Origin of the sequence: Streptomyces mesophilus (assembly GCF_040300965.1) — a bacterium.
GTDB classification, from domain to species: domain Bacteria; phylum Actinomycetota; class Actinomycetes; order Streptomycetales; family Streptomycetaceae; genus Streptomyces; species Streptomyces mesophilus_A.
In genome coordinates, this window is sequence record NZ_JBEPEW010000009.1 from 1 (window position 1) to 54,587 (window position 54,587).

Sequence of the window (54,587 nt, forward strand, 5' to 3'; positions counted from 1 at the left end):
CACCCGCCGCCCACCACCACCCGCCGCCCACCACCACCCGCACCGCGCCCCCCGCCCCGCACCCCCCACCACTGTTGCCGAACCAGCAAGCGAAGTAGCCCGCCCGCCCTGACCCTCCAGATGATGGACACACCGGGCCGGACAGCCGGCCGGGCAGAGCCGGCTGGAGGAAGCGATGGCTGAGCAGTTCGCGGAGCACCGCACGGTCCCGACCGAGGACGGCGGCCGGATCCATCTCGTCGAACAGGGCACGGGTCCGCTGGTGCTCCTGGTGCACGGCTTCCCGGAGTTCTGGTACTCGTGGCGCCACCAGCTCCCTGCGCTCGCCGCCGCCGGCTACCGCGCCGCGGCGATCGACGTCCGCGGCTACGGGCGCTCCGCCAAGCCGGCCGCCCCCGACGCTTACCGCATGCTGAACCTCGTGGCGGACAACGTCGCGGTGGTACGCGGACTCGGCGAGGAGTCCGCGACCGTCGTCGGCCACGACTGGGGCGCGACGATCGCCGCGCACTCGGCTCTGCTTCGGCCGGAGGTCTTCCGGGCCGTGGGTCTCCTGAGCGTCCCCTACACCCCGCCGGGCGGCCCCCGGCCCAGCGATGTCTTCGCTCAACTGGGCGGTCCTGACGAGGAGTTCTACGTCTCGTACTTCCAGGAGCCGGGCCGCGCCGAGGCCGAGATCGAACCGGAGGTACGCGGCTGGCTCGCCGGTTTCTACGCGGCCCTGTCCGCCGACACCATGCCCGCCGCCGACGCACCCGATCCGCGCTTCCTGAGCAAGGGCGGGGCGCTGCGGGACCGCTTCCCCGCGGAGCGCCCGTCCTGGCTGGGCGACCGTGAACTCGCCGCGTACGCAGAGGAATTCGAGCGTACGGGCCTGACCGGCGCGCTCAACCGCTACCGGAACATGGACCGCGACTGGCAGGACCTCGCCGCGCACGAGGGCGCCCCGCTCACCCAGCCCTCGCTCTTCCTCGGCGGCACCGAGGACGCGTCGACCACCTGGCTCGCGGCCGCGATCGACGCGTACCCGCAAACGCTCCCGGGCCTGACCTCATGCCACCTCCTCGACGGCGCGGGACACTGGCTCCAGCAGGAGCGCCCGGACGAGGTCAACCGCCACCTCACCGACTGGCTCGCCACGCTCCAGGGCCGCTAGGGCCTACGCGTCCGGTTCCACTCGTCCTTCATCGCCCACGTATCCGCCAACGGCCCCAAGTGGCCCAACTTGTCGGGGTTGATGACCGAGCGGATCGCGGCGATCCGGCCGTCCACGACATCGACCGTCAGCGCCACGGCCACCTTGCCGTCGCGGTCGCGGAACAGCGCACCCGGCTGGCCGTTGATCTCCTGGACGTCCACGACCGTGCCGATCGAGAAGATCGGCGGGAACGCGCCGGCGATGAGGCGCGCGACCTTCTCGGAGCCGTGGATGAACCGCGCCAGCTGAGGCGCCTTGCCACCGCCGTCACCCACCAACTGGACGTCGGCGGCGAGCAGTTCCTGCAGGCTCTCCACACTGCCCTCGCGCAGGGCCGCGAAGAACCGCGCCGCCAGTTCCTCGCGCTCCTTGCGGTCGGCGTCGAAGCGGGTGCGCCCCTCGTCCATGTGCTTGCGTGCCCGCGCCGACAGCTGCCGGCAGGCCGCCTCCGTACGGCCGACGGCCTCGGCGACCTCGGCGTATCCGAAGCCGAAGACCTCGCGCAGGACGAACACCGCGCGCTCCAGCGGGCTCAGGCGCTCCAGGAGCAGCAGCGCCGCCATGGACACCGAGTCGGCCAGTTCGGCGGCGCGCGCCGGGTCCTCGTAGGGGTCGCTCAGGAGCGGTTCGGGCAGCCATTCGCCGACGTATTCCTCCCGTCGTACGCGCGCGGAGCGCAGCACGTCGATGGAGATACGGGTGACGACGGTGGAGAGGAAGGACTTGAGCGAGTCGGGGCGGGTCGTGGTCGTCTCGTAGCGCAGCCAGGTCTCCTGGACGGCGTCCTCCGCCTCGCTGACACTGCCGAGAATGCGGTACGAGATGGAGAACAGGAGCGGTCGCAGCTGCTCGAACTCCTCGGCTCTGCCCCTGAGTTGTGTGTCCGTGCCCGCGCCGGCCATCACCAGCTCCTCCCCGTCCGACAGCTTCCCCCCAGAGATTACGCCCCCGCCTCAGAACGGCAGGGCCCGGCTGTGCACCACGTCCAGCCGCGAGACGGCCCGGGTCAGGACCACATAGAGCCGCTCCGGGCCGCGCTCCTCGGCCTCCGCGATCGCCGCCGGTTCCACCGCCACCACGTGGTCGTACTCCAGACCCTTGGCAAGGGACGCGGGCAGCAGGGTCAGCCTCGCGCCCAGCTCTTCGGGACCGGCCACGGGGAGCCCGGCCGCCCCCAGTGCCGCACGCAGCGACGGCACCTGCGCATCCGCCGCGATCACCCCGACCGAACCCTCCCGCTCCAGCGCCCGCACGGCCGCCTCCACGGTCGCGGCGGTCACATCCCGTACGGGCAGCAGCCTCAACTCCCCGTCCGTCCGCAGCGACCGGGCCTCCGGCACATCCGCCTCCAGGGCCCCGAGCAGCCGGTTCGCAAGCCCCACCACCGCCTCCGGCACGCGGAAGCCGGTGGTCAGCGGGATGACCCGCGCATCCGGCTTCCCGAGGTGCGCGAGCAGCTCGGGCCAGGAGCGCGCCGCCCACGGCGTGGTCCCCTGGGCCAGATCCCCGAGCACGGTCAGCGACCCGAAACGTGCCCGCCGCCCGATCGCCCGCGCCTGCATCGGCGAGAGATCCTGCGCCTCGTCGATCACTATGTGCCCGTATCCGGCGGGGTGTTCGATCAGCCCGGCGATCTCGTCGAGCAGCACGAGATCGGCCGCGGACCACTTGGCCGACTTCACGGAACGCGGCGGCTTCTCCCAGCTCAGCACCTTCACCTCGGCCGCGGTCAACAGGCCCCCGGCCGCCGCGGGATCCGTGAGCAGCTCGGCGAGCACCTCCTCCGGCTTGACCCGCGGCCACACCTCGTCGAGGAACCCACGCACCTGCCGCCCCATCTTCTGGAGCCACGCGTGGGTGCGGGTGCCGGAGCGCCGTTCGGCCTGATCCCGTACGAGGGCGAGGACGCGTGTCTGCACCCGCTCACGGCCGACGGCGTACGGCGGCGCCTGCGCGCGCACCTCCCCCACGATCTGCTCGAGCTCGCCGAGCGACACCCGCCAGCGGTACGAACCGTCCACCACCGCAAGGGAGTCGGCGGGCAGCCGCACCCGGGAGTACAGGGCGCGGTGCAGCACCTCGGCCATCCGCGCGTCGTGCTTCACGGCGGCGGCCTCCGGCGAGTCCACCGCACGCACCGGATGGCGCGCGATCTCGTCGTCCACGGTCGACTGCCGCACGCCCGTCTCGCCGAGCGAGGGCAGGACCTCCGAGATGTACGCGAGGAAGGTCCGGTTGGGGCCGAGGATCAGCAGTCCGCCGCGCTGGATGCGCCGGGGGTACGTGTAGAGGAGGTACGCGGCCCGGTGCAGTCCGACCGCGGTCTTGCCGGTGCCGGGCGCGCCCTGCACACAGACGGAGGCGGCGAGGTCCCCGCGTACCAGCTCGTCCTGCTCGGGCTGGATCGTGGCGGCGATATCGCGCATCGGACCGACGCGCGGGCGTTCGATCTCCTCGGCGAGGAAGGCGCTCGGTCCGCTCAACTCCTCGCCTTTACCGAGGAGTTCGTCCTCGAACCCGGTCAGGTCGGCGGATGCGCCGCGACTGCCGGGCGCCCAGCCGAAGCGGCGGCGCACCGCGACGCCCTGCGGATCGTGGGCGCCCGCGCGGTAGAAGGCGCGCGAGACGGGCGCGCGCCAGTCGACGACCAGGGGCGGTGCGGCCGGATGCTCGCTGATCCGCAGACGGCCGATGTGGTAGCGCTGGCCGCGATGGTCGCCGGCCACGCCGCCGTCCCGTACGCCCGCGAAGTCCAGGCGCCCGAAGAACAGCGGCCCCTCGGGCAGCTCGGTCATCTCCTTGGCGCGGCTGCGCAGCTGATAGCCGAGCACCTCGGCGTCGGCGCCGGACGCGGAGGCGTTCTCGCCGACCACGACCTGTTCGTGCGCCCCCTCGATCATCTCGGTGAGGGCGGTGCGGCAGTGGTCGTGATGGGCGCGTTCGAGGGCCAGCTCCTGGGTGATGGTGCTCATCCCCCGAGAATAACCGAAAAACTTTACCGAGTTACATTTTTTACCGGGTTACGTCCAGGAGGTACGCTGACTCCCATGCCCGAAACCCCCGGCCTGCGCGCACGCAAGAAGCAGCAGACCTTCGACACCATCTCGGAGACCGCCATCGCGCTGTTCCTGGAGCGCGGTTTCGACCGGGTCCCGGTCGCGGAGGTGGCCGCGGCGGCCGGAGTGTCCAAGCCGACCCTGTTCCGCTACTTCCCGGCCAAGGAGGACCTGGTCCTGCACCGCTTCGCGGACCACGAGGACGAGGCCGCCCGGGTCGTGGCCGGCCGCGCCGCGGACGAGTCCCCGCTGGACGCCCTGCGCCGCGACTTCCTGGCCGGCCTCGAACGCCAGGACCCGGTCACGGGCCTGTGCGACAACCCCCAGGTGCTCGCCTTCCAGCGCCTCGCGTACGGCACGCCCTCGGTGGTGGCCCGGATGCTCGGCTTCCTCACCCGTTCCGAGGAGGTGCTCGCCGAGGCGCTCGGCGGAGGCATCGGGGCGCGGCTGGCGGCGGGCCAGATCATCGCCGTACGCAGGATCCTCGCGGACGAGAACCGGCACCGGATCGCGGCGGGCGAGCGGGCGGCGGATGTGCTGCCGGATGCGGCGGAGGCGGCGGAGCTCGCCTTCGCCCAGCTGGCCTCCGGGCTCGCTCAACTCCCTCTGGACTCGGGCCGGTCGGCCTCTTAGCGGTCCGCACCGAACCCCGTACGAGCCCCGTCTCTTTTCGGCCCGCGAGGGACACTGGAGGGATGGACTCCCTGCACGGCACTTCCGTGACCCTGCGCCCCGCGACCGCGGCCGACCTGCCGGCGTTCCGCGCCGCACTCGGCACCGCCGAGGTCCGCCGCTGGTGGAACTGGCCGGACCCCGAGGGCGACCTGTCCGAGCCGGACCACCGGCAGCTGGCGATCACGGTCAAGGGCGAGACCGTCGGCATGATCCAGTGGGACGAGGAGCCGGACCCGGACTTCCGCCACGCCTCCATCGATATTTTCGTCCACCCCGACCACCACCGTCTGGGCCTGGGCACGGACGCCATCCGCACCCTGGCCCGCTGGCTGATCGGCGTACGCGGTCACCACCGTCTGACCATCGACCCGGCGGCCGAGAACACGGCGGCGATCACCTGCTACGAACGCCTCGGCTTCCACCGCGTGGGGGTGCTGCGCAAGCAGTGGTACGACCATGAGCGAGGGGACTGGGCGGACGGGCTGCTGCTCGATCTGCTCAAGGGGGAGCTGAGCGAAGGGAGTTGAGGTCCGGCCTCAGGGGCGGGACCGGCGCTCGATCAGTGCGGCGACCCCGTCGAGGACACACGCGAGGCCGAAGTCGAACTCCGCATCGGGCTCGTCCGCCTCGTCCATCACCCCGGAGTCGAGGAACCGGGTCATCGCGGGGTGGCGTTCGGGGTCGGTCAGGACGCGCAGGCCGCGCGCATACCGCCGCATCACGGCGTCGGGGGCGAGTCCGGTCTCGGCCATGGCGGCTGCCACGTCCGACATGAGCAGGGCCTCCTGCCGTACGAAACCGGACACGAGCATGATCACCGAGATCTTCTCCCCCTCCGAGAGCCCGGTGTCGGCGAGCACGGCGAGCCCGCGCTCCATCCACACCACGGACTTGGGGGAAACAGGGGGCCCGGAGATCGGGATCCGCAGGAGCCACAGGTTCTCCTGGAAGATCCGGCGCTGCTCGGCGGCCCACTGCGCGAGTCCCGCCCGCCAGCCCGTCGCGGGGTCCCAGGGGCCGGACGGCACGGGGTACACCGCCTCCTGCATCAGGACGTACAGCTCGTCCTTGGCGCCCACGTACCGGTACAGCGACATGGTCGATACGCCGAGCCCTTTGGCCACCCGCCCCATCGAGACGGCGCCGAGCCCCTCGGCCGCGGCCAGCTCCACCGCCTGATCGACGATCCGGTCCAGCGAGAGCCCGGGCTTGGGCCCCTTCGACGGGCGCTCGCGCAGCCCCCAGGCCGTCGCGAGGCTCGCGGGCAGACCTGTGTCGTCGTCCACCTGCGCCATGCGCGTCGCCTCCTTGCGTGAACCGTGAGCTCGGGCCCCCGGGAAAACCCTGAGGTTTCCCGGAGCCGGCCCCGAGCTTCCCTCTTCGAGCTTGACGCACATCCTATTTCTGCGTAACCCTTACACAGTAATGCGTAAGGCATACGCAGAAGAAGCGCCGAGCCCTTCGGCGCACCGGAAACGGGGATCACCCATGACCATCACGCAACGGAACGCGGCGCATGCGGCGAGCGCGACCGAGCCCGCGCCGGCCATCGAGGCCGCCGGGCTCCGCAAGAGCTACGGCACCCACGAGGTCCTGCGCGGCATCGACCTCAGCGTGCCGCGCGGCACCGTCTACGCCCTGCTCGGCCCGAACGGCGCCGGCAAGACCACTGCCGTCCGCATCCTCGCCACGCTCGCCACGGCCGACGGGGGAACGGCCCGGGTGGCGGGCCACGACGTGCGGACCGAGCGGTCGCGGGTGCGCCGGTCCATCAGCCTGACCGGCCAGTTCGCGGCGGTCGACGAGATGCAGACGGGCACGGAGAACCTGCGGATGATGGCCCGCCTGGCCCCTTCGGCCACCGGGGCCCGCCTGTCCCGCGCCGAGGCCCGCACCAAGGCCTCCGGGCTCCTCGCCCGCTTCGGACTCACCGATGCGGCCGACCGCCTCGTCAAGACGTACTCGGGCGGCATGCGCCGCCGCCTCGACCTGGCGGCTTCACTGGTCGGCTCCCCCGAGATCATCTTCCTCGACGAGCCCACCACCGGTCTCGACCCGCGCAGCCGCAAGGAACTCTGGTCGCTGGTACGGGAGTTGCGTGCCGGGGGCACCACGGTCTTCCTCACCACCCAGTACCTGGAAGAGGCAGACCAATTGGCGGACCGTATCGCGGTCCTGGACGCGGGCACGCTCGTCGCCGAAGGCACGGCGGCCGAGCTCAAGCAGCGCGTGGCGGACCACCGACTGGATGTGACCGTCGCCGACTCGGAGACGTATCTGCGCCTGGCCCACCGCGCCACCTACAGCGACCCGGAGGCCCGCGTCCTCGGCATCCCCACGGACGGCAGCGCGGCCGAAGTCCGCGCACTGCTCGACGCGTTGGACCCGGACCGGTCCGCGATCACCAGCTTCACGCTGCACAGCGCCACGCTCGACGACGTCTTCCTGACCTTGACGGGACAACCGCCGGCCACCTCACCACGGGACACCGCACCGCAGGACAGCACACCCCAGGACACCGCCGCTCCGGCCACCGCCCAGACCACCGCCTCGCCCCTGAAGGACTCCAGCCATGTCTGACGCCCTCATCATGAGCGGCCGCGCCCTGCGCATGAGCCGCCGCAACGTCGACGCCCTGATCACCGCACTCGCCCTGCCGGTGATGCTGCTGCTGATCTTCGTCTACTTCTTCGGCGGGGCGATCGACACCGGCACGCGCTACGTCACCTATGTGGTCCCCGGCGTCCTGCTGCTCTGCGCCGGTTTCGGCTCGTCCAACACGGCCATCGCGGTCGTCGAAGACCTCAAGACCGGCATCATCGACCGCTTCCGCTCCCTCGACATCGGCGGCGCCCCCGTCCTGGCCGGCCACGTGGTCGCATCCGCGGCCCGCAACCTGATCGCCACAGCCCTGGTCTTCGCGCTCGCCTTCGCCATCGGTTTCCGCCCGGACGCCACACTCGCCGGCTGGTTCGCCGCGCTCGGCGTACTCCTCGCCTTCATCCTGGCCCTGTCCTGGCTCTCGGCCGCGGTCGGCCTGCTCGCCAAGTCCCCGGAGGCAGCGGGTGGATTCACCTTCTTCGTCAGCTTCCTGCCGTATCCCAGCAGCGCGTTCGTGAAAACCGAGGACATGCCGTCCTGGCTCCAGGGCTTCGCGGAGAACCAGCCGATCAGCCAGGTCATCGAGTCCCTGCGCGGCCTGCTGCTCGGCCGGCCGGTGGGCTGGACCCCGTGGATCGCACTCGCCTGGTGCACCGGAATCCTGCTGGCTTCGGTGGCGGCTTCGGCTTGGCTGTTCCGGCGGCGTACGGCCTGACCGTGATGGACGCACCCGAGCTGAAAAGAGTCGGCTGCTCACCCTTTGGAGCAACGAATCCTCTGCTCCGGTCGAATGTTTCGACATACACCACTAGAGTCCGCGACTAAGGTGCGCAGCACCTCGCCGCCGTGAGCGGCACCGGGTTCAAACAGGAGCAATCAGGAGCCTGCAGTGGCCGGAGAGTCCGTCCCCTGTCCCGCTCCTCCACGAGGCAAGGCGCTCACCCCATACGAACTGCGGGCGGCCTTCGTGGAGCATGCGAGACGCCACGGGGCGATGACCCGCGGCCACCACAACCGGAACTTCATGGTTCCTCTCACCGAGGACATGGCGGAGCTGGTGGGCGAAGCACCCGGTCGCAATGTGATGGTGCGGACGCGCCTGCCTGACGCCTTGCGTGTGGTCATCAGGACGTGGGAGGACGAGGCCAAGGTCCTCGAAGCGGTCAGGGCCGTTCTGCCGCAGGTCCCCCGCTGTCTGGCCTCTCACGAGGACACGGCGATCCACAGCTATGTGGAGGGAGTTCCTCTCTCCAGCGTCTGCGAGAACGGGAAGCCCCTGGACGGGCTCCTGGTGCGGGCCCTGACCGGCGTACTGGCGGAAATGACACAGGTGCGCAAGGAGTCACTGCCGAAACTGCCGGACAGTTGGCCGCGCAACCATCGGGACAGCCGCGGGTTCTTACGCAACCTGGCTTTGATGGCCGATGAGCAGATTCGCAAACCCAACTGGCAGGAATTCGGCGGCCTGTTCGCGGCGCTGGGCATCGCGGACGATGCACTGGTGCAGTTCGCGGAGCGCATCCCGGCGATGTCCCCGCGCCCCTTCAGCCTCCTGCACACCGATCTGCACCGCGACAACATCATCGTCACCTACGACGGCAGGCCACCACTCATCTATGTGGACTGGGAGCTGGCCTCCTGGGGCGACCCCCTGTACGACCTGGCCAATCACCTCGTGCGGATGCACTACCCGGAGCAGCAGCAGACCGAGGTGATCCACACCTGGGCAGCGGACATGCAGCGGGTCCGGCCCGAGGTCACACGGAACGCATCACGGGATCTGAAGCATTACTTCGCCTTCGAGTACGCGCAGTCGGTATTTCCCGACGTCATGCGAGCCGCCGCTTCCCTGGGCGACACGTTGCAGGCGCAGCGCCTGGAGGCCGCGACACAACAAGTGGCGCGGGCTCTGCGGAAGGCATCCGCACCACTGCAGCTCGCGGACGTTCCGGAACCGGAGATCGAGCGGGCTCTGTACCGCTGGCAGACGGCTCGTATCGGACGTCAGGGCAGATCGCGGATCGAGCGTGGAATCAACTTCGAGCCCGATGAGCGCTTCAAGCATCCGGAGTGCGACCATGCCACCGTGCTGGCAGCCCTGGAGGCGGAAGGTGCGGCTCCGGCGAACCGGGTGTTCAAAGGCACCGCGCATCTCAACACCGTGGTGCAGGTGCCGGGCAAGTTCCGGCCCATCGTCGTACGGCGCAAGGTGGGCGGTGAGGGCCGCAGGGAGCAGCCCTTCCTCAGCGAGCACGCAGTGCTCCGCCTGATCGAGAACTCGCAGGCCACCAAGAAGACGGTGTGCGCCCCTCGAGTCCTCGCCCTTGGCACGAGCGGTCTCAAGGACGCCTTCGCCATCCACTCCTACGAGGGCCCCGACGGTGACGGCCGGCCCCCCAACCATCCCGAACACGGGCTGCTTCCTCATGAGGCCGACAACCTCGTCGACCAGCTCAAGGCGTTGGCAGCCATCTCACTCGACGACCTCTGGCAACTCGACCCGGCTGCCAAGGACTTGGACTTCTACGCGTGGCTCAGCGAACAGCTGGTGCGCCTCGTCGCCACGCTGCCCACCGAATCCAAGAAGTTCGCCCGCGCGCTCGGGCTGCCTGACGAGTACCGGCTCAAGGACCTGCTGCAACGGCACGAGGTCACCCCACGCCCCTTCGCCCTGCTCCATGGCGACCTCAATCCCTGGAACCTGGTGCGGCAGCCCAACGGGGAACTCACGCTCATCGACTGGGAGATGGCGATGGTGGGCGACCCCCTGTACGACCTCGTACGGCATCTGCATCTCACACCTGTCCGGCCGGCCATCAGGGACCGCATGTTCCGGCGCTGGGAGAAGCAGCTCGGCAGCCGGCACACCCAGGGCTGGCAGGCCGACTGGCGCGTGTACCGGTGGATGGAGCTGGTCCGCTCCGCTTACATCGACCTCGATCGCCTGGTGACAGGGGACGGCCTCGACGCACCCAACGTCCGTCGTGCGGTGGACCGTTACGCCATGACGCTGGCCGAGGCAACCGCCGCCCTCGGCCTGCGGTCGCGTCCCGTCGCCAATCCGTATCTCCAAAGAGCGCTGCCGATCCGCGAGGGAACTCTCACCCGCGCGGACGGTCTGAAGCCAAAGGGCTCCTAGGACTCAGCGTTTGGGCTGCTCGGCCACCAGATCCCAGAGCGAGTCGAACCAGGACTGGAGACTGGCGACGAAGACCGACCCTGCAGACTTGGGGTCGTCATCCGCCGCATGATGCGCCAGCGTGGAGCCGAGACCCAGCACGTCCACCACGTCCGCCGGTGTGTCATCGAGCAGGTTGATCCTGCGCTCGAGAACTTCATAGGGCCCGAGCAGCGCCTCGCTTCCGTTGAGAACGTACACCTTGAAGGTGGGTGCCAACCGGACCGTGCGTATCTCCACGGAGACCGCATCGACCAAGCGCTCGGTCTCCAGCTCTCGCAGCACCCGCTTGAGTGATCGCGTGTGCAGATCGCTGATGGCCCGCAGCCGCTCCTGCGGGCGGGAGTCCTCCGGGTCGTCCTTCATCCGCGGATACGGAAGGTAAGTGGACTCGCCCGGAAGCAGCATCCGCACCTTCACCGACCGAGGCGAGATCTCCCCCGCCCGTACCCGCTCGGCTTGCAGCCTGACGTGCGCGTCCAAGGACTCCGACGTCAGGGTGAACACATCGAGCGTCACCTCGGCCGCTTCGAAAGCCGCACCGATCAGTGGCCCGAGGGTGACCCGTCGGCTCTGTCCGTCGCGAGCCAGAGAAGGAATCTGCTGCTGCGCCTTCAAAGTCTCCGGATGCGCACGCACCCGCGTGCCGCTCCCCCGGCGGGACTCGACGAGGCCCTCCGCGGCGAGCTCGTGCAGGACTTTCACCACGGTGTCGCGGGAGACGCCGAGTTCGTCCGCCAACTCCCTTTGGGAGGGGAGTTGTTGGCCGACCCGGTAGATCCCGTCCTTCAGGCGGGACCGCAGCTCCTCCGCCACTTCCTGGAATGTCCTGCCACCACTCTCGCTCACGCCCTGAACGTACCGTCGGATTACCGGCCACAAACCGCTTTCAGACAAGTTGTCTGCGCAGGTGGTGACTTGGATTGTCGATCACCAGTCCAGGGGACATACCTTTCAGACAACCAGTCCAGTTGGACTGAAGAGGGGAGGGTTGGCGCTATGGTGAGGTTCCCTGAAATGGTCGAACTGGCCTTGGTGCTCTGGCAGTTGCTCGACCAGGTGCATCTGATCGAAGGTGGTCCGGTGATCGTGACCATCGCCCTTGTGGCCACGGCGCTCCGCACGCGCAATTCAGCAGTCGCCTACGCAGCCGCCATGGCCGCACTGGTAGTCCTGGCTCAGGCTTGAGCCGCCGCCTCCCAGACGAGGTCGAGGACCGGGCCCAGGGAGTCGACGACGAGGTCGGCTCCCGCGGAGCGCAGGCGTTCCTGGCGGTGCGGGTCGCGGCCGTAGCCGAGGAAGTCGACGCCCGCGGCGCGGGCCGCGTGCAGGTCGGCCGCGGTGTCGCCGATCATCAGGGCCGAGGAGGCCTCGGCGCCCAGGAATTCCAGAGCCCGGTGCAGGCAGTCGGGGTCGGGCTTGAGGTGGTCGACCTTGTGGGTGCGGCCGTGGATGCCGCCGCCGAAGCAGCGCAGGAGATTGCGCTGTGTCAGGTAACGCTCCACCGCACGCGGCGAGTTGTTGGTCGTCACCGCCAGGCCGACACCCGTGGCGCTCCACGTCTGGATCAGGCGGTCCACGTACGGGGTGGGATACGCCTTGACCGTCGCAAGGAGCTCCTCGCGGGTGAGCTCACCCTCCAGGCCCTCGACCAGCTCGCGGTCCGGGTAGGTGCGGTCGACCTCGCGCAGCAGCGCGTGCGGGTCGTCGCTGTCCCAGCCGGAGCCGACGATGCCCGGTCCGCCGTTCTCGTCGAGCCAGGCGAGCAGACGCCGGGTCACACCGGCGGCCGGATGCCCGGCGAAGAGCCGGCAGATCGGCCCGTCGAAGTCGAAGAGCACAGCCTGTTTTCCGGTGATCAAATCGCCGACTCTTTCGATCACTTGGGCCGCCTGAGTGGTCTGCGTGGTTTCAGAAGTCACTAAGAGAGTGTCAGGTCCCCGGCGATCGTGTTCCAGAGTGCGTCGAACCACCGCTGCGACTCCTCCACAAATGACGCGTCCTTGCCCCCCTCGCCCGGCTCTCCCGTGGCCGGCTTCTCGAAGGAGAAGAGGAGGGACTTGGTGCCCAGGGCGTCGAAGAGCTCCACCATCTCACTGTCGCCGCCCACGGGCTCCTCGCGCCGCGTCACCATGTAGTACGCGAAGAGGGCCTCCGAGCCGTTGAGGAGATAGAGCTTCACGGGCGGGGTGAACGGCAGCGCCTTGAACGTGACCCGTACGTCGATCTCATGGGTCGAGCGCAGGGCGAGAAGGTTGTGCTTCAGGACCTGGCCCTGGGCGTTGCGCTGGTCGAGCCAGCGCTTGTGGACCGCCTCGTGCTCGCCCTCGACCGGGACCGGGAAGGCCAGGTCGATGTCGCGGCTCGGCAGCAGCAGCCGCACCTCGATGGACTCCGGGCGCAGGGTGCCCTCGTGGACCCGGCGCAGGGGCTCGCCCAGGGCGATCATCAAGGTCTCGGACGTGAGGCTGAGCGCGTCGATCCGGACGTGCGGGCGGCCGAAGGCGCGTACCAACTGGGGGCCGAGGCCGACCATGGTGGGCTGCGGGCCGGTGGGCGTGGGCAGGGCGGCCCGGGGGGCGATCTGCGGCGGGGCGCCCTTGGTGACGTTCTTGAGCAGGCCGTCGTCCTGGAGCATCTTCAGGGCGAGGCGGACCGTGCCCCGCTCCACGCCGAACTCCTCCGCCAGCCGGCCCTGGGTCGGGAGGCGGCTGCCGGGCTGCAGTTCGCCGTTCCTGATCCGGCTGCGGAGTATCTCCGCGATCTCTTGGTGCGAGGGCTTTCTGCCGTTCACCGTCACGCTCTCCTGGGCCTGGGTCACGACCAGAAGGTTACAACTCCCGTTGAGCTGGCGGCAGTTGTTTCGACCTACGAACCAAGGGAAGAAACTTGGTGAGACTAGGAACCAACAACAGCCAAGTTTCCCCAAAGTTGGCAATCGCTGGTTCGCGTAGCTCCTCCCCACCCCGAAGGAGGAACCACCATGCCGGTCATCGCGCTCCTTGGTGCAGTCTTCGTCATCGGATTCGAGCAGCTGGTGCAGTGGCAGTACGGGCCCATGGGCATCATCGGCCTGCTGCTCCTGAGCATCGGCATCAAGGCCAAGAGTCCCGCCTGCAGCTCCATCGGAGCCGTCATGCTCGCGGTCCTGGTCGCCGGCCCCGCCCTCTGAGCCCCACCGGCTCGGCGGGGCCACCCCATCCGTCAGAACCCGGGCGGCGCCAGCTCCAGCGGCGAACTGATCGTCTCCCACAGTGCGTTGAACCACAGATGCGACTGCTCGACGAAGGTCGTATCCCTCAGGCCGGCGCCCTGCTGGAACGCGAAGAGCATCGACTGCGTCCCCTGGGCGTCGTACATCTCGAGGTACTCGTGATCGATCTCGGCGCCGCGCCTGGTGAGCGTGTAGTACGCGAAGAGGGCTTCCGAGCCGTTGAGGAGATAGAGCTTCACGGGCGGAGTGAACGGCAGCGCCCGGAAGGAGACGGACACGTCGATGCCGTGCGTGGCCCGCAGCGCGAGGAGATTGTGCTTGAGCACCTGACCCTGCGCATTGCGCTGGGCCAGCCACTGTCTGCGCACGGGGTTGATCGCCTCCTGGCCTGCGGCTATGCCTTCGACCGGGACCGGGAAGGCCAGGTCGATATGGCGGCTGGGCAGCAGCACGCGGACATTGACCCTGGCCGGTTTCGGTCCCCCTGCGTGGATATGCCGCAGCGGTTCACCGATCGCGAGGGTCAGCGATATGGACGTCAGGCAGATCGCGTCGATCTCCACCTGGGGCGCCGAGAACGCCGAGGTGATCCGGGGTCCGAGGGCGACCGTGGTCGGCATCGGGGCGGCTTCGGCGCCCGCGAAGGAGTGCATCACCTCCGCCGCGTCCACGGCGACCGTCGCGGGGCTCCCCTTGGTCACATTGGTGAGCAGCCGCTCGGCCTTGAGGATGTCGAGCGCCTGCCGTACGGCGCCGCGTTCGACACCGAACTCATCTGCCAACTTGGCCTGTGTCGGCATCCGTTGGCCCGGCTGCAACTGTCCGCTGCGGATCCGGGCGCGCAGTTCATCCGCCACCTCGCGGTGCGACCTGCGGGCGCTTTCGGCGCTGCGGGGACCGCTGTGGACTTCTTCCTGGGGAGCACGCTTCGGGCTCACAACCAAATAGTACAACTTCCCGCCATCTTCGGGGAGTTGTTGGAAACCTGGTTATCGATCGAACCCAAGGGCAAAAAACCCTTTGAGAGTTGGCTACCAACTCCGACAAGCTGGATGCACCCAGAGCAACATGGTCAGACCCTGGACGGTTGGTCCCCGACGAAGCGTGACCCGCCGCCAGGCAGCTTCCTCCCCTATCCCAAGGAGGGAACGTCATGCCGCTCATTGCCATCATCATCGCCGGCCTGGCCCTTGCCTTCGAGCAGGCGATCCAGTGGAAGTACGGCCCGATGGGCATCATCGCCTTCGTCGCGCTGACCATCGGCATCAAGGCCAAGAACACCATGTTCAGCAGCATCGGCGCGGTCATCCTCGTCATGCTGCTCGCCCAGTCGGGCTGACCGGGCTCCCCGCCGGAGGGGAGCGGGGAGTCCGGTCGGCCTACTGACGGGCGTCTCAGAAGATCTCAGCTCATGTCAGAACATGTCCGGGCACCACGGTCGCCTGGACGTACGCAGCAGGGCGTCGGCCGCCGCGGCGGCGCCCGGACGCTCCTCGGTCACGGTGCCGAGCGCGGCCAGCCGTACGGCCGACTCGTCACCGAGCCAGAGCGTCGCCAACTCCCGTACGTCCATGGAGAGTTCCGCACTCTCCGTGGTCGGTACGCAGGCCGCACCGTCCGGCCCGGCGTCGAGCCGGTACCGCCCGCCGGTGTAGCCCGCCGGGTCCCTGATCTCCAGGACGAGGGATCCGGCGCCGTTGTACGTCCGTGTCTCCAGCGCCCGTACGACATCGAGGATGCGCACCCAGAGGAAGTCGGCCTGGGTGACCACCCGGGCGGCCCGGGGGTCCGGGAAGTACAGCGGGATCAGCGAGTCGGGGGCGCGATGGCCGGTGCGGACCTTGAGGATCCAGTCGATGGAGACCAGGTACTGCCACAGCGCGCGCTCGGCGGCCGGCGTGACCGCGTCCAGGCCGCGCACCTTCGCCGTGTTCTGCGGCAGCTTGTTGTCGCTCCAGTCCGGCACCGGCTCGTAGGCGACCAGCCCCTCGACTTCGCCGGACGGCGAACGGTAGACGGCGTAGTGCGGTTCGTTCCAGGCGTGGAACTGGTCCTGGAGCAGCCCGGTGTTCTGCTTCCACCAGCGTTCATTGCGGTCGACCGCGCCGGGCTGGCGCACGCGCAGCCGCTCATGCAGTTCGGGTCCGAGCTTGCGGACGTCCGCGCCGTCGGCCAGATCGATCCGGCCACCGTCGTCGGGTCCTGACCAGCGCGGGTCGAGGCCCGCGCGCGGGACGTCGATCTCCCACTGGGTGGTCCAGGTGGCGGGTCCGAATCCGAACCGTCCGTAGATCGGGTACTCCGCGGCGATCAGTGTGGCGACGACGTCCCCGCGCTCCTTCGCCGCGTCGAGGTCCTTCGCCATCATCCGGCTCAGCAGACCGCGGCGGCGGTGCGTCGGCGAGACCGTGACGTTGGTGACCGCGTCGGCCGCCACTTCCGCGCCGCCGACGGCGGTGAGCTGCTGTGTGAAGGAACGGAAGGTGGCCACACAGCGGCCCTGGTCGAAGGCGCCGAGGGTGCGGGCGAGGTCGATCGAGGAGCGGCGGTCGGTCACTTGCTCTTCGGTGAGGGCCGGACTGCGCAGGAACCCGGTGTTCAGGGCCCGGGACCAGTCGGCTACGTCGGCGTCTGCGAGAGAACGGATTTCGACCATACGGGCCACGGTAGGCGGGGTGCGGTGCCCGATGCATCCGGGTTTCAGGCGGCCGGGCAGAGCGCCCGGGCGCCGACCGGCGCCTGCGCCCGGACCACGGCGGCCACCGGCGCGGACGCGGGCGCGGCCTGCGACCGGCCGCGGGCGAAGACCACGACCCGCAGGACCACGAACCGGCCGATGCCCGCCAGTCCGGAGGCCGACAGGTAGACGATCTGCTCGAGCACCGCGCCGGGCGAGGCCACCAGCTGCGTCAGGACCAGCATCGCCACGGAGGTCACCGCGTACGCGGCCGCCGCGGACCCGGCCGACTGCCAGTGCTGGCGCCAGGTCGCGTGCCCGCCGGCACCGAAGGTGAACCGGGCGTGCAGCTCGGTGGCGAGCAGCGTGGAGGCCACGGTGATGAGCGCGTTGGCCAGGATCCAGGGCATCAGGGAGGCCAGGCCCGCCACGGCGAAGCTGGAGGCGACCCCGACCCCGCCGCCGCAGAGCACGAAGCGCGCGAAGGCCACGAAGGCGCCGGGCGCCTGCTGGCTGCTGTGTCCTGTCTCCACGATCCCCACACCCCTTTGACGGCACCGACGGCTTTTCTGTGACACCGGCGCCCGGTCTCCTGCCACTAAGACCGTGGCCGAGCCCCGAACTAACCGGTGGTGCCATCATGGCACAGTTGTGGCGCCATAGCGAGCCACTATTGGCATCAATGGCGCCAGGCTTTGCGTCACGCTGGAGCGAGCAAGGAAAGGCCCAGGTCACAGGCCTACGATCGCGGCGCCATCCAGCGTCAACCGCGGCGCCAAGGTGGCGCCGCGACCCCATGCCAGAACTATACGGCCGTTCTATACGGCTGTTCAATACGTGCGTATAGATTCTTGGGTCGGGAACGGAAAAGCGTCCGCCGACAGGTCGGAACCTGTCGGCGGACGCCGAAGAAGCCTCGTAGGGGAACCAAAAATCAGAAAGCCGCGCGGATCTCCCCCACCGGAACCCCGCCGCCGAGCAGCGGTGCCTCGCCGATCCGCGCCACCACCGACGCGTCGACGCCCATCAGCTCGAGGGCGCGGGACAGGACCGGACCCAGCGCACGGGTCGCACCGTCGTCGATCTTGAACGCGAGCGCACGGCCGTCCGGCAGCGCGACCGCCTGGACCGCCTCGGCGCCCATCTTCGAGAGCGTGCCGGGCACCTCGCGCATCAGCCAGGTGTCCGGGCGCCGGGTGCCCGCGACGTACTCGGGATGGGCGCGCATCGCGTCCGCGACGCGGCGTTCCGGCGTACCGGAAGGGGCGAGGACGAAGTGGCGGAAGGCACGGGCCAGGCCGGGCAGCGTCAGTGCCATCAGGGGCGCACCGCATCCGTCCGTGCCGATGGACGCGACCTGCTCGCCGGCCGCCGACTCGACGACCTCGCGGGTGAGCTGCTGCAGCGGGTGGGCCGGGTCGAGATAGGTCTCGGTCGGCCAGCCCGCCTTCACACAGGCCGCCAGCATCGAGGTGTGCTTGCCCGAGCAGTTCATGGTGACGCGCTCACGACCGTGCCCGGCGGCCAGATAGGTCTCGGCCTCGACCGGGTCGAGCGGCAGGTCGGGCGGGCACTGCAGCTGGGTCTCCGCGAGGCCCTGCTCGGCGAGCATCTTGCGGACGAGGTCCAGATGGAAGGGTTCGCCGGAGTGGCTGGCCGCCGTCAGGGCGAGCCGTTCCCCGCTCAGGTCGAGGCCCGCGCGCAGGATCGCGGCGGCCTGCATGGGCTTGTTGGACGAGCGGGGGAAGACGGGGGTCGTGATGTCGCCGACCGCGTGCTCCACGGTGCCGTCCGCGGCGAGCACGACCAGGGAGCCCCGGTGATGGCCCTCGACGAAGCCGGAACGTACGACCTCGGCGAGGACCGGAGGTATCGGGGCGGGGGCGGTGGAGGTCATCGTCGGCCTTCCGGTGGCGCGGGCCCGCCCGCCGTGTCACCCCAGGGGCTCAGGAGAGCAGGTCGTCTACTTGTGCTTCGCCCTCACGGTACCTGCGCGCGATCTCCGCGCTGCAATCGTCGGCGGTCCGCTGGAGCGCCTGACGGCGCCGGGAGACCTGCTGTTCATGGCGGACAAGGCGGCCCATCGCGGTGTGCAGCTCTTCGTCCGTACGGGCGTCGAGGTCGCTCAGCTCCACCTCGGCGAGCATCTCGGCGGCGAGCAGCCGGTACTCCTCGCCATGGGGTGTCCCGAGCGTGACATGGCGGGCGGAGGAACGGTGCGTGGAGGGCGCGTCGGCGAGGATCTCGGAGAGCCGCTCCACGATGGCCGGGTCCGGCGCCGCGGCTTCCGGCGCACGGTCGTGCAGCCGCCGGGCGAGCTCGGCGCGCAGGATGTCGATCCGGCCCTGGAGCAGCCGGCGCAGATAGCTGAGGTCCGCCTCGTCCTGCTGGGAGGTGCGGCGCAGCCGGCGCAGCTCCGGCAGCCTGAGCGCCCCCAGGTCGTGCTCGGGCAGCTCGGGCATGGGGCCTCCGCTGCTCGGAGAGCTCGGGGAAGGGCTGTTCGTGCGCTGGACCGGCGGGCGCGGTACGGCGGCAGCTTCCGCCTGGGCCGTGCGGGCTGTCGGCACGGGCCCGGAAGGCTGTCCGGTACTCGGAGTGCTCATGCGACTGTTCCTCCCCCAAGCTTTCGCTTGGCTCGAGCAGGGGGGACCCCCACCCTCGCTCGGTGCGGTGCACCGCGTGTGTGCATCGTGCCACTGAGTGTGGGGGATATGTGGCGGAGTGCACTCGATCGGCCCCGGATAGGTGCATGGCATTACGCGGCGGATGGGGCGCGTGGGGGAACTTCTGCCGTTGTTCACCCGGCAGTTGGCAGCTTTGGCCCCCTCACGGGGGTGCCTGTTCGGTGCTGCCGTTCGGGGGCACGGCATGATGTGCCGTATGCGTGCGGTGGTGCAGAGAGCGAACGGGGCGAGTGTCGTCGTCCAGGGTGAGAACGGTCCGCAAACGACGGGCGAGTTCGACGGCGAGGGCCTGTGCGTCCTGGTCGGCGTCACTCATGACGACACCATGGAGAAGGCCGCCCAGCTGGCCCGCAAGCTCTGGACCCTGCGGATCCTGGCCGACGAGAAGTCCTGCTCGGACCTCGGCGCACCGCTTCTGGTGATCTCCCAGTTCACGTTGTACGGCGACGCCCGCAAGGGCCGCCGCCCCACCTGGAACGCGGCCGCGCCCGGCGATGTCGCCGAGCCGCTGGTCGACGAAGTGGTCGCTCAGCTGCGGGCGTTGGGGGCGACCGTGGGGACGGGGCAGTTCGGTGCGTCGATGCGGGTGTCGCTCACGAACGACGGGCCGTTCACGGTGCTGCTCGAGATCTAACGGTCCCGGCGCTGCTCGAGAGCCGGCGGTCACGGTGTCTCGAAGGCTAGCCCCGCAGGTCCCGTACCGCTTCCGTGATCAGGCGCTGCAGCCGCAGGCCCCGGTGCGCGTCGAGTTCGCCGGAGCGGCCGGTGCGTACCGCTGTGGCGAAGTCGTGGCGCAGGATCGGCCAGCACTCGTCGTGGTCGATCTCCGCGGTGTCGTAGACGAGCTCGGGGCCGGGTCCGAACAACTCCACGCGGGTCAGGGCCCGTTCGCGCGCCACGGAGCCGGACAGGGAGGCCTGGCTGACGGCGCCGTTCTCGTGCTCGCAGGTCAGCTCGGTCCAGCGGCGCGGGTCGCCGGCGGCACGGATCCGGGCGATCGGTCCGACCGCGGCGTCCAGGAGGTCGATCAGATGCGGGCCGAGGTCGAGCAGGGCGCCGTGTTCCAGGCGCCAGGAGGTGGCGAAGTCGCCGCCGAGGAAGGCTCCGTGGAGATAGCAGGAGCGCGCGCCGGTGACCTCCAGCTGCCGGGCCGCGGCGATGAAGGCGCGCGTCACGGGGTGGTAGCGCTTGGTCAGGACTAGCTGCGTCAACTCCTGCTCCCCGCAGGCCTGGGCGGCGGCGACCCCTTGGGCGCTGCGGACGGCACTGGAGTCGGTGGACGGCTGAACCTTCGGGGCGGCGGCTACGGCTCCACGACGACTTCCTGAGCCGCCGCCGTCGTACCCACCAGCAGCGGGGCGTCCACGGGAATGTTGCGCTTGACCAGGGCGAGCGCGATCGGACCCAGTTCGTGGTGGCGGGCCGCGGTGGTGACGAAGCCGATCTTGCGGCCCTCGGGGCCGTCCGACGCGAGACGGACCTCCGTGCCATGGCCGGGGAGGTGGACCTCGCTGCCGTCCAGGTGCAGGAAGACCAGGCGGCGCGGGGGCTTGCCCAGGTTCTGGACACGGGCGACCGTCTCCTGGCCGCGGTAGCAGCCCTTCTGCAGGTGCACGGCGCTGCCGATCCAGCCCAGCTCGTGCGGGATGGTGCGGTGGTCGGTCTCGAAGCCGAGCCGCGGCCGGTGCGCCTCCACGCGCAGCGCCTCGTACGCGAGGATGCCGGCCGCGGGGCCGTGCTCCGCCACGTACGACTCGAGATCGGCGCGCGGCAGGAAGAGGTCGCGGCCGTACGCGGTCTCGCGGGCGACCACGCCGTCGGGGACCGTGGCGATCGAGCCGGCGGGCAGGTGCACGACCGCGAACTCCTCGGTGCGGTCGGCCACTTCGACCCGGTAGAAGAACTTCATCGACTCCAGATACGCGAGCAGCGCCTCGCCCGTGCCCGCCTCGAAGTACGCCCAGGTGGTCGTGCCGTCGTCCACGAGGGAGAGGTGGTGCTCGATATGCCCGTTGGCCGAGAGGATCAGCGACTCGGTGGCCTGGCCCGGCGGGAGCTCGCTGACGTGCTGGGTGAGCAGCAGGTGCAGCCAGGTGAGCCGGTCGTCGCCGGTGACCGTCAGGACCCCGCGATGCGAGAGGTCGACGACGCCGCGCCCGTCCGCGAGAGCGCGCTGCTCCCCGTACAGCTCGCCGTAGTGCGCGGCGACGCCTTCATCGGCGCCCTCGGCGGGGACGGCGCCGGGCAGGGACAGCAGGGGGCTCTTCATGGTGGTCACTCACGTAACGACGGGGTGGGGGGCGGTTTTATTTCCGGGTCTCTTCACCGGGGGCGGCCTTCGCCGTGCAGTCCTTGCAGCGGCCGAAGATCGCGAAGTGCTTCATATCGGTGTCGAAGCCGAATTCGTTCTGCAGTTTCGCCTTGAAGTCCGCGGCCACGGAGACGTCCGCCTCGATCACGTTCGTACAGTCGCGGCAGACCAGATGCAGATGGTGGTGGCGGTCCGCGAGGTGGTACGTCGGGGCGCCGTGCCCGAGGTGGGCATGGCTGACCAGACCCAGCTCCTCGAGCAGTTCGAGCGTGCGGTAGACCGTGGAGATGTTCACCCCGGACGCGGTCCTGCGGACCTCGGCGAGGATGTCGTCGGGTGTCGCGTGCTCGAGGGTGTCCACGGCTTCGAGGACAAGCTGACGCTGCGGCGTCAGCCGGTAGCCGCGCTGCCGCAGGTCGCTCTTCCAGTCGGTGCTCACCACAGGGCCCAGTGTAGGCGGGTACCCCGCAGGTTCAGGCGGCCGCGAACGGGAACGGCGCCCGGTCCGGCGCCACCCAGCCGCTGCGGGCCTCCTGGGCGGCGAGTGCGGCCGGGGTGTAGTGGTGAAGGAGCAGCCGCTTGTCGAGCAACTCCGGCCTGCGGGCGAGCAGTTCGTCGAAGTCGTCGGTCTCGTGGGCGTGATGCCCGACCAGCTCGACCCAGGCGCGGCTGACCGTCGCGTGGTACTTCTGCGGGGCGCCGGCGTACCGGGCCGTGCGCTGGATACCGTCGCTGACCAGGCGTATCGCCGCTTCGGTGCCGTGCCGGCGGACCGCGAGCCAGGTCAGCCGCACATGCTGGCGGTGGCCGAACCGCTCGGCCGTGGCCATGACCTCGGCCATCAGCGCGTCGAACGCGTCGTCGTCCTGGTACGCCTGGCTCATCGCGTCGTCGTCCTGGTACGCCTGGCTCATCGCGCCGCCTCCCCGAGCGCGGCGAGCACGGCCCGGTAACCGGCCACGTCCTCGGGCCGCACCGCCGCGAGGGCCCGTGCCTCCAGGCCCGCGAAGGCCTCGCGCACGGTGGCCGCGGCGGCCCGCCCCTGTGCGGTGAGCTCGATCCGCACCGAACGCCGGTCGCCCGGCTTGAGAGCGCGGATGAGGTGGCCGCGCTTCTCCAGGCGGTCGAGGACGCCCGTGGTCGTGGTCGGCTTGGATCCGATCGCGGCACCCAGCTCGCTGACCGTGCGCGGCCGGCCGTCGGCGAGGTTGGCGAGCGCGTTGATCTCGGACGGCGTGAGCTTCAGTGCGGCGAGCTCGGCGGTGAGCACGTGCAGGGTCGCGTGGGTGGCGCGCTGCAGTGCGATCAGGGTTTCGCCGCCTGGCCCGGGGCCGGTATCTACGGTTTCGGTATTCACGTATACGGACTATACGGATCCGTAGTAACTTTGGCGAGGTCGGAGCGCACGCAAAAGGCGGCACCCGGGGAACGGGTGCCGCCTTTCGACAGCTTGGGGGCCGGCAGACCCAGGAACCAGGCCTACTTGAAGAACGCGATCCCGTCGTCCGGCAGATCACCGAGGTTGCGCGCCATCTCGGCGACCTCCTCGGGCGTGACGACCTTCTTCAGCTGCGCCGACATGTACGGGCGGAGCGGGACCTCGGGGGTCTGCTTCTCGCCGACCCACATCAGGTCGCCCTTGACGTAGCCGTACAGACGCTTGCCGCCGCTGTACGGACCGGAGGCGGCGGTGCGCGCGACGGCGTCCGTGGCCAGGTCGATCTGCGGCTTCTTGTCGGCCAGCTCGCCGTACCAGACCTCGACGACACCGTCGTCGCGGACCATCACGACCTCGACCTTGCGCTCGGCGTCGATCCGCCAGAACCCGGACTCGGTCTCGAGCGGCTTGACCTTGTTGCCCTCGGCGTCCAGGACCCACGTATGCGAGCGGTACTCGATGAAGTCACGTCCGTCGTGGCTGAAGCTGACCTCCTGCCCGAAGTTGCACTTCTCCGCGCCGGGGAAGTCGGAGACACCCGCGCCCGCCCAGTTGCCGAGCAGGAAGGCGAGGGGCACGAGGGAGGGGTTCAGGTCGGACGGGATCTCGATCATCAGTTGCTCTCAGTACGGGGCGTACGGGATGTACGTGCGTGTACGGACGGTCAGCGCTGACCCTGGTACAGCTTCTTCACGGTCAGTCCGGCGAAGGCGAGAACGCCGACGCAGACCAGAACGAGCAGGGCTGAGAAGAATGCCTCAAGCACGGGGGTGCTCCTTGTGAGCTGTGGTGGCAGGTACGGGCCGGGCCCCAGCTTAGTCGGCTGGGGCCCGGGGGTCGCTGTGAGGTGGGCCCTTCGGGCCCGGGCTCAGTCCAGCAGCTGGGTCTGCAGGACCACGGTCTGGTGGAAGGGGATGAGCTTGGCGCCGCCGTCCTTGTGAGACTGGACGACCAGACCGAGGGTGTCGCCGGAGGCGAGATAGGCGACGCGGCCGTCGCCCTCCTCATTGGTCTCGTACACGTAGTGCTCGGTGTTCCGGCCCTCGCGCGGGTTCTCCCACCGCTCGTCGATGACGGTCGAGACGACCCCTTCCAGGTTGGCGCCCACATCGCCGGCCGGCGCCAAGATCGTGTCCATGAAGGCGTCCTTGTAGCCGACCGAGGGGAAGCGCACCAGGTAGATCCGGCTCTCGGTGCCGTTGGGGGCGGTCCAGGAGCGGGCCACGATCTCGCGCGCACCGAAGTCGCGCAGACCGTTCACGATGTCGGTGCGCTCCTCCTTCACGTACTGCTCGGCGAACTCGCTGCTCTTGACCGCCTTCGCACCCGTGTCGCTCTTCGCGCCGGCCGGGGCGGGCAGCATCAGGTCAGTGAGCGCGGCGTGGTGGATCTCGCCTGGGTTGGCCTCACCGAAGGGCCGCGGCTTCCCGGCCGGCAGCGCTGGGAGTTCCAGTTCCGGGTACTTCCAGCGGCCGTCCGACTGGGTCGCGAGACCCGGCACGTCGGTGCGCTCCATCGAGGTGATGGCGTACGCGGAGCCGGCACCGAGCCCTCCGCAGACGAGGACGGCCAGCGTCCAGCGGCCCACGGCGCGCAGGACGCGCCGGTCCTTGAGCGAGGGCTTCGGAGGCGGGGGCTGCACCCAGGTGGCCGGGCCCGCGGGCTCGACCTGGGTGACACCGCCCCAGGACTGCTGTGCCGGGATGCCCGGCTGCCCGGGCACGCCCGGGGTCAGCTGCTGGTCGGTCATACGTACTCCCCCGGCGACTTGATGTGGTCGAGCTGCTTCTTCAGGAAGCCCGCGACGTCCGACTTGTTCATCGGCTTCGGGCCGTACACGTACACGCTGACGAAGGCGTCGCCGACCTGCGCGCTGCAGAACATGTCGTCCATCTCCACGCCCTTCTCCGCGGGCATCAAGGTGCACTTGGCCTTGGGGTGCCCCTCGATCTTCGGTCCCTTCTTGGCGCCGGGAACCTCCCCGGTCAGTGAGGTCATCAAGGACTGCAGATCCCTCAACGCCTTGCGGTCCTTCGCCTTGATGACCGTGGTCTCCACGACAAGGTCGGACTGCTCGTCGACATACGAGCGGCCGGCCACACCCTGCACGCCGAACTTCTCCATCCGCTCGTTGAACTCCCGGCGCTGCTTGCCGGTGAGACCCCGGCCGGTCGCCTTGAGCTGCGCGGTGGCCTGCTTGCCCGACAGCGAACTGTCGTTGCCGTTCTCGTCGAGGTCCGGACCGAGGTGGTACCCCTCGGGCACGGGCAGCAGGAGCTGGGACAGTTCGGTGTCATGGCGCCCCCGGTGGGCGTCGCCGGCCGGGTCGCTGCCTTCCTGGCGCTTGCCCCAGTGGTTGGTGGTGACGGTCGTATCGGCTTTGTCCACCGTCGACTTGACGTAGAACCCAGCACCGCCGGCGCTGCCGAGCACAAGGACCACGGGCAATACCACGGCGGCGATCCGGCGCGCTCGCGGCGAGCGCGCCGAACGCTCGGGGCACTCAGGGCCCGAGGCCAGGGCGTCAGGAGCGCCGAATCCCAGGGGCTCGGCAGGCGCCGGGGTCGGAGGGGCGCTCTGCGCGGCCTCGTTGTGCGGTACGTCGTTCACAGTCGTCCCACCTGCCGCTCCGCGAACGAGCGGATGTCCTTCTTACTGACGGGCTTCGTGTCGAAGATGTGCACTTCGACCATGACGTCACCGCGGAAGGCTGCGGCCTGCGCGTGATACACGGGCAGGTAGCCCGCTTCCCGTTCCACGGGCATCTGAGCCCACCTGCCGTCCACGCTCCCGCGGAACTCACCGCGGTCGGTGCCGTCGGTTTCCAGGTAGTACTTCCGGTCCGCGGTGTTCTCGACGGCCCCGGCAACCCCGTCCTTGCCGAACTGGACCAGCCGGATGGCGACGAATCGCGAGCCCCGCTCCCAGTCGGCGGCGGCGATCCTGCGCACACCGATGCTGTTGAGGTGCTCAAGCATTCGCGGCGGCTCTTCGAACTCCCGGATGTAGCTCCGCACCGTCATCCAGCGGTCGTCCGAGAGCGTCCCGCCCTCGAAGGTCGCCAACGACGCGTCCCGGTACCCCGACGGCCGCGGCAGCAGCAGCTTCCGCAGATCCCCGTCCGCCTTGTGCATGCCCCCCGCGTCCTTGGCCGTCGCCGAGGACTTCTCCGGGTACGCCAGATCCGCTTGCGACAGCGCCGGCAACGGCGTCGGCTCCCGCTCCGCCTGGACGGTGTAGCCGACGGCCGTGCCGCCCGCGGTACCGAGCAGCGCGGCGGCGAGGATCAGCGCTGTCGTCCGGCCGCGCCGGCGCTTCGGGCGCGCGGGCGCATCGGACACCTCGGGCGGCTGCGCCTGAGGCGGTGTCGGTGGCGACTCGTCGGTCGCCGGCCGGAACTCCGGCATCGGCGGTGCTGCTGGTTCCACGGTCCCCCCTGGACTCCTAGGACTCACCGATTCCGTATCGGCGCGCCCAGAAGACCCACGGGAATCACAGGGAGTTGTACGTCTCCCGATAACGGTTAGGACACCGCCTGACCTGCGAGGAATCACATCACCGCAGAACGCCTCGCACCCTCCGCCACCGGGGCACACGCCCGCCAACCGGACCCGACGGGCACACCCCAAGTGACCCAGGTCACATCAGGACCTGCGATGAGTTCTCGCGCCCTCGCCCGTCAACACCCCCGTAAGCAGCGGCCACTTGGACCGCGCCGACCGGAGCACCACCAATGAGAGGCATACGACCATGAGCGAGCAGAACACCGCCGGCTACTCCTACTCCGTCTCCCGCGAGATCGCCGCCCCGGTGTCCCGCGTCTGGCAGGCCTACACGACCGCGGCCGAGTGGCCGGCCTGGTTCGGGGCCGTCGAGGGCACGGTGGAACTCGACGTACGGCCGGGCGGGCCGTGGAAGGCGACGCTCGGGATGCCGGACGGCGGGCAGTTCCCGCTGACCGGGGAGTTCCGTGAGGTCGTCGAGGGCGAGCGGCTCCTGGTGACGATGGATGTGCCCGGCCAGCCGGCCGAGGTCATGGAGGTCGTCTTCGCGGAGAGCGGCGCCGGTACGAAGGCCACGATCAACCAGACCCTCACCACCAAGGAAGCCCATGACCAGTCGCGCGAGGGCAGCGAGATGATTCTGGCCGGGCTTGCGGCGCACTGTGAGGCGTGAGCCGCCCGGTCTACTACGGGGGCGGCTTGCGCTTGCGGTCCAGCTCGTCCCACCACTCATCCGATGTGGGGTCCCCCGAAGGGTCGTCCCACCACCGGTCCTCAGGACCACGCCGGTTGGCGACGATCGCGGCGACCGGCGGGATCACCATGGCGACCACGCACATCCCGACCGCGACCGGGACCGACCACAACCGGACGACGGCCCACGCCAGCACGAAGAGGCCGATGCACAGCCCCATCATGGCGAAGTAGACGTGCCGCCTCCGCGCGTACATACCTCCAGCGTAGGCCGTACGCACCGCACAGCGCCGTACGACGAAAAGCCGAAGGACCGCACCCCATGGTTTGTATTGGCGTCCAACCCCCAGGGGTGCGGCCCTCCGGCCGTATGCGAGGCGGCGTACGAGCCGCCGTCGTTGCGGTGCTCAGACCGCGATCGCGACCTCGGCGAGGCCGCCGGTCTGCGCGACCACCGTGCGGTCCGCGGTGCCGCCGGGCACGAGTGCCCGCAGCGTCCACGTGCCCTCGGCCGCGTAGAACCGGAACTGCCCGGTCGCCGAGGTGGGCACCTCGGCGGTGAACTCACCGGTCGAGTCGAGCAGTCGCACGTACCCCGTGACGGGCTCGCCGTCGCGGGTCACCTGGCCCTGGATGGTGGTCTCACCGGGCTTGATCGTGGAGGCGTCGGGGCCGCCCACCTGTGCTCCGCACATAAGTCACTGTCCTCCGGAGGTAGTTGGATCCGAACGCTGCGGTCAGTTGGAGCCGAGCTCGATCGGCACGCCGACGAGGGAGCCGTACTCGGTCCAGGAGCCGTCGTAGTTCTTGACGTTCTCGACACCGAGCAGCTCGTGCAGGACGAACCAGGTCAGGGCCGAGCGCTCGCCGATACGGCAGTACGCGATGGTGTCCGTGGCGAGGTCGACCTGCTCGTCGGCGTAGAGCTGCTTGAGCTCGTCGTCCGACTTGAAGGTGCCGTCGTCGTTGGCGTTCTTGGACCACGGGATGTTGCGGGCGCTCGGCACGTGGCCGGGGCGCTGCGACTGCTCCTGCGGAAGGTGCGCCGGGGCGAGCAGCTTGCCGCTGAACTCGTCGGGCGAGCGCACGTCGACCAGGTTCTGGGTGCCGATCGCGGCCACGACGTCGTCGCGGAAGGCGCGGATCGCGGTGTTCTGGGCCTTGGCCTTGTACTCGGTCGCCGGGCGCGCGGCGATCTCCGTGACCAGGTCGCGGGAGTCGAGCTCCCACTTCTTGCGGCCGCCGTCGAGGAGCTTCACGTCCTGGTGACCGTAGAGCTTGAAGTACCAGTAGGCGTACGAAGCGAACCAGTTGTTGTTGCCGCCGTAGAGGACGACCGTGTCGTCGTTGGCGATACCGCGCTCGGAGAGCAGCTTCTCGAAGCCGGCCTGGTCGACGAAGTCACGGCGGACCGGGTCCTGCAGGTCCTGCTTCCAGTCGATCTTGACGGCGTTCTTGATGTGGTTCTTGTCGTACGCCGAGGCGTCCTCGTCGACCTCGACGATGGCGACCTTGGGGTTGTCGAGGTTGGCCTCGACCCAGTCGGCGTCCACCAGGACGTCGTTGCGGCTCATGTGCTGTCTCCTCCGGGGCAGTTACGGCAGGGATGCGGCAAGGCATGCAGAAAACGGGTGCGCGCACAGGCACGGGGCGACCCCGAGCCGTGACGGCTCAAGAGGTCCGGGGGAAGCGGGAGTTGGTGGCCGGACAGGCCGGATGCCCGCTCAGGCGGTGCGACAGAGCATGGCGGCGACGCGGCACAGGTCCACTGCCCGCCGCTTCGTGAGATCCGCCGCCTGTTGCTTCATGGGCCCGATCGTAGGGACGTATCGGTCGCCGTGTCACCGGTCGTCCGTATTTTGATACGCGATCGTCCGGATGTCGGGATGAAAGGGTCCCGAGGCCGGGTGTGACGGGGCTCGGGAGGCGGTGTCGCGCCCGTCACACCCCGAAGGTGGACGACTTCGTCTCGCACTCCGGGATACGTCGTCGATACGGGAGGGGTGCCGCGAAGGTCGCTGCGGAGGTTGCCGCAGACAGCGCTGCGGAGGGTCAGCCGACCAGCTTGACCTGGGTGCCGGTGACCGCGATCTCCACACCCTTCTCGGCCGACCGGACCGACTTGAGGTCGATGCCCGCGGGCAGCCCGTCGATCTTCTGCTTGAAGTCGGTGATCTCGCGCATCTTGCGGTCCGCGACGGAGACACCGGCCAGCTTGGGCATCGCGTCGGCGTGCACGTAGACCGTGTTGCCGTCCTCGACGGTGACCGTGCTGGTGACACCGATCGGCGGGAGCTTCTTGCCGAAGGCGGTGACCTCGATGGCCACCTTGATCTTGCCGTTGTCGGCGGCGGAGAGGCCCACGACCTTGGCCGTCATCCCGGGCGCGACCTGCGCGGCCTCGACCTTCGCGGCCTTCAGGAGTTCGTCGTACGCGATGAGCGCGGAGCCGTCGGCGCTGTCGGCGGTGGCCGAGCTGTAGCTGTCGGAGAACTCGACGCCGCGCATCGTGGCGTCCAGCTCGGCGATACGGATCTTCTTGCCGTCCTCGGCGGGGGCCTCGTAGTCGTCGATGCCGATCGAGACGTCGTCGAGCTTGCCGCCGGCGAGCTGGGTCAGGAAGGGGAAGCCGTTGATGGAGACGTCCGGCTTCTCGGCCAGGCCCTCGCTGGTGCGTATCTTGTCCGCGGCCTCGTCCTCGGCGAAGCCCACGGCGATGCGGTCGGCCGCGACGAAGAGTCCGCCCAGGATCACGGCGATGATCAGGAGTATTCGCAGTCCGCGCACGGTGTTGCCCCCACCTCAGGTGTCTTTGCGGGGAGCCTAACCGTGTCCCCTGCGGCAACGTCGAACACCGGAGATCTTGTCGAACAGCTGTGACAACGGCGCCGGGGTGGCCGCTCCCTGACGGGAGAGGCCACCCCGGCGCCGTACGAAAAAACAGGTCAGCCGATCGCACGCCCCAGCAGATACACAGCGGGCGCGGCCGCGGCGAGCGGCAGCGCGACGCCGGCGGTCATGTGGACGAAGCGCGACGGGTAGTCGTAGCTGGCCACGCGCAGACCGATCAGCGCGCAGACACCGGCGCCGAACCCGAGCAGCGCCCCGCCGGAGCCGAGACCGGTCATGCCGCCGGCGGCGATGCCCGCACCGGCCGCCGCGAGCAGCGCGACCACCACGGAGGCGACCGACGGCAGCGGCAGCGCGCGTGCGAGCGTGGCGGCCGCGACCGCGAGCGCACCGACCGTCGCGGCGTCGGAGGAGGCTCCGAGGAAACCGGCCGCGATGATCGCCAGCGCGGCCGATGCGACCGTGGCCATCAGGCCCTGCATCCGGTCGTCGGCGTCCGCGCGCGAGCGCAGCTGGAGCACCAGCGTGAGCAGCACCCAGACGCCGAGCGTGCCGATGATCGCGGCGGGCGCGTGCTCACGGCCGGCCGCGAGCAGCACGAAGTCCGCGGTGAGCGCGCCCGCGAAGGCGAGGGCGATGCCCTGGCGCGCGGGCCACATCCCGTTGAGCCGGAACCAGCCGGCCGCGGTCAGCGCCTGCAGGACGAGCAGCGGGACGAGCAGGGCGTACGGGCCGATGGCCGCGCCGCCCGCGAGCAGCAGCCCGATCCCCGCGGTGATCCCGGCGGGCTGGATGCCCGGCGCGATGATCGGCGAACGGCCTTCGGCACGGGCCCGCTGGGCGTCGGTGATCCGCTGATTGCCCACGACCGTGGCGGGCCCGTAGGCGGGCGCGCTCTCGGGGGCGGGCTCGGCGGGGGCCGGGGTGTACGTCTGCTGCGGGGCCGCCTGCTGTGCGGCGGGCGCGGCGCTGTAGGCGTACGCGTCGGCGGCTCGCTCGTCGTAGGGGTACGCGTGCCCCTGGTCGGCGGGGTGGGCGGACTGCGGCTCGGCGTACGGGGCCTGTGCCGCGTACGGGTCGGTGCCCTGCGGGTACTGCTGCTGCGGGTACGGGGCCTCGGGCGGCAGCGGGCCTGCGCCGTAGTTCTGCGGCGGCAGATACGCGGTGTCCGCCGCGGGGGCCTGGGTGTGCGGGTGCGTCTGGGTGTCCCAGGTCTGGCCCTGCCAGCGCTGGGTGTGCGGCGCCTCGTCGTGACCGGGCGTGCCCGTGGGCCACTGCGGGTCGGGCTGCTGCTGCCCGTACGGGTCGTACGAACCCTGCTGGTTCTGGTCGCTCATCGTGTACGGGTCACCCTCCTGCGAACGGCGGGAGCACCTCGACCGTGCCGCCCTCGGCAAGGCGTACGGTCTCATGTCCTCGGGTACCCACGGGGTCGCCGTCGATGAGGAACGAGCATCGCTGCAGGACGCGGACGAGTTCGCCGGGGTGTCGGCCCCTTGCCGCGTCGAGGGCCTCTGCGAGGGTCTCGGCGTCGTAGGGCTCCTCTGCGAGGCCGGCGGCGGATTTGGCGGCGGCCCAGTAGCGGATCGTGCCCTTTGCCATGCGACGGCCCTCCTTTCGTTCGCATCCCATGATGCGGGGTGTGTGGGGGTGCTCGGGTCTGGGCGGGTTTTCTGCCGCGGGTGGGTGGGGTGCGGGTGGGCGCCTGCGGCGGCCCGCTTCCCCTGCCCGCCCCTTCCCGAAACCGGGGGCTTCGCCCCCCCGACCCCCTTCATCCGAACTTCGTTCGGGTCTGCTCAATCGCCGCAGGGGCTGAAAGATCTGGCAGTACTTGCCCACTCCCCGATCCGCGTCAGCAGCTCGTCCCCCGCCGCATGTTCCGCGTGCCCCATCCCCGGCTCCACCCACAGCTCGACGCCCGGCGCCGCCGAGGCCAGCATCCGGGGGTGGTCCAGGGGGAAGTACGGGTCCCTGTCGCCGTGGACCACCAAGAGCGGGGCCGGGGCGAGGAGCGGGACCGATTCGACCGGGGAGAGCGGGACCGGGTCCCAGTCCTTGTGGTGGATGCGGGTGCGCAGGACGTGGCGGCCGACCGCGCGGCCCGTACGGCGGGTGATCAGCCAGTGCAGGCGCCGCATCGAGGGCGTGCCCCGGTAGTACCAGCGGGCGGGGGCGCTGACGCAGACCACGGCGTCAGGGCGCGCTTCCGTGCGCCCCCCGTGCAACGCGCCGTGCCGGAGCACCACCGAGCCGCCCATCGAGAAGCCGACGGTCACGACGCGGGTGCAGCCGAGCGAGCGGGCCCACTCGACGGCCGCCGCGAGATCGAGCACCTCGCGGTCGCCCACCGTGGAATGTCCGCCGGAGCGGCCATGGCCCCGGAAGGAGAAGGTGATCACGGCTCCGAACTGGGTGAACACCCCTGCGGCCCGCCGCACATGGGGCTTGAGCAGATCGCCCGTGAACCCGTGCGCCACGACGATCGCGAGGTCGCTCGGCCCCTTCGCACACGGCTCGTACGCCGCCTCGATGGCCACCCCGTCCGCCGTACGCAGCGTGGTGCGCCGCCTCCCGCGCGTGATCGGTAGCACAGAAGATCGCGCCGTTTGACCTGCCGGAGGTGAACTCATGTGAGCTATTCTCCTTCTCGGAGGATCCGGGCAGCGTAGCCCCCGGGTCCTTTTGTGCTTTTCTGCAGGGTTTAAGGGTTGAACCCTTGTCCGGCAGGTGAGCACGGCGGGCCCAGGGCGCGGGACCCGCCAGCGGAACGAGCAACACCAGCAGTGCCGTAAACGTCCTCGCAGGGACCGAGGAGGAACCAGACGTTATGGGCGAGCGAAACGTGCACGACCGTCATACGACCAAGGCTGAGTCAGGTGATCAGCGATGAGTTCTCTGCTGCTCCTGACCAACGCCCTCCAGCCGTCGACGGAGGTGCTTCCCGCCCTCGGCCTGCTGCTGCACAACGTGCGGGTGGCCCCCGCCGAAGGCCCAGCTCTCGTCGACACCCCTGGTGCCGACGTCATCCTGATCGACGGCCGCCGTGATCTGCCGCAGGTGCGCAGCCTGTGCCAGCTCCTGCGGTCCACCGGACCCGGCTGCCCGCTGATCCTCGTGGTGACCGAGGGCGGTCTCGCCGCGGTCACCGCGGACTGGGGCATCGACGACGTACTCCTCGACACGGCAGGTCCGGCCGAGGTCGAGGCGCGGATCCGGCTCGCGATGGGCCGGCAGAACCTCACCGGCGACGATTCCCCGATGGAGATCCGCAACGGTGATCTCTCGGTGGACGAGGCCACCTACAGCGCGAAGCTCAAGGGCCGGGTCCTGGACCTGACCTTCAAGGAGTTCGAGCTCCTGAAGTACCTGGCGCAGCACCCGGGCCGGGTCTTCACCCGCGCCCAGCTGCTCCAGGAGGTCTGGGGCTACGACTACTTCGGCGGTACGAGGACGGTCGATGTCCACGTACGAAGGCTGCGGGCGAAGCTCGGGCCCGAGCACGAGGCGCTGATCGGAACGGTGCGGAACGTCGGTTATCGCTTTGTTACGCCGGAGAAGGCGGACAAGGGCGAGCGCGCGGCGGAGGCGGCCGCGAAGGCAGGGGCCAACGCGGACAAGGGCTCCGAGCCTGTCCGGGCGCTGTCGGACGAGCGTACGGAAGCTGACGTACGGCCTGCCAAGAGGTGACTCTTCCCGCGTAGACTGCCGCGCGTGGCCAAGGTGACGCGGGACGATGTGGCGCGACTGGCGGGGACTTCCACCGCCGTCGTGAGCTATGTGATCAACAACGGTCCCCGGCCGGTCGCCCCGGCCACGCGCGAGCGGGTTCTCGCCGCCATCAAGGAGCTGGGCTACCGCCCGGACCGGGTGGCGCAGGCGATGGCGTCCCGCCGTACGGATCTCATAGGCATGATCGTGCCGGACGCGCGCCAGCCGTTCTTCGCGGAGATGGCGCACGCCGTCGAACAGGCCGCCGCCGAACGCGGAAAGATGGTCCTGGTCGGCAACTCCGACTACCTCGACGAGCGCGAGGTGCACTATCTGCGGGCCTTCCTCGGGATGCGGGTCTCCGGCCTGATCCTGGTCAGCCAGGGTCCCAGCGAGCACGCGGCGACCGAGATCGACGCGTGGGACGCCCGGGTGGTGCTGCTGCACCGCAGGCCCGACGCGATCGACGATGTCGCGGTGGTCACGGACGACGTCGGCGGAGCGCAGCTCGCGACGCGTCACCTTCTCGAGCACGGTCATCCGTACGTGGCCTGTCTCGGCGGTACGGAGGGGACCCCGGTCGTCGGCGACCCGGTCACCGACCACGTCGAGGGCTGGCGGCTCGCGATGAAGGAGGCGGGCATCTCCACGGAGGGCCGTCTTTTCGAGGCCCCGTACAACCGCTATGACGCCTACCAGGTCGCGCTCTCGCTCCTGGCCGGGCCCGACCGCCCGCCGGCGCTGGTCTGCGCGACGGACGACCAGGCGATCGGTGTGCTGCGCGCGGCCCGCGAACTGCGGATCGACGTGCCCGGCGAACTGGCGGTGGCCGGCTTCGACGACGTCAAGGAAGCCGGTCTGACGGACCCGCCCCTGACGACGGTCGCCTCGGACCGCCCGGCCATGGCGCGGGCGGCGGTCGACCTGGTGCTCGACGACGCCCTGCGGGTCGCCGGTTCACGCCGGGAGCGGCTGCGTCAGTTCCCCGCGCGGCTGGTCGTACGGCAGTCCTGCGGCTGCAACTGAGCCGGCCGCCCGGAACATCGGGCAACCGTGCCGCCCGCTCGGACCATCGGGGCCCCGCCCCAGGACAGGGTGGAACGGGACCCCGACGCGTCAGCTCGTACCGTCAGTGCGCGACCGGCACACGCTGTGCGGACTCCTCCTGAGGCGACCCGGCCGGCGTCCCGGGCTGTCCGGAGGAACGGTGCAGCAGCAGGAGCAGCGCCGTGACGAGCCCGACCAGCGCGAACACGGCGGTGGCGAGGAAGCCCGCCTGGAAGCCGTCGTTCAGGCCGGCCGCGTCCGTGCCCGTCGTGTACGCGAAGGCCACCGATGAGGCGATGGCGATGCCGAGCGCGGCGCCGATCTGGAAGACCGCGTTGTTGATGCCCGACACCAGGCCCGACTCCTCGGGCCTCGCGCCCGTGAGCGAGGCGATCGAGGCCGCGACGTTCGTGCTGCCGATACCGGAGCCGAAGACGACGAGACCGAAGAACAGGTCGCTCCAGTAGCCGCCGTTGGGATCGATCTGCGTCAGGAGCAGCAGACCGCCGGAGAGCAGCGCCATACCGGTGATCGCGATCGGCTTGTAGCCGACCTTGGCGACGAGGCGGGCGCTGACGTTCGCGCCGATGATCGACATGACCGCGTAGACGGCGGTGCTGAGGCCGAACTTCACTGCGCTGTAGCCGAGGACCTGCTGGGCGTACAGGGAGGTGATGAGCGCGCCTCCGTACACCGCCATGGCGACGATGACCATCAGGATGTTGCCGCCGACCACGGTCGCCGAGCGGAAGATCCGCAGCGGCACCAGGGGCGCCTTCGACCGGGCCTCGATCACGGTGAAGAGGACGAAGAGCACGGCCGCGGCGATCAGCATCCAGACCGTCTGCCCGCTGCCCCAGCCCACCAGCGGCGCCTCCGACACGGCGTACACGAGCAGGGCGATGGCGGCCGTGATGGTGACGGCGCCGGCCGGGTCGAAGCGGCGGCGGCCGGGCTGCACCGGTGTCTGCCGCAGCAGCTTGGGGCCGAACAGCAGGACGGCGGCCACGACCGGCACATTGATGTAGAAGATCCACTCCCAGCCGAGGCCGTCGGTGATGGGGCCGCCGATCAGCAGCGCGGCGGTGGCGCCGAACGCACCGACACCGGTCCAGATACCGAGCGCCTTGTTGCGCTCGGGACCCTCCGCGAAGGTGTGCATCAGGACGGCCATGGCGGTCGGCGTCATCACCGCGGCGGCCACGCCCTGGACGACACGGGCGGTGATCAGGACCTCGTCGGACCAGGCGAGACCGCAGAAGACGGAGGCGACGCCGAACAGCGCCGTGCCGAGGAGGAACATCCGGCGTCCGCCGAGCAGATCGGCGGTACGGCCGCCGAACATCAGCAGTCCGCCGAAGCTCAGCAGATAGGCGCTCATGACCCACTGGACGCCGCCGGGCGCGAAGCCGAGCTCCGTCTCGATGGCGGGCAGGGCCAGCATCACGATCTGGGAGTCGACGATGACCATGAAGAAGGACGCCACGAGCAGGGTGAGCGCCAGCCATCTTCGGGGGTCGGGGGTCTGTGCCTGAGGTGCTTGAGGTGTCTGTGGCGCTTGAGGTGTCTGCGGTGCTTGAAGTGGCTGAGATGTGCGCCGTTCGGCGCTGTGACGGGACATCGGAGTCCTCGATTCCTTCGCTTCTGTTATATGCGCGGATACGCGGATATTCCGCCGCGCAAAAGGCAGCACGGAGCGGCCGCCGCGGTTCTCGCGGCGGTCGTTGCATGGGGGGTGGGCCAGGCTGTCGGCCCTGTGACGCCGATCAGTGTGCTGGCGGGGGAAGTCCGCGATCAACGGCGAAGTGCTCACCCCTCGGTAAGGTGCGCTTAACGATCACGGGGGTGGCGGATGAACTGGCAAGAGCTGCACACATTCCTGGTGTTGGCCGAGGAACTGCACTTCGGCCGGACAGCGGAACGGCTGCTCATCTCGCGGGCCAGGGTGAGCCAGATGACCAGGACACTGGAACGCCGCGTCGGCGCACCGCTCTTCGAGCGCTCCAGCCGCCGCGTGACGCTCACCCCGCTCGGCCACCAGCTGCGCACCGAGGTCGCCCCGCACCACCAGGGCGTACTCGACGCCCTCGCGCGCGTCACCGAGACGGCCCGCGGCACCGCGGGCGTGCTGCGCGTGGGCTTCTCCAGTCCGCTGGCCGGCGAGACGGTGCTGCGGGTCGCGGAGGCACTCCGCGAGCGCTACCCCCTGTGCGAGGTGCAGATCCGCGAGATCCATCTGTCGGACCACTTCGGTCCCCTGCGCACGGGCGAACTCGACGTACAGCTGACCGAGTTGCCGGTGGACGAGCCGGATCTGACGGTCGGTCCGGTGCTGCTGCGCGACGCCCGGGTGCTCGCGGTGTCGGGCGGCCACCGCCTCGCGGGCCGTACGACGGTGTCGGTCGAGGACCTCGCCGAGGAGGAGGTCGTGATGATGGAGGGGATGCCCGCCCTCTTCCGGGACTCGCTGATCCCGGACCGAACACCGAGCGGGCGGCCCGTCCGGCGCTCGGCGGTGACCCGGTACTGGCAGGAGCTGCTCGCCCTGGTCGCCGCGGGCGAGGGTGTCACCGTCGCCGTCGCACAAGGGGCGGTCTACTACCCGCGCCCCAACCTGGTCTACATACCGTTCGACGACCTCGGGCCCCTCGAGTACGGGCTGCTGTGGCGCGGGACGGAAGCCTCCGTGAAGGTCTGCGCCTTCATCGAGGTGGCCAAGGAGGTGTGCGCGGCAGAGCAGGGCTGAGCCCTCTGCTCGCCGAAGGGCTTCCCTTATATGGGGCATACGGGGTTCTGCCGGGCTTCTCAGCGCCCCCTCAGGAAGCTCTCATGATCCGGGGCAAAGCTCAGAGGCATGACCGAGAGCTACCGCCAGAGCGGCAACCACCCCGAGCAGCAGCCCTCCTACGACACGGCGTACGGCACGACGCCCCCGGCGTACGGCTCGTATCCGCCGCCCCCGCCGCACGCCCCCGCGGCACCGGTCAGCGTCGCCCCCGGCACCACCGTCTGGCCCGCCACGGAGCCCGCCGGCGGCGGCCCCGGTGACGGCGGCAACGGCTGGGCGGCCTTCGGCAACGAGCCCGCCGCGCACCCGGCCGCCGCCCACAAGAAGCGCGCCCGCGGCCCGATAGCGGTGCTCGCCGCGGTCGCCCTGGTCGCCGCTGCCGTCGGCGGCGGCACGGCGTACGCCGCCCAGGAGCTCTTCGGTACGAACGGCGCCACCCCCACCGGCATCAACGGCACCAACGCCTCCGCCGGCAGCAAGGGCACCGTCTCCGGTGTGGCCAACGCGGTCAGCGACTCGATCGTCGAGATCAAGGCGAGCACCGGCAGCGGTACCTCCACGGGCTCGGGCGTGCTGATCACCTCCGACGGCGAGATCATCACCAACAACCACGTGATCGCCGGGGCGAGCGAGGTGCAGGTGCAGACGAACGACGGCAAGAAGTACACGGCCAAGGTCGTCGGCACGGACAGCAAGAAGGACCTGGCGCTCATCAAGCTCGAGAACGCCTCGGGTCTGAAGGCCGCCACGCTCGGCGACTCCGACAAGGTCGGCGTCGGCGACCAGGTCGTCGCGATCGGCTCGCCCGAGGGCCTGACCGGCACCGTCACCAGCGGCATCATCTCCGCGCTCGACCGTGACGTCACCGTCTCCACCGAGGAGCAGCAGGCTCCGGGGCAGCAGGGCGGCGGCCAGTGGCCGTTCGAGTTCGGCGGGGAGCAGTTCAACGGCGACACCGGCTCGTCCACGACCACGTACAAGGCGCTGCAGACCGACGCCTCGCTCAACCCCGGCAACTCCGGTGGCGCCCTGATCGACATGAACGGCGAGATCATCGGCATCAACTCGGCGATGTACTCCCCGGCCTCGAACTCCGGCTCCGGTTCCTCCTCCGGCAGCGTGGGCCTCGGCTTCGCGATCCCGATCAACGATGTGAAGGCCGACCTGGACACGCTGCGCGCCGGGTCCACGACCTGACCGTGCGCGGCATGGCCGTGCGAGGCTGATGACGGCCACGTCCACTTCCCGAGCGACGCGAGGAACGACCACCGATGAGTCCCGCCGAAGGCGAAGCCCAGCGCATCCTGATCGTCGACGACGAGCCCGCCGTGCGCGAGGCGCTGCAGCGCAGCCTCGCGTTCGAGGGGTACGCCACGGAGGTCGCCGCCGACGGCATCCAGGCCTTGGAGAAGGCGGCCGTCTTCTCCCCCGAGCTCGTGGTCCTCGACATCCAGATGCCCCGGATGGACGGGCTGACCGCCGCGCGCCGGCTGCGGGCGTCCGGCTCGACGACCCCGATCCTGATGCTGACGGCCCGCGACACGGTGGGCGACCGGGTCACGGGCCTGGACGCGGGGGCGGACGACTACCTCGTCAAGCCCTTCGAGCTCGATGAACTCTTCGCCCGCATCCGGGCGTTGCTGCGGCGCAGCTCGTATGCGGTGTCGGTGGCGGCGGACCAGGTCGACGACGATGTGCTGTCGTTCGCCGACCTGCGGATGAATCTCGCGACGCGTGAGGTCGTACGGGGGTCGCGTCCCGTGGAGCTCACCCGTACCGAGTTCACCTTGCTGGAGATGTTCCTCGCCCATCCGCGCCAGGTGCTCACGCGGGAGCAGATCCTCAAGTCGGTCTGGGGCTTCGACTTCGAGCCCTCGTCCAACTCCCTCGACGTCTACGTGATGTACCTCCGCCGCAAGACGGAGGCGGGGGGCGAGCCGCGGCTCGTTCATACGGTGCGGGGTGTGGGGTATGCGTTGCGGACGGGTGGGGCGGAGTGAAGGTCTCGTTCGCGGAGCGGCTGCGACGGTTGCCGCTCCGATCCCGGCTGGCCTTGCTGGTGACCGCTGTCGTCGCGTTCGCGGTGGCAGTCGTCGCGACGTCGAGTTGGCTGGTGGTGCGGACGCAGCTGCGTGAGCAGTTCGACGATTCGCTGCGCTCGGCGGACATGGAGCAGGCAACGAAGTCGTTCGAGGGCCGCTTGGGCTGCCCTCAGGGCCCGCCTCCGAACGCGGAACGGTTCGTCAGCAATCTGAGCGCGACGGTGCAGATCGTCTTCGCCGACGGCGGCCGTTGCTGGCTGGACGGCACGGAGGACCTTCCCGCGACGGAGGACGATCGGATGATCGCCGAGGGTGGCCAACCGCCCGTCCTGCATACGGTCACCGCCGCCGACGGCACCAAGATGCGCGTCTACACGCAGCCCGCCGCATATCAGAACCGGCCCGTGGCCGTCTCGATCGCCAGGCCTCTCTCCGACATCGACGAGCCCCTCAACCGACTCGCCCTCATCCTTCTCGTCGTCGCGGGCATCGGCGTACTCGGCGCCGGAGCCGCCGGCCTCCTGGTTGCCCGTACCGGCCTCAAACCCGTCGACGACCTCACCGACACCGTCGAACACGTAGCCCGCACCGAGGACTTGACCATCCGCATCCCCGCCGAAGGCGACGACGAGATCGCCAGGCTCTCGCGGTCGTTCAACGCCATGACCGCCGCCCTGGAGAGCTCCCAGGAGCGCCAGGCCCAGCTCATCGCCGACGCGGGCCACGAACTGCGGACCCCGCTCACGAGCCTGCGTACGAACATCGAACTCCTCGCCCGCAGCGAGGAGACGGGCCGGGCCATCCCGCCCGACGACCGCAAGGCCCTGCTCGCCAGCGTCAAGGCGCAGATGACCGAACTGGCCGCCCTGATCGGCGACTTGCAGGAGCTTGCGCGCCCGGACACGGGACAGACCACGAGGGTCGAGGTCGTCGGACTGCACAAGATCGCCCAGACCGCGGTCGACCGCGCTCGCCTCCGCGGCCCGGAACTGAAGATCACCGCAGAGCTCGCCCCCTGGTACGTACGAGGAGACGCGGCCGCCCTGGAGCGGGCCATCGTCAACATCCTCGACAACGCCGTGAAGTTCAGCCCGCCCAGGGGGGCCATCGAGATCGCACTCGACCGCGGCACCCTCACCGTGCGCGACCACGGCCCCGGCATCCCCGCCGAGGAACTCCCGTATGTCTTCGACCGGTTCTGGCGCTCCCCCACCGCCCGCCAGCTCCCGGGCTCGGGGCTCGGTCTGTCGATCGTGGCCCGCACGGTCCAGCAGAGCGGCGGGGAGGTCACGCTCCGCCCGGCGGACGGCGGCGGGACGGTCGCGGTGGTGCGGTTGCCGGGTGCGCCCACACCACCGCCCGAGCACCCCGCCTAGCGAGCGGGATTGTGGGCCAGCACCGCCCCGAGCAGCCCGCTCACCGCGTCGGGGAAGTCCATCGGCACGATCCCGAGCCCGGTCAGGCCGGCCGCCTCGCCGCTGTTGAGGAAGTCCCTGGTCTGCGGGTTGAGGCGGTCGGCGTTCCAGTCGGGCGGCAGGCCCGCCGCCGTACTGACGAAGTTGATGTACTGCGGGCCGGGTGAGGCGGCGGCCCGTCGGAAGTGGTCGCGTACCTTCGGCCACTTACCGAACGGCTCGGCGTTGTAGTCGTCCTGGATCGCGAAGAGGTTCGAGTCTCCCCAGCGGATGCCGCCCGGCAGGCCGCCGTTGTCCGCCATGAGGACCACCTTGCCGCGCGCGGCGCCCAAGGCGGGCCAGCTGTCGCCGATATGGAAGAGCGAACGCCAGCCGCGCCGGTCCAGATAGTCGTCGAAGACGGCACGGAACTCGGCGTCCCCCACCTCCGAGTACTCCTGCTTGACCCGCATCAGGACGGTCTCGGAGGGATGCGCGGCGAGGAAGTCGCGGCAGGCGATGAGGACGTCGCCGAACATCAGGTTCTGGAAGAACGCGCCGTGATGGATGGCGTACGAGCCGCCGGTGACCCGGCAGCGGATGTCCAGGAAGCGGATGCCGGCGGCCAGTTGCTGCGCGATCGTCCAGCTCTGGCACTGCACCCACAGCCCGCCGAAGCGGGCGCCCGAGTCATGGGTGCCGGGGATGGTGAGCCTGGTCAGCGCGGTGCTGTCGGCCTGTGACGCCATCCAGTCGGCCGTGGCCGTGGTGCGGGCGCGGGCTCTGGCACCGGCCGGCGCCATCCCCGCGTACGAAAGAAGCCCCGCGGCGGAGACACCCGCCGCGCCTCTGAGAACACTCCGTCGGTCGATGCTCATGGGACCAGAGAAGCGGATGCGACGGCGGAGAGATAGACGGCCAAGTGTCTTGTATCCACAGGCGGTTGGTGCGTTGCTGTGCACGGCACAGACAAATAGACGAACGTCTTGTACGTGCGTCTAATACATGCGTATAGTTCTGCTCATCGCACCGATCGGATCAAACGGATCGGATCTCGTCGGCCGGATCTCGTCGGCCGGATCTCGCCGCCCGGATCACCACCGAAGGAGCCCACCATGTCCACCACCCGCCCCGCCCTCACCCGCAAGGACCTCGACCTCGCCGGCCGCCGCCTCTCCTACCTGGACTCCGGCGGCACCGGCCGCCCCTTGCTCGCGCTGCACGGGCATCTCGCCGAGGGCGCCTCGTTCACCCGGCTCGCCGAGGAACTCGGGCCCGATTGGCGGGTGATAGCCCCCGACCAGCGCGGGCACGGCGACTCGGACCGGACGCGGGACTACAGCCGGGAGGGTTACGTCGACGACCTGATCGCGCTGCTCGAACACCTCGCCGCCGGCCCGGTCGTCGCGCTCGGGCACTCGCTCGGCGGGATCAACGCGATGTATCTCGCGGCACGGCGGCCCGACCTGGTCGCGGCCATGGTCGACGTGGACGGGCCGGTGCTGATGCCCGAGGGCCCGAGCCCGCTGTCGTTCGTCCTCTCCTTCCCCTATACGGCGCCCACCCGCGAGGAACTGATCGAGGGCGCCGGACCCGTCGGCCCGATGATCGCCCGGGGCCTGCGCCAACTCCCGGACGGGTCCTGGCGGTTGCCCTTCCACCCCCAGGACACCGTCGACTCGGAGAACGCCGTGCACGGCGACCACTGGGCGGCCTGGACCGGCAGCTCCATGCCCGCGCTGCTGATCAACGGCCGCAAGAGCCAGGCCCTGCCCGGCGAGACGGCCCAGGAGATGGCCGAGCGGCGGCCGCACACGACGCTGGTACGCCTGGACACGGACCACTTCGTACAGGCGCAGGACCCGGAGGGTTTCCACCAGGCCGTACGGGAGTTCCTCGACACCCTGTGAGAGCCGGGGCTCACCCCCCGAACGACACTCCGCTCCCGCCGAGCTCCACCCGTATCCCGTCCCGCTCGACACGTACGTCCTTCAGATACAACTCACCCGATCCGTCGGGAAGTTCGGGCAGCCTGAAGCCCAGAGCCAGGCGGTCCGCGAGGGCGGGCCGCGTGAGGCGGGACAGGCCGTCGAGCAGGGCGGGATCGAGGCCGAGCTGCTTGAGCAGGGCCGGATGGTCCATCGCCACGTCGATCAGATTGAGCCCCATGAGGTCGCGCACGAACCGCGGGGAGCCGGTCAGGGACGACAGATCGGCCTCCTCGTGCAGCGCCCGCTGCACCGCGGAGCGCGGGATCCCGAGCCGGTCCACGAGTGCGGGGACCGCGAAGAGCGACTTGAGCTTCTGCTGCGAGGAGCGGACCGAGTCCGCGGACTTGCGGCTCAGATGCAGCCCCTGCGAAGGCTTCGTACCGGGGCGGTAGGTCGCCAAGTCGCCGATGTCCAGGCGCATTCCTCCGATCCGCGTGGAGATCCCCTTCTCGCCCGAGCGGCGGATCTGCGCATCGGCCGACAGCTTCAGATCGTGCCCGGCGACCGGCAGCGTGCCGCGGGCGAGCACCCGGTCGCGGCCCTGCGCGGTGAACGTGACCTGGGAGGCGCCCAGTTCACGGTTCAGGTCCTCGAAGGAGAGCAGCACCTCGCCGTTCATCTCGCCCACGGAGGCGCCCTTCACCGAGAGCGGGCCGCCGTCGATCGTCACGTCCGAGGCCGTGGCGGAGACCTTCGCGAGCGAGACACGGTCGGCGGCCACATCGGGCACGGTGACGCTGGCCTCGTCGATCCGCTCGTCCAGGGCCTGGGTGAGGAAGGGGAAGCCCTCGATCTCGACCTCGGGCGCGGCCGTCAGATGCAGCGAGTCCTTGAGCTTCTCGGCCGTCTTGTGCTCGGCGTAGAGCAGCGCCCAGCGGTCGGCGAGTACGAGGAAGGCGGCCCCGGCGAGGAGCAGGACGAGCGCTTTGGCGACCAGCGGGAGACCGGCGAACCGGTTGCGCCTGCGCCGACGGCCGCCGCGGCGGTGCTGCGGCGGCTCCCAGGGTTCGTCGTCCTCGGGCTCGTTCCGCAGGAACTCGTCGAGCGGACCGGAGAGATCGGCCAGTTCGTCGTACGGGTTGTGCGGGCCCGCGGGTGCTGCTTCGCCGTATTCGTCATAGGGGGGATGCGTGGAAAAAGTGTGGGGGGACGTACGCATCGGTTCATCCGATCACGCGTACGTCCCCCCTCCGCAACCCTTTCGTGACCTAATTCACCGGACTAGTTCACCGCCGCGGTGGGCTTCTTCACCACGGTGATGCGCCCGCTCGCGGGCGGCTCGATCGGGTCGGCGGCCGAGGAGTTGGCCGCCAGATAGTCCTCGAACGCCTTGAGGTCGTCCCCGCCGACCAGCGGGTTCGCGCCCTTGCCCAGCTCGGCGAAGCCGTCGCCGCCGCCCGCGAGGAAGGAGTTCATCGCGACGCGGTAGGTGGCCCCCGGGTCGACGGCCGCGCCGTTCAGCTTCACCGAGTCGGCGACCACACGGTCCGCGCCCGTCTTGGTCAGGTCGAGCGTGTAGGTCAGACCGGCCGAGATCTGCAGGATCTTCGGGGCGGCCTCGTTGGACCCGCTGACCTGCTGCTTCAGCGCGGTGATCAGCTGCGTGCCGGTCAGGTCCACCAGGTTCACCGTGTTGCCGAAGGGCTGCACGCTGAAGGCCTCGCCGTAGGTCACGACGCCGTCGCCCTCGGTCCCGGCCGCCTTGAAGACGAGCTCGGCGCGGATACCGCCGGGGTTCATCAGCGCCAAGTCGGCTTCCGGATCAAGGGTCTTGGCGTACGCGAGCTGCGCGTCCGCGATCAGGCTGCCCAGCGGCTGCTCGGGCTCCGTCCCCCGGGCGATGTCCGCCGAGATGAAGCCGAGCGGACGCGAGGCGATCGGCGCGGCCAGCTTGTTCCAGCGCGCGATCAGCGAGGTCATGTCGGGCGCCTTGGGCAGATCACGCCGTACGACCTGGTTCGTGGACTCGACGCTGGTGCGCACGATGTCGCGGGTGCGGCGGTCGTAGGTGAGCGTGGTGTCCGTGAAGAGCTTGCCGGCCGAGGAGGCCGAGGTGACCATCCGCGGCTTGCCCGACGGGTCCGGCACCGTGCACACGTACGCCTGGTGCGTGTGGCCCGTGACGAAGGCGTCGACCTTGGAGGTGGTCTTCTTGGCGATCTCGGTGATCGGTCCGGAGATGCCGTCGCCCGGACCCGGGCTGTCGCAGTTGTAGTTGTACGCGGCGGAGGCCGGCGCACCGCCCTCGTGCACGAGGGCCACGATGGACTTCACGCCCTTGCGGTCGAGCTCCTTGGCGTACTTGTCGATCGTTTCGACCTCGTCGTGGAACTTCAGGCCCTTGATGCCCTCGGCCGAGACGATGTCGGGGGTGCCTTCGAGCGTCAGACCGATGAAGCCGATCTTCACGCCGTTCTTCTGCCAGATCTTGTACGGGGGCAGGATCGGCTTGCCGGTCTTCTCGTCCGTCACGTTGGCCGCGAGATACGGGAAGTCGGCGCCCTGGAAGACCTTGCCGTCCTCGTAGCAGCCGTCCTTGGGGTGGCAGCCGCCGTTCTGGATGCGCTCCAGCTCGGTGCGGCCCTCGTCGAACTCGTGGTTGCCGACGCCCGCGATGTCCAGGTCGAGCTTGTTGAGCGCCTCGATGGTGGGCTCGTCGTGGAACAGCCCCGAAAGCAGCGGCGAGCCACCGATCAGGTCACCCGCGGCGACGGTCGCGGTGTAGCGCTCTCCCTTGCGGGCTTCGCGCAGCGCGGTAGCCAGGTGCTCCACACCGCCGGCGTCGATGGTCTTCGTGGTGCCGTCGGGCTGGAGTTCGGTGACGCGGCCGCCCGAGCCGGTCGGCGGTTCGAGGTTGCCGTGGAAGTCGTTGAACGACAGCAGCTGTACGTCGACCGTGCGGCCCGTGGCGTGCCCGTGGCCCCGGCTCTCGTCCTGTGCTCCCGCGGGCAGGGCGGCCGCCACGGACGCGGCGGCGGCGAGTGCCGTCACGCCGGCGATCAGCAGCCGGCCGCGCGCACGGTGCCGTTGTGGTGTCACTGACATCTGTTCCCCTCCGGTAATCAGTGGGCCGCAGCCTAAGGTCAACGCGCGTAGAGCAACAGGGGGTTCGTGGTTACGGGTGGGTTTCTCCGAGGTGGCCGTGGCGATGGCCCGACCGAAATTGACCTCATTTTCCGGCTGGGAAATGCACCCTGTGCGGGGTCTTTTCCGGGCCTAAGCTCATAGTCATGAACACAGAGAACACGCAGTCCGCGACCACGAAGCCCCTGCTCACGCGTGCGTCCACCGCCGAGACCACCAGCGACCCCAGCGCCGTCATGACGCTGCTCGCCGACTTCGGCACCGACGGCAGCCCCGTCACCACCTACCGCTCGGCGTTCGCCGAAGGGGCGGTCGGGGCGCCGGCCCACTTCCACACGCGGGCCTCGGAGTTGTTCTTCGTCATCGGCGGCCGGCTGAGGGTGCTGCTCGACGACAAGGTCGAGGTCCTGGAGGCCGGTGACTTCCTGCACGTACCGCCGCACACCCCGCACGCGTTCGCGGCCGCGGCCGGCAGCGAGGCCGATGTGCTGTTCATGTTCACGCCGGGGATGCCGCGCTTCGACTATCTGCGGCTGCTCGGCCGTGTGCTGCGCGGCGAGGCGAGCCCGCAGGAGATCAAGGACTCCTCGGAGCTCTACGACAACCACTATGTGGACAGCCCTGTGTGGCGGGACGAACTGGGTGCGAGCTGAGCCGGGCAGGCGAGTCGTAGGCTCAGTACATGACTGACGCAGCCACCCCGCCCGTGCGCTCCCTCGACACCCTGGACGCCCTGACTCCCGAGCAGATCGACGCCGTGTCGCGGCTGCTCGCGGAGGCCGCCCGCACGGACGGCCAGCAGGCCGTCTCCGAGCAGGGCAGGCTGCAGCTGCGCGGCGGGCCCCGTGAGGGCGTACGCCATCTGCTGCTCACGGTGGACGGTGAACTCCTCGGCTACGCGCAGCTGGAGGACACCGACCCCGTGGAGGCCCCGGCCGGCGAACTGGTCGTGCACCCCGCCCACCGCGGCCACGGCCACGGCCGCGCGCTCGGCCAGGCGCTGCTCGGCGCGACCGGCAAGCGGCTGCGGGTGTGGGCGCACGGCGGGCATGCCGCGGCCCGTCATCTGGCCCAGATCCTGGGCCTCTCCCTGTTCCGCGAACTGCGCCAGATGCGCCGCCCGTTGGACCCCTCGGCCTTCACCGAACCGGTCCTGCCGTCCGGCGTGACGGTCCGCACCTTCGTGCCGGGGCAGGACGACGAGGCCTGGCTGCGGGTCAACTCCGAGGCCTTCGCGCACCACCCCGAGCAGGGCTCCCTCACCCAGCGCGACCTCGACGACCGCAAGGCCGAGCCGTGGTTCGACCCGGCGGGCTTCTTCCTGGCCTTCCGCGGCGAGGACCTGATCGGCTTCCACTGGACGAAGGTGCATTCCGCTGCGGAAGGGGAGCGGATCGGCGAGGTGTACGTGGTCGGCGTCCGCCCGGGCGCCCAGGGCGGCGGTCTCGGCAAGGCCCTCACGGCCATCGGTCTGCGCCATCTCGCCGACGCGGGCCTGCCCACCGCGATGCTCTACGTGGACGCCGACAACAAGGCGGCGGTCTCCGTGTACGAGCGGCTCGGCTTCACCACGTACGAAACGGACTTGATGTACCGCACGGAGTCGTAGCCCCGCGGCGCGGCGCGGCGGACCGGTCGGCCGTCCGGGTGCGCGCGGTGGTTCCTTGCCGCGGATTTCGGGCACGCCTGCTTACCGTCACGCCATGCCCACCCCACGTACGACCGCCGAGCGTTACCCGGAACGGGTCACTTACGACCGTGACGAGGTCTACGCCATCCTCGACGAGGCCCTCGCCGTACACGTCGGGTTCGCCACCGACGACGGCCCGGTGGTGATCCCCACGCTGCACATGCGCGAGGGGGACCAGCTCCTCCTGCACGGCTCCGCCTTCGGCCGCTTCATCACCACGGCGGCCGCCGGCGCCCCGCTGTGCGTCACCGCGACCCTGATCGACGGCGTCATCCTGGGCAGGGCCTCCTCCCACCACTCGGCCGCCTACCGCTCGGTCATGATCTTCGGCAGGGCCACCCCGATCGAGGACGAGCGCGAACGTGCCGACGCGCTCGCCCGGGTCGTCGAGAGCGTCATCCCCGGCCGTCTCTCCGGTCCCTACGCGGCCCGCCGCCCGAGCGTCGAAGAGGCCCACTACACCGCGTGCCTGACGCTGCCCATCGAAGAGTTCTCCATGAAGGTGCGCGCCGGCTTCGCCCGCGACGAACCCAAGGACGACGCGGTCGAGGCCTGGGCCGGCTGGATCCCCCTCACGACCACCCCGGGCACCCCCGTCCCGGACACCGTCACCGGCACCCGCTTCCCCGCCCCGGCATACGACCCGGCAACCCACCGCTTCCGCCAGGACCGCTGACCGGCTCGCCCGCCCGCGCCGGCTGCCCGCCCTGGTCAGCGGCCCTTACGTCTTCGTCTCGGGGCAACTGCCCACGGTCGAAGACGCGTTGCCCCATGTCGGCAAGGTCGGCGCCGAGGTCACGCCCGAACAGGCCAAGGAGGCGCCGAGCTGTGCGCGCTGAACGCGCTCGCCGCTCTGAAGTCCGCCGTCGGCGACCTGTCCCGGGTCAAGCACATCGTCAAGGTCGTCGGTTACGTCGCGAGCGACCCTTCCTTCACGGCGCCGCCCGCTGTGGTCAACGGGGCCAGCGAGCTGTTCGCCACGGCCTTCGGCGCGTCAGGCGTCCATTCCCGCACCGCTGTCGGGGTGGCCACCCTCTCCCAGAACGCACCCGTCATGATCGACGTACAGGCCGAGGTCTGAGAAGCACCCCACGGGCCCTATCCCATCCAGCGGTAGTGGCCGCAGAAGTAGGTCAGCGGTCCGGCGTCCGCGCTCGGCAGACTCGTGGCGAGGACCCGGCCGACGACCAGCGCGTGGTCCCCTGCCTGCACGGTCTGCTCCGTACGGCACTCCAGAGTCGCCAGCGCCCCGCCGATCAGCGGCGCCCGTGAGGAATCGCCCCGCACGTGCGGGATGTCGTCGAAACGGGGCCAGTCGCCGGCCTGGTGCTTCACCGCGAACCGGTCGGCCACCTCGTGCTGGCCCTCCGCGAGCAGCGAGGCCGCCCACACGCGCCGCTCGGCGAGCAGCGGGCTCATATGCGATCCGTGATGCACCGAGACCAGCACCAGCGGCGGCTCCAGTGAGACCGACAGGAAGGCCGTCACGGTCATCCCCAGGTCCGTACCGGACAGGCCCTCGTCCGGGTCGTGTGCGGTCAGCAGCACCACCCCGGCCGCGAGCCGGGAGAGCACGGCACGGAACTCCTGGTCACTCACCTGTTCAGGCACAGAGCGAACGCTAGCTCTCCAGGGGGCCGGTCGGCCGGACCGCGCGCCCTGACACCGTCACGTACGATGCTCCCCAATTCATATAGCACAAAGCGCAGTTTGCACTAATGCAATCGGCGCCGCGTGCGAGCCGAACACCGTGGAGCGGATACCTATGTGGCAGTGCGAGCAGGTCGTCGGGGCGAGTCTGGACGTGGCCGAGGTGGCCGATCTGTACCGGGCGTCCACCCTGGCCGAGAGGCGCCCGGTCGAGGACACCGACCGGTTCACGCGGATGCTGGCGGGCGCGAACCTCGTGATCACCGCCCGTACGGGCGAGGGCCGCCTGATAGGCATCGCCCGCTGCATCAGCGACGGCACCTACTCCACATACGTCAGCGATCTCGCCGTGGCCGCGGACTTCCAGCGCCGCGGCGTGGGCCGGGACCTGCTCGCCGCCACCCAGGCCGCCGCCCCGCAGGCCAAGGTCATCCTGCTCGCCGCGCCGGCCGCGGTCGACTACTACCCGCGCATCGGCTTCGCCCGGCACGACTCGGCCTGGACCCTGGCCGGTCCGCTGCCGGCCCGCGAAGCCTGACCACCGGCGTGCGGCCCGACCACCGGCAGGAAGGCATCAGATGATCCCCCGCTACACACTCCCCGCCATGGGCGCCCTGTTCACCGACGAAGCCCGCTACGCCCTGTGGACGGAGATCGAGATCCTCGCCTCGCGGGCCCAGGCCCGCATCGGTGTCGTCCCGCAGGCGGCCGTCGACGCCATGCGCCGGGCCCCCGTGCCCACCCCGGACGAGGTCGCCGAGCACGAGCGCACCCGCGACCACGAGGTGCTGTCCTTCCTGGCGGCGTTCTGCGCACGCATCCCCGAGGAAGCGGCCCGCTGGGTCCACCACGGCATGACCAGTTACGACCTGGTCGACACCGCCCAGGGCGCCACCCTGACGCGAGCCGCCGATCTCGTCCTGGACGCCGCCGCGGAGCTGCGCCGCGTCCTGGTCGAACGGGCCCTCGAGCACTGGGACACCGTCATGATCGGGCGGACCCACGGCGTGCACGCCGAGCCGACCACGTTCGGTCACAAGCTCGCCGTGTTCGCCTTCGCCCTCGACCGCTGTGTCACCCGCCTCACCGCCGCGCGCGAGGCGACAGCCGTCGGCACCGTCTCCGGCGCGGTGGGGACTTACTCGCTCATCGACCCGCGCGTCGAACAGGAGGTCCTCGACGCACTAGGGCTGGTCCCCGAGCCCGTGCCCAGCCAGGTCGTGGCCCGTGACCGGCACGCACAACTCCTCCAGGCACTCGCCCTGTTGGGCTCCTGCGTCGAACATCTCGCCCTGGAGCTACGGCTGTTGCAGCGCACCGAGGTACGCGAGGTCGAGGAGCCCCGCACCGACGCCTACCAGGGCTCGAGCGCCATGCCCCACAAGCGCAACCCCACCACCAGCGAACGCCTCGCCGGACTGGCGCGCCTGCTGCGCGGATACGCGGACACCGCGACGGAGAACGTCGCCCTGTGGCACGAGCGCGACCTCGCCCACCAGAGCGTCGAGCGCGTCATCCTGCCCGACGCCTTCTGCGTGGCCCACTTCCAGAGCGTGAAGGCCGCCGAACTGGTCGCCGGGCTCACGGTCTTCCCGGAGACGATGGCCGCCCACATCGACCGGACCGGCGGCCTGATCCACTCCTCCGCCGTCCTGGCCGACCTCCTGGACGAGGGCGTCGAACGCGAACACGCGTACCGCACCGTCCAGGCCGCCGCCACGCACACGGCACTCACCGGCGAACCCTTCGCCGCCTCCCTGACCCGCCAGGGCATCACACCACGGGCCCCGCTCACCCCCGGGCGCTTCCTGACCCACCACGACGTACTGCGCAGGCGCCTCGAAGCGCTGCGGGATCGCATCGCGTCCTGAACTCCTCGCGCATCGGGTCCTGAACTCCTCGACGGGCCGCACCTCTTGACGCGGCCCGTTCACTGCATCACTCTTCCACTACTCAATTAGTGAAAGAGGGTTGGGAGCGTGTTCGCGTACCGGATCGACCGGCGCAGCGGTGTCGCCACGTACGTCCAGATCGTCCAGCAGACGAAGCAGGCGCTGCGCCTGGGCCTGCTCGACATCGGCGACCAACTGCCCACCGCCCGCGAGGTGGTGGCCGCGACGGCGATCAACCCCAACACGGTGCTCAAGGCGTACCGCGAGCTGGAACGCGAAGGTCTGGTGGAGGCACGGCGGGGCCAGGGCACGTTCGTGCGGCAGGCACTCGGCCGCGCGGACCACAACGGGCTGCGCACGGATCTGGCCCAGTGGGCGTCGCGCGCCCGCGCGGAGGGCCTGGAGCGCGAGGACGCGCTCGCCCTGGTCGCCGCCGTACTCGATGAGCACTTTCCACAGGGGCACGAGGGGGATGCCGGATGACCGCGCAGGAATGGGCAGTTGAGGCCTCCCGCCTCACGATGCGCTACGGACGCAGGCGGGCCCCGGTGCTCGACGACTGCCGGCTCACGGTCCCGTCCGGCAGCATCTGCGGTCTGGTCGGCCCGAACGGGGCGGGCAAGTCGACGCTGCTCGCGCTGGCGGCGGGACTGCTGCGGCCCTCCTCCGGCGAGTTGCGCGTGCTCGGCTCGGTGCCGCCCGGGGCACGCGCCGATGTCGCGTACGTCGCCCAGTCCAAGCCGCTGCCGTCCCAGCTCACGGTGGCGGCGGTGCTGCGGCTCGGGGCGGAGCTGAACCGGTCGTCGGGACGCTGGTCCTCGAAGACCGCGGAGACCATCGCGTACGAACAGGGCGGACTCGACCCGCGCGAGCGCATCCGCTCGCTCTCCGGCGGCCAGCGCACGCGGGTCGCTCTCGCCCTGGCCTTCGGCAAGCGCGCCGGCCTGATGCTGCTCGACGAACCGATGGCGGATCTGGATCCGCTGGCGCGACAGCAGTTGATGGGCGCGCTGATGGCCGAGGCCTCCGAGCACGGCACCACGATCGTGATGTCCTCGCACGTCCTGCCCGAACTGGAGGGCACCTGCGATCACTTGGTGCTCCTGGGGGCCGGCCGCGTCCGCCTCGCCGGACCCGTCGACGAGCTGGTCTCCTCCCACGTGCTGCTCACGGGGGCGGGCTCGCTCGACGGGCAGCGGGTCGTCGAGCAGCGACCGGCGGGGCGGGGCGCGACGGCGCTCGTCCGCCGCGGGGAGGCGCTGCCCCCGGGCTGGGAAGCGGTGGAGCCGTCGCTGGAGGAGATCGTGCTCGCGCATCTGCGGACGACCAGTTCCACCGCGCCCGAGGAGGCTGCCGTATGAGCACACTGTCCTTCGCCCCGCGCGGGCTGACGTGGGCGGTCTTCCGGCTGCACCGGGTCTCGCTGCTGTTCTTCGCCGGGTGCTTTCTGGCGTTCGTCGGGTTCGAGTTCTACGTGTACGGGGTCGGGCTCGACGCGCTGCGGGAGGACGGGCCGTGCGGTACGGCCCGGATCCCCTGCTTCGTCGGGCCGGGAGTCTTCTCGCGGGACTATTACGACCTGCTGAGCCTGTCGGAGGCCGTCCTCGCGTACCTCCCGCTCGTCCTCGCCGCCTACGTCGGCGGAGCCGTGATCGCCCGCGAACTGGAGACCGGCACCGCCACCCTGGCCTGGACCCAGTCCGTGTCGCCGCTGCGCTGGCTGGCCGCCAAGCTGGCCTGGCCGGCGCTCCTGACCACGGTGGGGCTGACCTCCCTGTTCCTGCTGCACCGGTGGATACGCGCCGAGGCCGGCGACGCAGGGCGCGATTGGTACGCCGCGGACGTCTTCCGCACGAGCGGGCCGGTCGGTCTCGCCTGGGCCCTGTGCGCCATCGCGGTCGGCGCCCTGTGCGCGCTGCTCCTCAAGCGCACCCTGCCCGCGCTCGGCGCCGCGTTCGTCGTGATGGTCGCCGCGAACTGGCTCACCAACGTGCACCGCTGGAGCCTGTGGCCCTCCGTCTCGTACTACGAGACCACGTACCACCCCATCGGGCACAGCTCCCTGCAGCTGGTGAACCGCTCGTGGGACGCGGCGGGCAACGAGGTGCCGTGGATGGTGGGGCCCAGCGCCGTCCGCCACTACCGCGAGTTCCACCCCGAGTCCCACTTCTGGCCCATCCAATGGGTCGAGACCGGCCTCGTGCTCGCCCTCACCATCGCCCTCACCGCAGCCTGCTTCTGGCTCCTGAAACGCCGTACGCCCTGACAGGGGGAGGCGCGTACGGACCGGGCGACCCCAGGGCTGACGAACCCCTGGGGTCGCCCCACGATGTCCTGCACGTCATGTCGCCGTAACCGACGATTCAGACGGCCTTGCGACGCTCAGGGGATGCAGGCCCCCGCCGAGAGCCCGACCACCTCCCCCACAGCCCGTATCGCGGCGGCTGGAATCGCTCCGACACGGAACAATGAGTACATGAACACGCCCCAGGTGCCCGTGCACGCCCAGCCCTCCGTCGGTTCCATAGCCGCGCACCGGCCGCACACCGTGGCCGCCGCGGTCTCCGACCTCGAACCGGACATCGACGCGGATCTCGATGCGTACGAGGAGGACGGCGAGGGCGCCGAGCTGCCGCAGGGGCGTTTCCTGGACCGTGAGCGCAGCTGGCTGGCGTTCAACGAGCGGGTGCTCGAACTCGCCGAGGACCCCGCCACCCCGCTTCTGGAGCGCGCCAACTTCCTGGCGATCTTCGCGAGCAACCTGGACGAGTTCTTCATGGTCCGGGTGGCCGGCCTCAAGCGCCGTATCGCCACCGGAGTCGCCACCCGCTCCGCCTCCGGCCTGCAGCCCCGCGAGGTCCTCGACCTGATCTGGAACCGCACGCGCGAGCTGATGGCCCGGCACGCCGCCTGCTTCCAGGAGGACGTCGGTCCCGCGCTCGCCGAGGAGGGCATCGGGGTCGTCCGCTGGAACGACCTCACCGAGAAGGAGCAGGCCCGGCTCTTCACGCTGTTCCGGCAGCGGATCTTCCCGGTCCTGACGCCGCTGGCCGTGGACCCGGCGCACCCCTTCCCGTACATCTCGGGTCTCTCGCTGAACCTCGCGGTCGTCGTCCGCAACCCGGTCAGCGGCCACAACCACTTCGCGCGGGTCAAGGTGCCGCCGCTGCTCAACCGTTTCCTGGAGGCCTCGCCCGGCCGCTACGTCCCCATCGAGGACGTC

Annotated in this window: 60 protein-coding genes and 1 pseudogene (1 of these 61 running past the window's edge); 28 read left to right on the top strand and 33 right to left on the bottom strand. The window is 70.2% G+C overall.

The window, feature by feature from the left end:
• The first annotated feature begins 175 nt into the window (after window positions 1-175).
• Window positions 176-1,156 carry an alpha/beta fold hydrolase gene (locus ABT367_RS05375; protein ID WP_352249822.1) on the top strand — a complete coding sequence of 327 codons (981 nt, stop codon included), beginning with the start codon at window positions 176-178 and terminating at the stop codon, window positions 1,154-1,156.
• Here the strand turns inward: ABT367_RS05375 and ABT367_RS05380 are convergent.
• Together ABT367_RS05380 and ABT367_RS05385 are read right to left on the bottom strand one after the other, a co-directional pair.
• Complete coding sequence (locus ABT367_RS05380; RefSeq protein WP_352249824.1) at window positions 1,153-2,100, bottom strand: RNA polymerase sigma-70 factor; 948 nt, start codon at window positions 2,098-2,100, stop codon at window positions 1,153-1,155. The two genes, ABT367_RS05375 and ABT367_RS05380, sit on opposite strands and share 4 nt — an antisense overlap.
• Window positions 2,101-2,151: 51 nt before the next feature.
• Complete coding sequence (locus ABT367_RS05385; protein WP_352249826.1) at window positions 2,152-4,170, bottom strand: HelD family protein; 2,019 nt, start codon at window positions 4,168-4,170, stop codon at window positions 2,152-2,154.
• Between the two features lie 75 nt (window positions 4,171-4,245).
• On the opposite strand from ABT367_RS05385, the gene ABT367_RS05390 reads away from it, so the two are divergent.
• Both ABT367_RS05390 and ABT367_RS05395 read left to right on the top strand, forming a co-directional pair.
• On the top strand, window positions 4,246-4,887 hold the full coding sequence (locus ABT367_RS05390) for a TetR/AcrR family transcriptional regulator (protein WP_352249828.1): 642 nt from the start codon (window positions 4,246-4,248) through the stop codon (window positions 4,885-4,887).
• A 62-nt stretch (window positions 4,888-4,949) separates the two neighbouring features.
• Window positions 4,950-5,456, top strand: coding sequence for a GNAT family N-acetyltransferase (locus tag ABT367_RS05395; protein ID WP_352249830.1), 507 nt, complete (start codon window positions 4,950-4,952; stop codon window positions 5,454-5,456).
• Window positions 5,457-5,465: 9 nt separating this feature from the next.
• Here the strand turns inward: ABT367_RS05395 and ABT367_RS05400 are convergent, their stop codons facing one another.
• A complete protein-coding gene (locus ABT367_RS05400; RefSeq protein WP_352249832.1) occupies window positions 5,466-6,224 on the bottom strand; it encodes a TetR/AcrR family transcriptional regulator in 759 nt (252 codons plus the stop codon).
• Between the two features lie 193 nt (window positions 6,225-6,417).
• Between ABT367_RS05400 and ABT367_RS05405 the strand changes: the two genes are divergently transcribed.
• The 3 genes from ABT367_RS05405 (at window position 6,418) to ABT367_RS05415 (ending at window position 10,669) form a co-directional block, all read left to right on the top strand.
• Window positions 6,418-7,509: an ATP-binding cassette domain-containing protein gene (locus ABT367_RS05405; protein ID WP_352249834.1), complete on the top strand. Its 1,092-nt coding sequence runs from the start codon at window positions 6,418-6,420 to the stop codon at window positions 7,507-7,509.
• Window positions 7,502-8,245 carry an ABC transporter permease gene (locus tag ABT367_RS05410; protein ID WP_352249836.1) on the top strand — a complete coding sequence of 248 codons (744 nt, stop codon included), beginning with the start codon at window positions 7,502-7,504 and terminating at the stop codon, window positions 8,243-8,245. Before ABT367_RS05405 ends, ABT367_RS05410 begins: the two co-directional genes overlap by 8 nt.
• A 309-nt stretch (window positions 8,246-8,554) precedes the next feature.
• Window positions 8,555-10,669, top strand: a complete 2,115-nt coding sequence (locus tag ABT367_RS05415) for an aminoglycoside phosphotransferase family protein (protein ID WP_352249837.1) — start codon at window positions 8,555-8,557, stop codon at window positions 10,667-10,669.
• A 3-nt stretch (window positions 10,670-10,672) separates the two neighbouring features.
• On the opposite strand, the gene ABT367_RS05420 is transcribed toward ABT367_RS05415, so the two are convergent.
• Complete coding sequence (locus tag ABT367_RS05420; RefSeq protein ID WP_352249839.1) at window positions 10,673-11,557, bottom strand: GntR family transcriptional regulator; 885 nt, start codon at window positions 11,555-11,557, stop codon at window positions 10,673-10,675.
• A 150-nt stretch (window positions 11,558-11,707) separates the two neighbouring features.
• On the opposite strand from ABT367_RS05420, the gene ABT367_RS05425 reads away from it, so the two are divergent.
• Window positions 11,708-11,896 (top strand): hypothetical protein, encoded by a 189-nt coding sequence (locus tag ABT367_RS05425; RefSeq protein ID WP_352249840.1) that lies wholly within the window; start codon window positions 11,708-11,710, stop codon window positions 11,894-11,896.
• On the opposite strand, the gene ABT367_RS05430 is transcribed toward ABT367_RS05425, so the two are convergent.
• Window positions 11,887-12,630: an HAD family hydrolase gene (locus tag ABT367_RS05430; protein ID WP_352249842.1), complete on the bottom strand. Its 744-nt coding sequence runs from the start codon at window positions 12,628-12,630 to the stop codon at window positions 11,887-11,889. The genes ABT367_RS05425 and ABT367_RS05430 overlap by 10 nt on opposite strands.
• The gene (locus ABT367_RS05435; protein WP_352250012.1) at window positions 12,630-13,535 is read right to left on the bottom strand and encodes a GntR family transcriptional regulator; all 906 of its coding nucleotides are present in this window, start codon (window positions 13,533-13,535) and stop codon (window positions 12,630-12,632) included. The genes ABT367_RS05430 and ABT367_RS05435 overlap by 1 nt, the downstream gene beginning before the upstream one ends.
• A 156-nt stretch (window positions 13,536-13,691) precedes the next feature.
• Here ABT367_RS05435 and ABT367_RS05440 point away from each other — a divergent pair, with 156 nt between their 5' ends.
• Window positions 13,692-13,880, top strand: a complete 189-nt coding sequence (locus tag ABT367_RS05440; protein ID WP_352249844.1) for a hypothetical protein — start codon at window positions 13,692-13,694, stop codon at window positions 13,878-13,880.
• A gap of 32 nt (window positions 13,881-13,912) precedes the next feature.
• Here the strand turns inward: ABT367_RS05440 and ABT367_RS05445 are convergent, their stop codons facing one another.
• A complete protein-coding gene (locus ABT367_RS05445) occupies window positions 13,913-14,866 on the bottom strand; it encodes a winged helix-turn-helix domain-containing protein (RefSeq protein ID WP_434975409.1) in 954 nt (317 codons plus the stop codon).
• Between the two features lie 209 nt (window positions 14,867-15,075).
• On the opposite strand from ABT367_RS05445, the gene ABT367_RS05450 reads away from it, so the two are divergent.
• Window positions 15,076-15,261: a hypothetical protein gene (locus ABT367_RS05450; protein WP_165330798.1), complete on the top strand. Its 186-nt coding sequence runs from the start codon at window positions 15,076-15,078 to the stop codon at window positions 15,259-15,261.
• Between the two features lie 75 nt (window positions 15,262-15,336).
• Here the strand turns inward: ABT367_RS05450 and ABT367_RS05455 are convergent, their stop codons facing one another.
• The 4 genes from ABT367_RS05455 to ABT367_RS05470 form a co-directional block, all read right to left on the bottom strand.
• Window positions 15,337-16,578: a GNAT family N-acetyltransferase gene (locus ABT367_RS05455; protein WP_352249846.1), complete on the bottom strand. Its 1,242-nt coding sequence runs from the start codon at window positions 16,576-16,578 to the stop codon at window positions 15,337-15,339.
• 44 nt (window positions 16,579-16,622) lie between these two features.
• On the bottom strand, window positions 16,623-17,132 hold the full coding sequence (locus ABT367_RS05460; RefSeq protein ID WP_352249847.1) for a hypothetical protein: 510 nt from the start codon (window positions 17,130-17,132) through the stop codon (window positions 16,623-16,625).
• A gap of 401 nt (window positions 17,133-17,533) precedes the next feature.
• Window positions 17,534-18,496, bottom strand: a complete 963-nt coding sequence (locus ABT367_RS05465; RefSeq protein ID WP_352249849.1) for an asparaginase — start codon at window positions 18,494-18,496, stop codon at window positions 17,534-17,536.
• Window positions 18,497-18,545: 49 nt separating this feature from the next.
• Entirely contained in the window at window positions 18,546-19,202 is a 657-nt protein-coding gene (locus ABT367_RS05470; protein WP_352249851.1) for an RsiG family protein, read from the bottom strand.
• A 277-nt stretch (window positions 19,203-19,479) separates the two neighbouring features.
• On the opposite strand from ABT367_RS05470, the gene dtd reads away from it, so the two are divergent.
• On the top strand, window positions 19,480-19,917 hold the full coding sequence (gene dtd, locus ABT367_RS05475; RefSeq protein WP_352249853.1) for a D-aminoacyl-tRNA deacylase: 438 nt from the start codon (window positions 19,480-19,482) through the stop codon (window positions 19,915-19,917).
• Window positions 19,918-19,963: 46 nt separating this feature from the next.
• Here dtd and ABT367_RS05480 read toward each other — a convergent pair whose 3' ends face one another.
• The 9 genes from ABT367_RS05480 to ABT367_RS05520 all read right to left on the bottom strand — a co-directional run bounded on the left by ABT367_RS05480 (window position 19,964) and on the right by ABT367_RS05520 (window position 26,460).
• The gene (locus ABT367_RS05480; RefSeq protein ID WP_434975406.1) at window positions 19,964-20,494 is read right to left on the bottom strand and encodes a Gfo/Idh/MocA family protein; all 531 of its coding nucleotides are present in this window, start codon (window positions 20,492-20,494) and stop codon (window positions 19,964-19,966) included.
• Between the two features lie 92 nt (window positions 20,495-20,586).
• Complete coding sequence (locus ABT367_RS05485; RefSeq protein ID WP_352249855.1) at window positions 20,587-21,552, bottom strand: YgfZ/GcvT domain-containing protein; 966 nt, start codon at window positions 21,550-21,552, stop codon at window positions 20,587-20,589.
• Between the two features lie 37 nt (window positions 21,553-21,589).
• Window positions 21,590-22,036: a Fur family transcriptional regulator gene (locus tag ABT367_RS05490; protein ID WP_352249857.1), complete on the bottom strand. Its 447-nt coding sequence runs from the start codon at window positions 22,034-22,036 to the stop codon at window positions 21,590-21,592.
• Between the two features lie 31 nt (window positions 22,037-22,067).
• A complete protein-coding gene (locus ABT367_RS05495; protein ID WP_352249859.1) occupies window positions 22,068-22,508 on the bottom strand; it encodes a hypothetical protein in 441 nt (146 codons plus the stop codon).
• The gene (locus ABT367_RS05500) at window positions 22,505-22,951 is read right to left on the bottom strand and encodes a MarR family winged helix-turn-helix transcriptional regulator (protein WP_352249861.1); all 447 of its coding nucleotides are present in this window, start codon (window positions 22,949-22,951) and stop codon (window positions 22,505-22,507) included. Before ABT367_RS05500 ends, ABT367_RS05495 begins: the two co-directional genes overlap by 4 nt.
• Before the next feature lie 122 nt (window positions 22,952-23,073).
• Window positions 23,074-23,646: an FABP family protein gene (locus ABT367_RS05505; protein WP_352249863.1), complete on the bottom strand. Its 573-nt coding sequence runs from the start codon at window positions 23,644-23,646 to the stop codon at window positions 23,074-23,076.
• 254 nt (window positions 23,647-23,900) lie between these two features.
• Window positions 23,901-24,782, bottom strand: coding sequence for a hypothetical protein (locus ABT367_RS05510; protein WP_352249865.1), 882 nt, complete (start codon window positions 24,780-24,782; stop codon window positions 23,901-23,903).
• Complete coding sequence (locus ABT367_RS05515) at window positions 24,779-25,642, bottom strand: hypothetical protein (protein ID WP_352249867.1); 864 nt, start codon at window positions 25,640-25,642, stop codon at window positions 24,779-24,781. The genes ABT367_RS05510 and ABT367_RS05515 overlap by 4 nt, the downstream gene beginning before the upstream one ends.
• Entirely contained in the window at window positions 25,639-26,460 is an 822-nt protein-coding gene (locus ABT367_RS05520; protein ID WP_352249869.1) for a hypothetical protein, read from the bottom strand. The genes ABT367_RS05515 and ABT367_RS05520 overlap by 4 nt, the downstream gene beginning before the upstream one ends.
• Before the next feature lie 322 nt (window positions 26,461-26,782).
• Here ABT367_RS05520 and ABT367_RS05525 point away from each other — a divergent pair, with 322 nt between their 5' ends.
• Window positions 26,783-27,208 (top strand): SRPBCC family protein, encoded by a 426-nt coding sequence (locus tag ABT367_RS05525; RefSeq protein WP_352249871.1) that lies wholly within the window; start codon window positions 26,783-26,785, stop codon window positions 27,206-27,208.
• 13 nt (window positions 27,209-27,221) lie between these two features.
• Here the strand turns inward: ABT367_RS05525 and ABT367_RS05530 are convergent, their stop codons facing one another.
• The 8 genes from ABT367_RS05530 to ABT367_RS05565 form a co-directional block, all read right to left on the bottom strand.
• Window positions 27,222-27,485: a DUF3099 domain-containing protein gene (locus ABT367_RS05530; protein ID WP_352249873.1), complete on the bottom strand. Its 264-nt coding sequence runs from the start codon at window positions 27,483-27,485 to the stop codon at window positions 27,222-27,224.
• A 150-nt stretch (window positions 27,486-27,635) separates the two neighbouring features.
• The gene (locus ABT367_RS05535) at window positions 27,636-27,923 is read right to left on the bottom strand and encodes a DUF1416 domain-containing protein (protein WP_352249875.1); all 288 of its coding nucleotides are present in this window, start codon (window positions 27,921-27,923) and stop codon (window positions 27,636-27,638) included.
• 42 nt (window positions 27,924-27,965) lie between these two features.
• The gene (locus tag ABT367_RS05540; protein ID WP_352249877.1) at window positions 27,966-28,802 is read right to left on the bottom strand and encodes a sulfurtransferase; all 837 of its coding nucleotides are present in this window, start codon (window positions 28,800-28,802) and stop codon (window positions 27,966-27,968) included.
• 150 nt (window positions 28,803-28,952) lie between these two features.
• A complete protein-coding gene (locus ABT367_RS05545) occupies window positions 28,953-29,036 on the bottom strand; it encodes a putative leader peptide (protein WP_352250015.1) in 84 nt (27 codons plus the stop codon).
• A gap of 244 nt (window positions 29,037-29,280) precedes the next feature.
• Window positions 29,281-30,015, bottom strand: coding sequence for an LmeA family phospholipid-binding protein (locus ABT367_RS05550; protein ID WP_352249879.1), 735 nt, complete (start codon window positions 30,013-30,015; stop codon window positions 29,281-29,283).
• 158 nt (window positions 30,016-30,173) lie between these two features.
• Window positions 30,174-31,415, bottom strand: coding sequence for a hypothetical protein (locus ABT367_RS05555; RefSeq protein ID WP_352249881.1), 1,242 nt, complete (start codon window positions 31,413-31,415; stop codon window positions 30,174-30,176).
• A gap of 10 nt (window positions 31,416-31,425) precedes the next feature.
• Window positions 31,426-31,680, bottom strand: coding sequence for a MoaD/ThiS family protein (locus ABT367_RS05560; protein ID WP_352249883.1), 255 nt, complete (start codon window positions 31,678-31,680; stop codon window positions 31,426-31,428).
• 194 nt (window positions 31,681-31,874) lie between these two features.
• Entirely contained in the window at window positions 31,875-32,708 is an 834-nt protein-coding gene (locus ABT367_RS05565) for an alpha/beta hydrolase (RefSeq protein WP_352249885.1), read from the bottom strand.
• A gap of 256 nt (window positions 32,709-32,964) precedes the next feature.
• On the opposite strand from ABT367_RS05565, the gene ABT367_RS05570 reads away from it, so the two are divergent.
• Complete coding sequence (locus ABT367_RS05570) at window positions 32,965-33,765, top strand: response regulator transcription factor (RefSeq protein ID WP_165334459.1); 801 nt, start codon at window positions 32,965-32,967, stop codon at window positions 33,763-33,765.
• Window positions 33,766-33,789: 24 nt separating this feature from the next.
• A complete protein-coding gene (locus ABT367_RS05575) occupies window positions 33,790-34,812 on the top strand; it encodes a LacI family DNA-binding transcriptional regulator (protein WP_199553138.1) in 1,023 nt (340 codons plus the stop codon).
• Window positions 34,813-34,915: 103 nt separating this feature from the next.
• Here the strand turns inward: ABT367_RS05575 and ABT367_RS05580 are convergent, their stop codons facing one another.
• The gene (locus ABT367_RS05580; RefSeq protein ID WP_352249887.1) at window positions 34,916-36,319 is read right to left on the bottom strand and encodes an MFS transporter; all 1,404 of its coding nucleotides are present in this window, start codon (window positions 36,317-36,319) and stop codon (window positions 34,916-34,918) included.
• Between the two features lie 366 nt (window positions 36,320-36,685).
• Here ABT367_RS05580 and ABT367_RS05585 point away from each other — a divergent pair, with 366 nt between their 5' ends.
• The 4 genes from ABT367_RS05585 to ABT367_RS05600 all read left to right on the top strand — a co-directional run bounded on the left by ABT367_RS05585 (window position 36,686) and on the right by ABT367_RS05600 (window position 41,039).
• Window positions 36,686-37,579, top strand: coding sequence for a LysR family transcriptional regulator (locus tag ABT367_RS05585; protein ID WP_352249889.1), 894 nt, complete (start codon window positions 36,686-36,688; stop codon window positions 37,577-37,579).
• Between the two features lie 108 nt (window positions 37,580-37,687).
• Entirely contained in the window at window positions 37,688-38,818 is a 1,131-nt protein-coding gene (locus tag ABT367_RS05590) for a S1C family serine protease (RefSeq protein WP_352249890.1), read from the top strand.
• Window positions 38,819-38,892: 74 nt separating this feature from the next.
• The gene (locus tag ABT367_RS05595) at window positions 38,893-39,621 is read left to right on the top strand and encodes a response regulator transcription factor (RefSeq protein ID WP_352249892.1); all 729 of its coding nucleotides are present in this window, start codon (window positions 38,893-38,895) and stop codon (window positions 39,619-39,621) included.
• Between the two features lie 59 nt (window positions 39,622-39,680).
• Window positions 39,681-41,039, top strand: a complete 1,359-nt coding sequence (locus ABT367_RS05600) for a sensor histidine kinase (RefSeq protein ID WP_352249894.1) — start codon at window positions 39,681-39,683, stop codon at window positions 41,037-41,039.
• Here ABT367_RS05600 and ABT367_RS05605 read toward each other — a convergent pair.
• Window positions 41,036-41,935 (bottom strand): phosphatidylinositol-specific phospholipase C, encoded by a 900-nt coding sequence (locus ABT367_RS05605; RefSeq protein WP_352249895.1) that lies wholly within the window; start codon window positions 41,933-41,935, stop codon window positions 41,036-41,038. The genes ABT367_RS05600 and ABT367_RS05605 overlap by 4 nt on opposite strands.
• Before the next feature lie 237 nt (window positions 41,936-42,172).
• Between ABT367_RS05605 and ABT367_RS05610 the strand changes: the two genes are divergently transcribed.
• Window positions 42,173-42,967 (top strand): alpha/beta fold hydrolase, encoded by a 795-nt coding sequence (locus tag ABT367_RS05610; RefSeq protein ID WP_352249897.1) that lies wholly within the window; start codon window positions 42,173-42,175, stop codon window positions 42,965-42,967.
• A 10-nt stretch (window positions 42,968-42,977) separates the two neighbouring features.
• Here ABT367_RS05610 and ABT367_RS05615 read toward each other — a convergent pair whose 3' ends face one another.
• Window positions 42,978-44,207: an LmeA family phospholipid-binding protein gene (locus ABT367_RS05615; RefSeq protein ID WP_352249899.1), complete on the bottom strand. Its 1,230-nt coding sequence runs from the start codon at window positions 44,205-44,207 to the stop codon at window positions 42,978-42,980.
• Between the two features lie 62 nt (window positions 44,208-44,269).
• Window positions 44,270-46,093, bottom strand: a complete 1,824-nt coding sequence (locus ABT367_RS05620) for a bifunctional metallophosphatase/5'-nucleotidase (protein ID WP_352249901.1) — start codon at window positions 46,091-46,093, stop codon at window positions 44,270-44,272.
• Between the two features lie 185 nt (window positions 46,094-46,278).
• On the opposite strand from ABT367_RS05620, the gene ABT367_RS05625 reads away from it, so the two are divergent.
• The 4 genes and pseudogenes from ABT367_RS05625 to ABT367_RS05640 all read left to right on the top strand — a co-directional run.
• Window positions 46,279-46,785 carry a cupin domain-containing protein gene (locus ABT367_RS05625; RefSeq protein ID WP_352249903.1) on the top strand — a complete coding sequence of 169 codons (507 nt, stop codon included), beginning with the start codon at window positions 46,279-46,281 and terminating at the stop codon, window positions 46,783-46,785.
• A 29-nt stretch (window positions 46,786-46,814) separates the two neighbouring features.
• Complete coding sequence (gene mshD / locus ABT367_RS05630) at window positions 46,815-47,741, top strand: mycothiol synthase (RefSeq protein WP_352249905.1); 927 nt, start codon at window positions 46,815-46,817, stop codon at window positions 47,739-47,741.
• 94 nt (window positions 47,742-47,835) lie between these two features.
• Window positions 47,836-48,498, top strand: coding sequence for a pyridoxamine 5'-phosphate oxidase family protein (locus ABT367_RS05635; protein ID WP_352249907.1), 663 nt, complete (start codon window positions 47,836-47,838; stop codon window positions 48,496-48,498).
• Between the two features lie 25 nt (window positions 48,499-48,523).
• Window positions 48,524-48,903 (top strand): annotated as a pseudogene (locus ABT367_RS05640) (RidA family protein); the annotation flags it as partial.
• Window positions 48,904-48,920: 17 nt separating this feature from the next.
• Here ABT367_RS05640 and ABT367_RS05645 read toward each other — a convergent pair.
• Window positions 48,921-49,433, bottom strand: coding sequence for a flavin reductase family protein (locus ABT367_RS05645; protein WP_352249909.1), 513 nt, complete (start codon window positions 49,431-49,433; stop codon window positions 48,921-48,923).
• A gap of 139 nt (window positions 49,434-49,572) precedes the next feature.
• Between ABT367_RS05645 and ABT367_RS05650 the strand changes: the two genes are divergently transcribed.
• The 6 genes from ABT367_RS05650 to ABT367_RS05675 all read left to right on the top strand — a co-directional run.
• Window positions 49,573-50,010 (top strand): GNAT family N-acetyltransferase, encoded by a 438-nt coding sequence (locus tag ABT367_RS05650; RefSeq protein ID WP_352249911.1) that lies wholly within the window; start codon window positions 49,573-49,575, stop codon window positions 50,008-50,010.
• Window positions 50,011-50,050: 40 nt separating this feature from the next.
• Window positions 50,051-51,343, top strand: coding sequence for an adenylosuccinate lyase (purB, locus tag ABT367_RS05655; RefSeq protein ID WP_352249913.1), 1,293 nt, complete (start codon window positions 50,051-50,053; stop codon window positions 51,341-51,343).
• 108 nt (window positions 51,344-51,451) lie between these two features.
• Window positions 51,452-51,847: a GntR family transcriptional regulator gene (locus tag ABT367_RS05660; RefSeq protein WP_352249915.1), complete on the top strand. Its 396-nt coding sequence runs from the start codon at window positions 51,452-51,454 to the stop codon at window positions 51,845-51,847.
• Window positions 51,844-52,725 carry an ABC transporter ATP-binding protein gene (locus ABT367_RS05665; RefSeq protein WP_352249917.1) on the top strand — a complete coding sequence of 294 codons (882 nt, stop codon included), beginning with the start codon at window positions 51,844-51,846 and terminating at the stop codon, window positions 52,723-52,725. The genes ABT367_RS05660 and ABT367_RS05665 overlap by 4 nt, the downstream gene beginning before the upstream one ends.
• A complete protein-coding gene (locus ABT367_RS05670; protein WP_352249919.1) occupies window positions 52,722-53,630 on the top strand; it encodes a hypothetical protein in 909 nt (302 codons plus the stop codon). Before ABT367_RS05665 ends, ABT367_RS05670 begins: the two co-directional genes overlap by 4 nt.
• Before the next feature lie 210 nt (window positions 53,631-53,840).
• Window positions 53,841-54,587, top strand: partial view of an RNA degradosome polyphosphate kinase gene (locus ABT367_RS05675; RefSeq protein ID WP_352249921.1) — the 5' portion only. The gene runs 1,479 nt beyond the window's last position; only the first 747 of its 2,226 coding nucleotides appear in the window; its start codon is at window positions 53,841-53,843; its stop codon lies off the right edge, out of view.

Excerpts from the sequence above, each read along its gene's own strand:
- ABT367_RS05510 (WP_352249865.1), bottom strand. The coding sequence starts at position 24,782 with ATGACCGACCAGCAGCTGACCCCGGGCGTGCCCGGGCAGCCGGGCATC.
- ABT367_RS05610 (WP_352249897.1), top strand. The coding sequence starts at position 42,173 with ATGTCCACCACCCGCCCCGCCCTCACCCGCAAGGACCTCGACCTCGCC.
- dtd (WP_352249853.1), top strand. The coding sequence starts at position 19,480 with ATGCGTGCGGTGGTGCAGAGAGCGAACGGGGCGAGTGTCGTCGTCCAG.
- ABT367_RS05635 (WP_352249907.1), top strand. The coding sequence starts at position 47,836 with ATGCCCACCCCACGTACGACCGCCGAGCGTTACCCGGAACGGGTCACT.
- mshD (WP_352249905.1), top strand. The coding sequence starts at position 46,815 with ATGACTGACGCAGCCACCCCGCCCGTGCGCTCCCTCGACACCCTGGAC.
- ABT367_RS05670 (WP_352249919.1), top strand. The coding sequence starts at position 52,722 with ATGAGCACACTGTCCTTCGCCCCGCGCGGGCTGACGTGGGCGGTCTTC.
- ABT367_RS05450 (WP_165330798.1), top strand. The coding sequence starts at position 15,076 with ATGCCGCTCATTGCCATCATCATCGCCGGCCTGGCCCTTGCCTTCGAG.
- ABT367_RS05540 (WP_352249877.1), bottom strand. The coding sequence starts at position 28,802 with ATGAGCCGCAACGACGTCCTGGTGGACGCCGACTGGGTCGAGGCCAAC.
- ABT367_RS05470 (WP_352249851.1), bottom strand. The coding sequence starts at position 19,202 with ATGAGCACTCCGAGTACCGGACAGCCTTCCGGGCCCGTGCCGACAGCC.
- ABT367_RS05595 (WP_352249892.1), top strand. The coding sequence starts at position 38,893 with ATGAGTCCCGCCGAAGGCGAAGCCCAGCGCATCCTGATCGTCGACGAC.
- ABT367_RS05555 (WP_352249881.1), bottom strand. The coding sequence starts at position 31,415 with ATGAGCGACCAGAACCAGCAGGGTTCGTACGACCCGTACGGGCAGCAG.
- ABT367_RS05665 (WP_352249917.1), top strand. The coding sequence starts at position 51,844 with ATGACCGCGCAGGAATGGGCAGTTGAGGCCTCCCGCCTCACGATGCGC.
- ABT367_RS05375 (WP_352249822.1), top strand. The coding sequence starts at position 176 with ATGGCTGAGCAGTTCGCGGAGCACCGCACGGTCCCGACCGAGGACGGC.
- ABT367_RS05530 (WP_352249873.1), bottom strand. The coding sequence starts at position 27,485 with ATGTACGCGCGGAGGCGGCACGTCTACTTCGCCATGATGGGGCTGTGC.
- ABT367_RS05565 (WP_352249885.1), bottom strand. The coding sequence starts at position 32,708 with ATGAGTTCACCTCCGGCAGGTCAAACGGCGCGATCTTCTGTGCTACCG.
- ABT367_RS05410 (WP_352249836.1), top strand. The coding sequence starts at position 7,502 with ATGTCTGACGCCCTCATCATGAGCGGCCGCGCCCTGCGCATGAGCCGC.
- ABT367_RS05455 (WP_352249846.1), bottom strand. The coding sequence starts at position 16,578 with ATGGTCGAAATCCGTTCTCTCGCAGACGCCGACGTAGCCGACTGGTCC.
- ABT367_RS05495 (WP_352249859.1), bottom strand. The coding sequence starts at position 22,508 with ATGAGCCAGGCGTACCAGGACGACGACGCGATGAGCCAGGCGTACCAG.
- ABT367_RS05380 (WP_352249824.1), bottom strand. The coding sequence starts at position 2,100 with ATGGCCGGCGCGGGCACGGACACACAACTCAGGGGCAGAGCCGAGGAG.
- ABT367_RS05405 (WP_352249834.1), top strand. The coding sequence starts at position 6,418 with ATGACCATCACGCAACGGAACGCGGCGCATGCGGCGAGCGCGACCGAG.
- ABT367_RS05525 (WP_352249871.1), top strand. The coding sequence starts at position 26,783 with ATGAGCGAGCAGAACACCGCCGGCTACTCCTACTCCGTCTCCCGCGAG.
- ABT367_RS05620 (WP_352249901.1), bottom strand. The coding sequence starts at position 46,093 with ATGTCAGTGACACCACAACGGCACCGTGCGCGCGGCCGGCTGCTGATC.
- ABT367_RS05385 (WP_352249826.1), bottom strand. The coding sequence starts at position 4,170 with ATGAGCACCATCACCCAGGAGCTGGCCCTCGAACGCGCCCATCACGAC.
- ABT367_RS05485 (WP_352249855.1), bottom strand. The coding sequence starts at position 21,552 with ATGAAGAGCCCCCTGCTGTCCCTGCCCGGCGCCGTCCCCGCCGAGGGC.
- ABT367_RS05425 (WP_352249840.1), top strand. The coding sequence starts at position 11,708 with ATGGTGAGGTTCCCTGAAATGGTCGAACTGGCCTTGGTGCTCTGGCAG.
- ABT367_RS05615 (WP_352249899.1), bottom strand. The coding sequence starts at position 44,207 with ATGCGTACGTCCCCCCACACTTTTTCCACGCATCCCCCCTATGACGAA.
- ABT367_RS05415 (WP_352249837.1), top strand. The coding sequence starts at position 8,555 with ATGGTTCCTCTCACCGAGGACATGGCGGAGCTGGTGGGCGAAGCACCC.
- ABT367_RS05400 (WP_352249832.1), bottom strand. The coding sequence starts at position 6,224 with ATGGCGCAGGTGGACGACGACACAGGTCTGCCCGCGAGCCTCGCGACG.
- ABT367_RS05440 (WP_352249844.1), top strand. The coding sequence starts at position 13,692 with ATGCCGGTCATCGCGCTCCTTGGTGCAGTCTTCGTCATCGGATTCGAG.
- ABT367_RS05605 (WP_352249895.1), bottom strand. The coding sequence starts at position 41,935 with ATGAGCATCGACCGACGGAGTGTTCTCAGAGGCGCGGCGGGTGTCTCC.
- ABT367_RS05590 (WP_352249890.1), top strand. The coding sequence starts at position 37,688 with ATGACCGAGAGCTACCGCCAGAGCGGCAACCACCCCGAGCAGCAGCCC.
- ABT367_RS05390 (WP_352249828.1), top strand. The coding sequence starts at position 4,246 with ATGCCCGAAACCCCCGGCCTGCGCGCACGCAAGAAGCAGCAGACCTTC.
- ABT367_RS05625 (WP_352249903.1), top strand. The coding sequence starts at position 46,279 with ATGAACACAGAGAACACGCAGTCCGCGACCACGAAGCCCCTGCTCACG.
- purB (WP_352249913.1), top strand. The coding sequence starts at position 50,051 with ATGATCCCCCGCTACACACTCCCCGCCATGGGCGCCCTGTTCACCGAC.
- ABT367_RS05395 (WP_352249830.1), top strand. The coding sequence starts at position 4,950 with ATGGACTCCCTGCACGGCACTTCCGTGACCCTGCGCCCCGCGACCGCG.
- ABT367_RS05570 (WP_165334459.1), top strand. The coding sequence starts at position 32,965 with ATGAGTTCTCTGCTGCTCCTGACCAACGCCCTCCAGCCGTCGACGGAG.
- ABT367_RS05545 (WP_352250015.1), bottom strand. The coding sequence starts at position 29,036 with ATGAAGCAACAGGCGGCGGATCTCACGAAGCGGCGGGCAGTGGACCTG.
- ABT367_RS05560 (WP_352249883.1), bottom strand. The coding sequence starts at position 31,680 with ATGGCAAAGGGCACGATCCGCTACTGGGCCGCCGCCAAATCCGCCGCC.
- ABT367_RS05585 (WP_352249889.1), top strand. The coding sequence starts at position 36,686 with ATGAACTGGCAAGAGCTGCACACATTCCTGGTGTTGGCCGAGGAACTG.
- ABT367_RS05465 (WP_352249849.1), bottom strand. The coding sequence starts at position 18,496 with ATGACCTCCACCGCCCCCGCCCCGATACCTCCGGTCCTCGCCGAGGTC.
- ABT367_RS05505 (WP_352249863.1), bottom strand. The coding sequence starts at position 23,646 with ATGATCGAGATCCCGTCCGACCTGAACCCCTCCCTCGTGCCCCTCGCC.
- ABT367_RS05535 (WP_352249875.1), bottom strand. The coding sequence starts at position 27,923 with ATGTGCGGAGCACAGGTGGGCGGCCCCGACGCCTCCACGATCAAGCCC.